At 45.3% G+C, this 57671-nt stretch carries 55 protein-coding genes (2 of these 55 cut by a window edge); 18 read left to right on the forward strand and 37 right to left on the reverse strand.

Annotated elements, in window-relative coordinates:
- A protein-coding gene (locus GVO62_RS13375) for a hybrid sensor histidine kinase/response regulator (protein WP_159119661.1) crosses the window boundary here: on the reverse strand, positions 1 to 1137 show its beginning. The gene continues 1983 nt to the left of window position 1, outside the view; the window shows 1137 of its 3120 coding nt (coding positions 1-1137); the start codon lies at positions 1135 to 1137; the stop codon falls past the left edge of the window.
- 306 nt (positions 1138 to 1443) lie between these two features.
- Here GVO62_RS13375 and parC point away from each other — a divergent pair, with 306 nt between their 5' ends.
- The 3 genes from parC (at position 1444) to GVO62_RS13390 (ending at position 6509) form a co-directional block, all read left to right on the forward strand.
- Positions 1444 to 3729 carry a DNA topoisomerase IV subunit A gene (gene parC / locus GVO62_RS13380; RefSeq protein ID WP_159119662.1) on the forward strand — a complete coding sequence of 762 codons (2286 nt, stop codon included), beginning with the start codon at positions 1444 to 1446 and terminating at the stop codon, positions 3727 to 3729.
- A 63-nt stretch (positions 3730 to 3792) separates the two neighbouring features.
- On the forward strand, positions 3793 to 4329 hold the full coding sequence (locus tag GVO62_RS13385; protein ID WP_120963462.1) for a heme NO-binding domain-containing protein: 537 nt from the start codon (positions 3793 to 3795) through the stop codon (positions 4327 to 4329).
- Between the two features lie 11 nt (positions 4330 to 4340).
- Complete coding sequence (locus tag GVO62_RS13390; protein WP_159119663.1) at positions 4341 to 6509, forward strand: putative bifunctional diguanylate cyclase/phosphodiesterase; 2169 nt, start codon at positions 4341 to 4343, stop codon at positions 6507 to 6509.
- Between the two features lie 114 nt (positions 6510 to 6623).
- Here the strand turns inward: GVO62_RS13390 and GVO62_RS13395 are convergent, their stop codons facing one another.
- The 8 genes from GVO62_RS13395 to rpe form a co-directional block, all read right to left on the reverse strand.
- Positions 6624 to 7430 carry a DUF1338 domain-containing protein gene (locus GVO62_RS13395; protein ID WP_159119664.1) on the reverse strand — a complete coding sequence of 269 codons (807 nt, stop codon included), beginning with the start codon at positions 7428 to 7430 and terminating at the stop codon, positions 6624 to 6626.
- A 135-nt stretch (positions 7431 to 7565) separates the two neighbouring features.
- Positions 7566 to 9035, reverse strand: coding sequence for a succinylglutamate-semialdehyde dehydrogenase (gene astD, locus GVO62_RS13400; protein WP_159119665.1), 1470 nt, complete (start codon positions 9033 to 9035; stop codon positions 7566 to 7568).
- Positions 9036 to 9049: 14 nt separating this feature from the next.
- The gene (astA, locus tag GVO62_RS13405; protein WP_120963458.1) at positions 9050 to 10087 is read right to left on the reverse strand and encodes an arginine N-succinyltransferase; all 1038 of its coding nucleotides are present in this window, start codon (positions 10085 to 10087) and stop codon (positions 9050 to 9052) included.
- A 20-nt stretch (positions 10088 to 10107) separates the two neighbouring features.
- Complete coding sequence (locus GVO62_RS13410) at positions 10108 to 11316, reverse strand: aspartate aminotransferase family protein (RefSeq protein WP_159119666.1); 1209 nt, start codon at positions 11314 to 11316, stop codon at positions 10108 to 10110.
- A 462-nt stretch (positions 11317 to 11778) separates the two neighbouring features.
- Positions 11779 to 12945, reverse strand: coding sequence for an HDOD domain-containing protein (locus GVO62_RS13415; RefSeq protein ID WP_120963456.1), 1167 nt, complete (start codon positions 12943 to 12945; stop codon positions 11779 to 11781).
- Between the two features lie 290 nt (positions 12946 to 13235).
- Positions 13236 to 13820 (reverse strand): anthranilate synthase component II, encoded by a 585-nt coding sequence (locus tag GVO62_RS13420; RefSeq protein ID WP_159119667.1) that lies wholly within the window; start codon positions 13818 to 13820, stop codon positions 13236 to 13238.
- A gap of 103 nt (positions 13821 to 13923) precedes the next feature.
- Positions 13924 to 14931, reverse strand: a complete 1008-nt coding sequence (gene trpS, locus GVO62_RS13425; protein WP_120963454.1) for a tryptophan--tRNA ligase — start codon at positions 14929 to 14931, stop codon at positions 13924 to 13926.
- Positions 14932 to 14996: 65 nt separating this feature from the next.
- A complete protein-coding gene (gene rpe / locus GVO62_RS13430) occupies positions 14997 to 15674 on the reverse strand; it encodes a ribulose-phosphate 3-epimerase (RefSeq protein ID WP_159119668.1) in 678 nt (225 codons plus the stop codon).
- 396 nt (positions 15675 to 16070) lie between these two features.
- On the opposite strand from rpe, the gene GVO62_RS13435 reads away from it, so the two are divergent.
- The 3 genes from GVO62_RS13435 (at position 16071) to GVO62_RS13445 (ending at position 17489) form a co-directional block, all read left to right on the forward strand.
- Positions 16071 to 16799 carry a TorF family putative porin gene (locus tag GVO62_RS13435; protein WP_159119669.1) on the forward strand — a complete coding sequence of 243 codons (729 nt, stop codon included), beginning with the start codon at positions 16071 to 16073 and terminating at the stop codon, positions 16797 to 16799.
- A 171-nt stretch (positions 16800 to 16970) separates the two neighbouring features.
- Positions 16971 to 17279 (forward strand): hypothetical protein, encoded by a 309-nt coding sequence (locus GVO62_RS13440; protein WP_105930541.1) that lies wholly within the window; start codon positions 16971 to 16973, stop codon positions 17277 to 17279.
- Between the two features lie 9 nt (positions 17280 to 17288).
- Positions 17289 to 17489: a DUF2970 domain-containing protein gene (locus tag GVO62_RS13445; protein WP_159119670.1), complete on the forward strand. Its 201-nt coding sequence runs from the start codon at positions 17289 to 17291 to the stop codon at positions 17487 to 17489.
- 85 nt (positions 17490 to 17574) lie between these two features.
- On the opposite strand, the gene GVO62_RS13450 is transcribed toward GVO62_RS13445, so the two are convergent.
- From GVO62_RS13450 to pilM, 9 genes are all read right to left on the reverse strand, one after another.
- Positions 17575 to 18456, reverse strand: coding sequence for a Dam family site-specific DNA-(adenine-N6)-methyltransferase (locus GVO62_RS13450; protein ID WP_159119671.1), 882 nt, complete (start codon positions 18454 to 18456; stop codon positions 17575 to 17577).
- 215 nt (positions 18457 to 18671) lie between these two features.
- Positions 18672 to 20135, reverse strand: a complete 1464-nt coding sequence (locus GVO62_RS13455) for an SPOR domain-containing protein (RefSeq protein ID WP_159119672.1) — start codon at positions 20133 to 20135, stop codon at positions 18672 to 18674.
- 161 nt (positions 20136 to 20296) lie between these two features.
- Positions 20297 to 21364, reverse strand: a complete 1068-nt coding sequence (gene aroB, locus GVO62_RS13460; protein ID WP_159119673.1) for a 3-dehydroquinate synthase — start codon at positions 21362 to 21364, stop codon at positions 20297 to 20299.
- Between the two features lie 30 nt (positions 21365 to 21394).
- Positions 21395 to 21910: a shikimate kinase AroK gene (aroK, locus tag GVO62_RS13465; RefSeq protein ID WP_105930536.1), complete on the reverse strand. Its 516-nt coding sequence runs from the start codon at positions 21908 to 21910 to the stop codon at positions 21395 to 21397.
- Positions 21911 to 22181: 271 nt separating this feature from the next.
- On the reverse strand, positions 22182 to 23954 hold the full coding sequence (locus tag GVO62_RS13470) for a type IV pilus secretin PilQ (protein WP_159119674.1): 1773 nt from the start codon (positions 23952 to 23954) through the stop codon (positions 22182 to 22184).
- Positions 23955 to 23956: 2 nt separating this feature from the next.
- Complete coding sequence (locus tag GVO62_RS13475; protein WP_159119675.1) at positions 23957 to 24484, reverse strand: pilus assembly protein PilP; 528 nt, start codon at positions 24482 to 24484, stop codon at positions 23957 to 23959.
- Positions 24481 to 25092 carry a type 4a pilus biogenesis protein PilO gene (locus GVO62_RS13480; RefSeq protein ID WP_120963446.1) on the reverse strand — a complete coding sequence of 204 codons (612 nt, stop codon included), beginning with the start codon at positions 25090 to 25092 and terminating at the stop codon, positions 24481 to 24483. The genes GVO62_RS13475 and GVO62_RS13480 overlap by 4 nt, the downstream gene beginning before the upstream one ends.
- Entirely contained in the window at positions 25092 to 25673 is a 582-nt protein-coding gene (locus tag GVO62_RS13485) for a PilN domain-containing protein (RefSeq protein ID WP_120963445.1), read from the reverse strand. Before GVO62_RS13485 ends, GVO62_RS13480 begins: the two co-directional genes overlap by 1 nt.
- Positions 25661 to 26728, reverse strand: coding sequence for a type IV pilus assembly protein PilM (gene pilM, locus GVO62_RS13490; RefSeq protein WP_159119676.1), 1068 nt, complete (start codon positions 26726 to 26728; stop codon positions 25661 to 25663). The genes GVO62_RS13485 and pilM overlap by 13 nt, the downstream gene beginning before the upstream one ends.
- 135 nt (positions 26729 to 26863) lie before the next feature.
- Between pilM and GVO62_RS13495 the strand changes: the two genes are divergently transcribed.
- The 4 genes from GVO62_RS13495 (at position 26864) to yghU (ending at position 33664) form a co-directional block, all read left to right on the forward strand.
- Complete coding sequence (locus GVO62_RS13495) at positions 26864 to 29527, forward strand: penicillin-binding protein 1A (RefSeq protein ID WP_159119677.1); 2664 nt, start codon at positions 26864 to 26866, stop codon at positions 29525 to 29527.
- An 80-nt stretch (positions 29528 to 29607) separates the two neighbouring features.
- Positions 29608 to 31299 (forward strand): NAD-dependent malic enzyme, encoded by a 1692-nt coding sequence (locus tag GVO62_RS13500; protein WP_159119678.1) that lies wholly within the window; start codon positions 29608 to 29610, stop codon positions 31297 to 31299.
- A 320-nt stretch (positions 31300 to 31619) separates the two neighbouring features.
- On the forward strand, positions 31620 to 32606 hold the full coding sequence (locus GVO62_RS13505) for a DUF4382 domain-containing protein (protein WP_159119679.1): 987 nt from the start codon (positions 31620 to 31622) through the stop codon (positions 32604 to 32606).
- Positions 32607 to 32806: 200 nt separating this feature from the next.
- Entirely contained in the window at positions 32807 to 33664 is an 858-nt protein-coding gene (gene yghU / locus GVO62_RS13510; RefSeq protein WP_159119680.1) for a glutathione-dependent disulfide-bond oxidoreductase, read from the forward strand.
- A 122-nt stretch (positions 33665 to 33786) separates the two neighbouring features.
- On the opposite strand, the gene GVO62_RS13515 is transcribed toward yghU, so the two are convergent.
- The 10 genes from GVO62_RS13515 to GVO62_RS19620 all read right to left on the reverse strand — a co-directional run bounded on the left by GVO62_RS13515 (position 33787) and on the right by GVO62_RS19620 (position 42733).
- Positions 33787 to 34314 carry a hypothetical protein gene (locus GVO62_RS13515; RefSeq protein WP_159119681.1) on the reverse strand — a complete coding sequence of 176 codons (528 nt, stop codon included), beginning with the start codon at positions 34312 to 34314 and terminating at the stop codon, positions 33787 to 33789.
- A gap of 345 nt (positions 34315 to 34659) precedes the next feature.
- Entirely contained in the window at positions 34660 to 35232 is a 573-nt protein-coding gene (locus GVO62_RS13520) for a TetR/AcrR family transcriptional regulator (RefSeq protein WP_159119682.1), read from the reverse strand.
- 128 nt (positions 35233 to 35360) lie between these two features.
- Complete coding sequence (locus GVO62_RS13525; protein WP_236547157.1) at positions 35361 to 35663, reverse strand: hypothetical protein; 303 nt, start codon at positions 35661 to 35663, stop codon at positions 35361 to 35363.
- Between the two features lie 59 nt (positions 35664 to 35722).
- The gene (gene argA, locus GVO62_RS13530) at positions 35723 to 37033 is read right to left on the reverse strand and encodes an amino-acid N-acetyltransferase (RefSeq protein ID WP_159119683.1); all 1311 of its coding nucleotides are present in this window, start codon (positions 37031 to 37033) and stop codon (positions 35723 to 35725) included.
- Positions 37034 to 37051: 18 nt separating this feature from the next.
- Complete coding sequence (gene argH / locus GVO62_RS13535) at positions 37052 to 38434, reverse strand: argininosuccinate lyase (protein WP_014997128.1); 1383 nt, start codon at positions 38432 to 38434, stop codon at positions 37052 to 37054.
- Between the two features lie 74 nt (positions 38435 to 38508).
- The gene (locus GVO62_RS13540; protein WP_105930522.1) at positions 38509 to 39714 is read right to left on the reverse strand and encodes an argininosuccinate synthase; all 1206 of its coding nucleotides are present in this window, start codon (positions 39712 to 39714) and stop codon (positions 38509 to 38511) included.
- A 38-nt stretch (positions 39715 to 39752) separates the two neighbouring features.
- Complete coding sequence (locus tag GVO62_RS13545) at positions 39753 to 40664, reverse strand: ornithine carbamoyltransferase (protein WP_159119684.1); 912 nt, start codon at positions 40662 to 40664, stop codon at positions 39753 to 39755.
- Complete coding sequence (gene argB, locus GVO62_RS13550; protein WP_159119685.1) at positions 40661 to 41491, reverse strand: acetylglutamate kinase; 831 nt, start codon at positions 41489 to 41491, stop codon at positions 40661 to 40663. The genes GVO62_RS13545 and argB overlap by 4 nt, the downstream gene beginning before the upstream one ends.
- On the reverse strand, positions 41488 to 42501 hold the full coding sequence (argC, locus tag GVO62_RS13555) for an N-acetyl-gamma-glutamyl-phosphate reductase (protein WP_159119686.1): 1014 nt from the start codon (positions 42499 to 42501) through the stop codon (positions 41488 to 41490). Before argC ends, argB begins: the two co-directional genes overlap by 4 nt.
- Positions 42502 to 42607: 106 nt before the next feature.
- Positions 42608 to 42733, reverse strand: coding sequence for a hypothetical protein (locus GVO62_RS19620; protein ID WP_268891149.1), 126 nt, complete (start codon positions 42731 to 42733; stop codon positions 42608 to 42610).
- A 359-nt stretch (positions 42734 to 43092) separates the two neighbouring features.
- Here GVO62_RS19620 and GVO62_RS13560 point away from each other — a divergent pair, with 359 nt between their 5' ends.
- The gene (locus tag GVO62_RS13560; RefSeq protein WP_159119687.1) at positions 43093 to 43503 is read left to right on the forward strand and encodes a methylglyoxal synthase; all 411 of its coding nucleotides are present in this window, start codon (positions 43093 to 43095) and stop codon (positions 43501 to 43503) included.
- Between the two features lie 124 nt (positions 43504 to 43627).
- Here GVO62_RS13560 and GVO62_RS13565 read toward each other — a convergent pair whose 3' ends face one another.
- Positions 43628 to 44485 carry a Spy/CpxP family protein refolding chaperone gene (locus GVO62_RS13565; RefSeq protein WP_159119688.1) on the reverse strand — a complete coding sequence of 286 codons (858 nt, stop codon included), beginning with the start codon at positions 44483 to 44485 and terminating at the stop codon, positions 43628 to 43630.
- A 210-nt stretch (positions 44486 to 44695) separates the two neighbouring features.
- Here GVO62_RS13565 and GVO62_RS13570 point away from each other — a divergent pair, with 210 nt between their 5' ends.
- The 4 genes from GVO62_RS13570 to trmL all read left to right on the forward strand — a co-directional run bounded on the left by GVO62_RS13570 (position 44696) and on the right by trmL (position 48426).
- The gene (locus GVO62_RS13570) at positions 44696 to 45439 is read left to right on the forward strand and encodes a response regulator transcription factor (protein ID WP_159119689.1); all 744 of its coding nucleotides are present in this window, start codon (positions 44696 to 44698) and stop codon (positions 45437 to 45439) included.
- The gene (locus tag GVO62_RS13575) at positions 45439 to 46800 is read left to right on the forward strand and encodes an ATP-binding protein (protein WP_159119690.1); all 1362 of its coding nucleotides are present in this window, start codon (positions 45439 to 45441) and stop codon (positions 46798 to 46800) included. The genes GVO62_RS13570 and GVO62_RS13575 overlap by 1 nt, the downstream gene beginning before the upstream one ends.
- 63 nt (positions 46801 to 46863) lie before the next feature.
- A complete protein-coding gene (locus GVO62_RS13580) occupies positions 46864 to 47832 on the forward strand; it encodes an alpha/beta fold hydrolase (RefSeq protein WP_159119691.1) in 969 nt (322 codons plus the stop codon).
- Between the two features lie 129 nt (positions 47833 to 47961).
- Positions 47962 to 48426: a tRNA (uridine(34)/cytosine(34)/5-carboxymethylaminomethyluridine(34)-2'-O)-methyltransferase TrmL gene (trmL, locus tag GVO62_RS13585; protein ID WP_105930513.1), complete on the forward strand. Its 465-nt coding sequence runs from the start codon at positions 47962 to 47964 to the stop codon at positions 48424 to 48426.
- 430 nt (positions 48427 to 48856) lie between these two features.
- On the opposite strand, the gene gpsA is transcribed toward trmL, so the two are convergent.
- The 4 genes from gpsA to GVO62_RS13605 all read right to left on the reverse strand — a co-directional run bounded on the left by gpsA (position 48857) and on the right by GVO62_RS13605 (position 51168).
- A complete protein-coding gene (gene gpsA / locus GVO62_RS13590) occupies positions 48857 to 49873 on the reverse strand; it encodes an NAD(P)H-dependent glycerol-3-phosphate dehydrogenase (protein WP_159119692.1) in 1017 nt (338 codons plus the stop codon).
- 25 nt (positions 49874 to 49898) lie between these two features.
- Positions 49899 to 50408, reverse strand: a complete 510-nt coding sequence (gene secB / locus GVO62_RS13595; protein ID WP_105930511.1) for a protein-export chaperone SecB — start codon at positions 50406 to 50408, stop codon at positions 49899 to 49901.
- 61 nt (positions 50409 to 50469) lie between these two features.
- Positions 50470 to 50730 (reverse strand): glutaredoxin 3, encoded by a 261-nt coding sequence (gene grxC / locus GVO62_RS13600; RefSeq protein WP_014948069.1) that lies wholly within the window; start codon positions 50728 to 50730, stop codon positions 50470 to 50472.
- A 12-nt stretch (positions 50731 to 50742) separates the two neighbouring features.
- Positions 50743 to 51168 carry a rhodanese-like domain-containing protein gene (locus tag GVO62_RS13605; RefSeq protein ID WP_159119693.1) on the reverse strand — a complete coding sequence of 142 codons (426 nt, stop codon included), beginning with the start codon at positions 51166 to 51168 and terminating at the stop codon, positions 50743 to 50745.
- 255 nt (positions 51169 to 51423) lie between these two features.
- Between GVO62_RS13605 and GVO62_RS13610 the strand changes: the two genes are divergently transcribed.
- The 3 genes from GVO62_RS13610 to GVO62_RS13620 all read left to right on the forward strand — a co-directional run bounded on the left by GVO62_RS13610 (position 51424) and on the right by GVO62_RS13620 (position 54089).
- Positions 51424 to 52587 (forward strand): murein hydrolase activator EnvC family protein, encoded by a 1164-nt coding sequence (locus GVO62_RS13610; RefSeq protein ID WP_159119694.1) that lies wholly within the window; start codon positions 51424 to 51426, stop codon positions 52585 to 52587.
- 145 nt (positions 52588 to 52732) lie between these two features.
- Positions 52733 to 53530, forward strand: coding sequence for a divergent polysaccharide deacetylase family protein (locus GVO62_RS13615; RefSeq protein ID WP_236547158.1), 798 nt, complete (start codon positions 52733 to 52735; stop codon positions 53528 to 53530).
- 130 nt (positions 53531 to 53660) lie between these two features.
- Positions 53661 to 54089, forward strand: a complete 429-nt coding sequence (locus GVO62_RS13620) for a MerC domain-containing protein (RefSeq protein WP_159119696.1) — start codon at positions 53661 to 53663, stop codon at positions 54087 to 54089.
- Positions 54090 to 54156: 67 nt separating this feature from the next.
- Here GVO62_RS13620 and GVO62_RS13625 read toward each other — a convergent pair whose 3' ends face one another.
- The 4 genes from GVO62_RS13625 to rsgA all read right to left on the reverse strand — a co-directional run.
- On the reverse strand, positions 54157 to 54846 hold the full coding sequence (locus GVO62_RS13625) for a glycerophosphodiester phosphodiesterase (protein ID WP_159119697.1): 690 nt from the start codon (positions 54844 to 54846) through the stop codon (positions 54157 to 54159).
- A gap of 33 nt (positions 54847 to 54879) precedes the next feature.
- The gene (locus tag GVO62_RS13630) at positions 54880 to 55755 is read right to left on the reverse strand and encodes a DMT family transporter (RefSeq protein ID WP_159119698.1); all 876 of its coding nucleotides are present in this window, start codon (positions 55753 to 55755) and stop codon (positions 54880 to 54882) included.
- A 3-nt stretch (positions 55756 to 55758) separates the two neighbouring features.
- Positions 55759 to 56736 (reverse strand): archaetidylserine decarboxylase, encoded by a 978-nt coding sequence (asd, locus tag GVO62_RS13635; protein ID WP_159119699.1) that lies wholly within the window; start codon positions 56734 to 56736, stop codon positions 55759 to 55761.
- 191 nt (positions 56737 to 56927) lie between these two features.
- Positions 56928 to 57671: the 3' portion of a small ribosomal subunit biogenesis GTPase RsgA gene (gene rsgA / locus GVO62_RS13640; RefSeq protein WP_159119700.1), read on the reverse strand. The gene runs 300 nt beyond the window's last position; 744 of the gene's 1044 nt are visible here — the last part of the coding sequence; the start codon falls outside the window, past its right edge; the stop codon is at positions 56928 to 56930.

A 57671-nucleotide genomic window follows, 5' to 3' on the forward strand; every position in this document is an offset into this window, starting at 1 on the left:
CAACCCAGCTTCAAGAAAGACGCCTACCTGGAAACAGTATGTGGTGAAATCATTGGTTGGCAATATACCAACCAAGCTAAGCATGCCGATTATTGCGCCGCTAGCCAGCATGCCCCATGCAAAAATAAAGTAGCGCGCGGGCTTAAACTTGTTGATGAAAGCTTCGAAACCCGCGTAAATATAACTTAATATTGCAACTAGCCCCAGCCCATAAACCAGGTTGTTCTTCCACATTGACGGCAAGACATCAGCAAAACAGATAAGGCCAGTTAACCCTTGGCCAATCATGAGTAGTTTTATCACAGGGTGGGCGGTAGGCGAGTTTTTCCTGGTCTCTAAAAACATGATAGTAAAGAGGCCCGAGCTAAGACCAATAATCACAAAAATAAGCTCTGAGTGACCCACTATCCATGAGGGTATACCCTCGCTAAACAATAATTGTGTATGACCGCCCCATACAAATTGCCATAAGATGACCGCAAAAATATAGCCCACATAGGCGAGAAGACTTTTTTCTCTTACGCCAAAAAACAGCACTAAATTATAAATAGCGAGAATAAGTAAGCCACCGTAAAAGAGGCCCCACAACAGACTATCGACTTGATAAGCGAGGTCGTGAACTGGTTCAGCTTGAATACGAAGAGGGGCGATGAGGCTGGATGATTGGCTTTCTATGCGTACGTAGAGGTCAGCAGGCTTGCTATCTAGCAGCTCTACGCGAAAAGTGGGTACGCGAAACCTTTGCTCTTTTTGTGCTTTACCTTGATGACTCTGTGCCAACACCTTGCCGTCTTGCACCAAGTAAAAATCGACGTTATCAAGCTGGCTAAAGTTTATCGAAAAGACCCAATTCGTCTCGTTAGAAACATTAGCGACACTGGTTAGCAGCCACATGCCGTTATTGCGAAAACCAAAGTTTGGATTGTGATGAGGATGCATTAGAAAGTCATTTCGCCTTCTTGATACATCACTGATGGTCAGTTGGTAATCGGTTTCGAATAGATAAAATAGAGAATCAGATAAATCTAGCGTACTCTTTTCATCGAAAAGCTGTTCGATATGCTGAGCTTGGGCATTCGACCCTAGGCAGCTGCCTAAAAGACAAAATAGAAAAAAGAATACGCGAAAGATAGCCATATATATCTGTACTTTTTATTGTTTAGGTAAGGTCTACTGTTTTAATCGCAACTGAATAATAAGTGGTAGTATTCAATCTACTCTATTTAACCACTGTCTTTGAAGAATAACAAAACAAACGCTTAGGGCGCTAAATCGCCAAACAAACATACCGCAATGATTTTCAAAGATTGCACACAATAGCGGTTTACCCCACAATAGCTTGTAACGTTCACGTGCTTCTTTTAAGTCGTGCGCTAATATCCGACAACGACTGCCGTACTATCACGAGCGAATTGGTATTAATAACAAAACGAAAAAATTATCATGAGTGACGAGATCATTATTAATCGCGATGGGGTAGAGCAACTTCCTCTTCGACGTTTCACCGAAGACGCTTATCTTAACTATTCCATGTACGTCATCATGGACCGCGCATTGCCGCACATTTCTGACGGCTTAAAGCCAGTTCAGCGCCGTATTATTTACGCGATGTCTGACTTAGGGCTAAGCGCTAACGCCAAATATAAAAAGTCTGCCAGAACCGTGGGGGATGTTTTAGGTAAGTTTCATCCTCACGGCGACTCAGCGTGTTATGAAGCAATGGTACTTATGGCGCAGCCGTTTTCTTACCGCTATCCGCTGGTTGACGGACAAGGAAACTGGGGAGCGCCAGATGATCCTAAATCCTTTGCTGCCATGCGTTATACCGAAGCTAAGCTCTCTCGTTTCGCAGAAGTCCTGCTCAATGAGCTGGGCCAAGGCACAGTGGATTGGGTGCCAAACTTCGATGGAACACTCGAAGAACCGAGTGTGCTTCCAGCGCGCTTGCCGCATATCTTACTTAATGGTGTTACTGGAATCGCGGTGGGGATGGCCACTGATATTCCGCCTCACAATGTAAGAGAGTTGGCCAATGCCTGCGCTATGCTGTTGGATAATAGTAAAGCCGAACTGAGCGATGTATTAGAGCACGTGAATGGGCCAGATTATCCGACGGAAGCGGAAATAATTACGCCAAAGTCTGATATTCAAAAGCTGTATGAGACGGGGCGAGGCTCCATCAAAATGCGAGCGGTATATACAGAAGAAAATGGTGATGTAGTGATTACAGCACTGCCACACCAAGCGTCTGGTGCAAAAATTCTGGAGCAAATTGCAGCGCAAATGCAGGCTAAAAAGCTGCCGATGGTAAGTGACCTTCGCGATGAATCTGACCACGAAAATCCAACGCGCTTAGTCATTACGCCACGTTCAAATCGCATTGATGTGACTCAATTGATGCAGCACTTGTTTGCGACCACTGATCTTGAAAAAAATTATCGCGTTAACTTAAACATGATTGGGCTAGACGGCCGTCCTCAGGTTAAGGATCTGCGCACTATATTATCTGAGTGGTTGCAATACCGAAAAGAGACGGTCACTCGTCGCTTGCAATATCGACTCGATAAAGTACTGGCGCGCCTTCATATTCTTGAAGGTTTACTCATCGCATTTTTAAATATCGATGAAGTTATCGATATTATTCGAACTTACGACAAACCCAAGCCGGAATTGATGTCGAGATTCGGGTTGAGCGACAAGCAAGCAGAAGCCATTTTAGAACTTAAGCTAAGGCATTTAGCTAAGCTAGAAGAAATGAAAATTAAAGGCGAGCAGGACGAGCTTGCCGAAGAGCGGGACAAGCTTCAGCAGCTGTTGGGGTCAGATCGCCGCCTTAAAACTCTCATCAAAAAAGAAATTCTTGCTGATGCAGAAAAGTATGGCGATGACAGACGTTCACCTATCGTTGAGCGTGGTGAAGCTAAAGCACTGTCTGAAAAAGAGTTGGTTCCAGCGGAGTCAGTAACAGTAGTGCTTTCAGAAAAAGGCTGGGCGCGATGCGCGAAGGGCCACGATGTAGATGCAGAAGGTCTCAGTTATAAAGCTGGCGATGGCTATTTATCAAGTGCAGAAGGAAAGAGCAATCAGCCCGCGGTCTTTATGGATAGCTCGGGTCGTACTTTCTCTTGCGATGCTCACGGACTCCCTTCTGCAAGAAGTCAGGGCGAGCCACTAACAGGCCGTTTTAGTATTGTTGGTGGTGAATCGTTTCAGCATGTCATCATGGCTCAAGACGAAAGTAAGTTTTTGGTTGGCTCTGACGCAGGCTATGGCTTTGTCGGTACCTTTAAAGACATGGTGAGTAAAAATAAAGCGGGTAAAGCCTACTTGTCGTTACCCACTGCGGCGAAAGTAATGAAGCCAATGCCTGTTACTAACCCTGATTCAGATTGGTGCTTAAGTATTTCTAACGAAGGGCGTATGTTGATGTTCCCGCTGCGCGACTTGCCAAGCTTGGGTAAGGGTAAGGGAAATAAGCTAATTAATATTCCTTCAGCTAAATCCCAGTCTCGTGAGGAGTATGTGAAAGTGCTTGCGGTTGTTCCTGATGGCGCTGCTATTAAGGTTGGTGCAGGAAAACGTAATATGACACTCAGCGCGGCTGACCTAACGCACTATCACGGTGAAAGAGGCCGGCGCGGTAACAAGCTACCACGAGGGCTCCAACGGGTAGACTCTGTTGAAGTAGTGCTGCCAAATAAGGATGAGACGCCCGAAGATTTGTCATAAAGTTTAGTTTGTTCTTAAGCCTGGTTGAACTAGACTCATAATAGGATTTGCTGAGGATTTTTTATGCTAGGAATAGTTTTTACGTCGTTAATCGATATGCTGGAGGAGAAAGTGTCTCCTGATTTCGCAGACGACGTTATCATGGAAGCTGAATTAGAAAATGACGGTGCTTATACCGCTGTTGGCTATTATCCATTTGAACAGATGGAACGTTTGGTAGGTGTGCTGGTAGAAAAAACGGGTAAATCGGCCAATGAGTTGTTATATGACTTTGGCCATTACCTGTTCGGAAAGCTTGGTGCAGTGCATGGAGATGTGCTTGCAAACACCACTGACATATTGCAAATGTTAGAGCATTTAGATGGCGATATTCATGTTCAGGTCAAAAAGCTTTATCCCGATGCCGATTTGCCGCGATTTAAAGTGCTCTCACGCACAGACACGACTATGCGCTTACAGTATTACTCCGAAAGAGAGCTATATCCGCTAGCTGAAGGCTTGATGGACGCGGCAGCAGAGTATTATAACTGCAAGTTAGAAAGAGAAACCCACCAGCTCGATATTCCTCACACCTACGAGTTTAGTATCTCTATCGTTTAGCTGGAGGCGTAATGGCGCATGACACTTCGCACAACTCTGTTAAGCAGAAAGACCGCACTGAAATTCTAGAACGGCGTTTAAAGCGTGAACGCCATTCAAGAGAACAGGCGGAGCAGCTATTACGAGAAAAAACCCAAAGCCTCTATGAGACTCTCAAAGAAAGCCAAGCTGTTCAAAAGGATTTAGAGCTAGCGTTATGGGCGTCTCAAGAATCGTTTTGGAGCTGGAAAGCCAACACGGATATAATGGAAATTCGTTCTTTCTCACTGCATAGCGAGAGCGAGTTAACGTGGTCTGGAACCCTAATTCATATGATGGAGCGCGTGCATGAGGATGACCTCGATGGTCTTCAATTTCACTGGACCATGGCGCTACACGGAAACCGCGATCGCATTGAATTTTCCTTTCGATTAAAACTAGAGAGTGAATATCAGTGGGTGCGGTTGAGAGGACGTGTACTCAAACGGGGTCAAAATGGTGAGGCCTTGCATATTGTAGGTACCACCAAAGACATCACCCCTCAGCGTAAGGCGGAACAATCCTTTCATCTGATGGCGTCGGCCTTTGCCAGCTCAAGAGAGCCTATGCTCGTCCTATCGCCAGAACTTGTTATCACAGAGTGCAACGATGCGTTTATTCAATTAATCGGCGCATCGGTAAAAGAACAGTGCATTGGAATGGACTTTAATCGGATATTCATTTCCGAGAAAGTGAACAGAGAACTGCTGGCAATAAACAAACAATTACGCTTTGAATCTTCAATAAAAGCAAAAGGTGAACAGGTTAAAAGTGTCGATATCTCGATAGCTTTGTTTGAAACGTATCAGCAAACGTCATCTTATTTGATTGCGACAATGCGGGATATCACGGATAGGAAGCGCAATGAGGCGAAGCTGCGTCAGCTGGCCCTTAATGATGAATTAACGGGCCTTTCAAATAGAAACGCCCTGCGAGAGTTTATTTCAACGCTGGTTAAAAAGAAGCAGCAATTTGTACTAGTTTTTATCGACTTAGATGGTTTTAAGGCGATTAACGATACAGCGGGACATGATCAAGGTGACATCGAATTAAAGCGCGTTGGCACATTATTGACTGATATGTTCGACAAAACTGGCAATGTCGGCCGGTGGGGGGGCGACGAGTTTATCGCAGTGCTGCCTGGTCAAATAGTTAAAGACGCGGCAGACAAATCTACGCAGCTTATTCAGAAAATTGAAGAGAACCTTGTACGAGCAAAATCTTCACAGCTTAGGCTATCGGCCAGTGTAGGTATAGCTGAGTTCCCAGAACACAGCGACAATATAGAGAGCCTTCTACAGTGTGCAGATGCCGCCATGTACAGGGCCAAAGAGCTTGGTAAAGGGCAGGCATTCATTTATGAAGTGGGGCTATATGAAAGTATGACCCAACAAGTAAGTATGGTAAATGATCTGCGCAGAACTATAGAAAACCACCTGTTAGATTTCTATATCCAGGGAAAATATGATCTTCAAGGTGAGCTGAAAGGTGGGGAAGTGCTATGCCGTTGGATATCGGGTCTACATGGTGTGGTATCACCCGCCATTTTCATCCCGATTGCTGAAGAGTACAAACTAGATAGCGCAATAGGCTTGCAAGCCCTTGATGCGGCCTGCGACTATATTTCGATCATGGAATCTCAACAGGGAGACGCCATCCCGCTGTCGGTCAATGTTAGTGCTAATCAGATGCTCGACCCGCTATTTCCAGAACAAGCGGCGTCTATCTGTGAAAACAATCACGTATCCCCCGAATATATTGAGTTGGAGCTCACTGAGTCGGTTTTTGTAAAAGATGAAAAAAAAGCACTGGGAGCATTAAACCGTTTACGTGATTACGGCTTCAGGCTTTCCCTCGATGATTTTGGCTGCGGCTTTTCTTCGCTGAGCTATTTGCGAAGCTTTCAGTTTGAAGTGGTTAAAGTGGATAAAAGCTTGGTGCAGGGTATTCATCAAGACAGTAAAGCAAATGCACTATTCATGGGGATAGTTGCGATGCTGAGAAGCCTCAAGATAGAGATAGTAGCTGAGGGAATTGAGCTGGAATCTTATCTACCTTTTATGGAACACGCCGAAGTTCAACTGATGCAGGGGTTCTATTTTGATAAGCCCATGCCTTATGATCAATTTCTCGCAAGGCATACTACTGAGCCAAAGCGGTAAGTGGACGTAAGAAGCATTTGTAGATTTTGGCCTAAGCCCAAAATTATCTATTAGCCCGGAACAGCAGATACAAAAAAAGCCCAGCAATGGGCTTTTTTTATCTAGGCATTTCCGTTATTTAGCATTCGTACTTTCAAAGATTTTGTCAGCCGATGCGGCAACAAAACCCGTGTAGAGCTTTCCGTCAGGCATTTCATAGCGTTGTGCAAACTCATAAAAGCAGCTTGGGATCGAGAGTGTTTCGTCGCTAAATGCTACGTCAGCACGATCAGCCATTGTTGACGATTGTGCTAAGAATACATCTGGGCCGCCCTTAATTTCGCCACCTGAAGTGTTAAGCACAAAGCCTGCTTCTTTTAGCAACATATTTACGTCAGTAAGTTCGTCGGTACGGCTTAAGTGATTCACACTTACGGTAAAGTGGTTCGCGCGAAAGCCCCATGCTGCCATCCACGCCGCGTATTCAGATTCGTTAAGTAATGTGTCGTATTCCGACTTAGACACTTCCCAATGCTTACCTGAATATAAAAAGTTATCCGCTTCCACCACAGATTCGGGCATTTGCTCCACTAGCTTTTTAATAATGTGCTGTGCGGTTTCAGACAGTTCGTCTACGCGCAGCTCGCTAATAAATACTTTTGGCTTAGTATCGTCTGGGTGTTCAAAGTGTTTCGCAGTCAGTTTTTTCGCTTCAAAGTCATAGTCGCCTTTCGCTTCGTAACCAAGCGCTAAGAAGTGTGCAGCAAGCTTATCTAAGCGGGTTTTATCAAGCGCAAAAGTTCGAAAAGCTACATGATCGTTAACGATGTCACTGGTGTTTTCTTCACCGGCAAGAAGAGCATGAATTTTGTGCGCAGAGGGAGTGATACTAACGTAATCGTCCCACATGTTGCTAAACAACGTATCAATGTTGCTATGCATGGCGGTAGGGTCCTTTCTGTCGTTGACTATTTTAGATGAATAGTTCGTATAGGGTTGGTACTAAAGGGGCCGATACGTAAGCAGCATCGGCCTTTCGTGTATTGTAAAAAACGCTCGCGAAACGTTTAAGATTGATTACATCGACAAGCCTGGGCTTAATTTGCCAGGCATGGTGACTTTATCAAGCTCAACCGATGCAACAGGGTACGCACAGTAGTCCGCCGCATAAAACGCACTTGCTCTGTGGTTGCCGCTGTCGCCTACACCACCAAATGGTGCAGCACTGCTTGCACCTGTTATAGGTCTGTTCCAGTTTACAATACCAGCGCGAATACGGGCAAAGAAGTAGCGATAGTCTTCTTCATTGTCACCTAAAAGGCCTGCCGACAAACCAAAGCTGGTGTTGTTCGCCTCTTCAATGGCAGCATCAAAGTCGCTGTAGCGGACCACTTTAAGCAGTGGGCCGAAATGTTCTTCATCTGGCAGTGACGCAAGCATGTCAGTAACATCGATAATACCTGGAGTCGCGAAGCCTTTGTTTTCGTCGTGTTGCTCAAGGCGAACCAATACTTTACCGCCAAGGTTTTCAAGCTCTTGCTGCGCTTTCACCATAAGTGCTGCAGCGTTGCTCGAAATCATAGCGCCCATAAAAGGCTGATCTTCAGCATCATAGTCGCCAACTTTGATATTTTTCGTAACCTCAATTAGGCGAGCAAGGATAGCATCACCTTGGGCGTCGGCTGGCAAGAACAAGCGGCGAGCACAAGTACAGCGCTGACCTGATGTTATGAAAGCAGATTGAACAATATCGTGAACCGCTGCATCTACATCGGCGACATCTTTTACGATTAGCGGGTTGTTGCCGCCCATTTCCAAAGCCAAAATTTTGCCAGGGTGACCAGCAAACTGCTCGTGTAAAATTCTTCCTGTGCGTGAGCTACCCGTAAAGAAAAGGCCATCGATGTCGTTATGCGACGCCAACGCTTTACCCGTTTCCACTTCACCTTGTACCAGGTTGAGTACGCCTGCCGGAAGACCTGCCGCATCCCACAGTTTCACCATTTCTTGTGCAACCATAGGGGTCAAATCGCTTGGCTTGAATACAACAGTATTGCCAGCAATAAGCGCGGGAACAATGTGTCCATTAGGCAGGTGACCCGGGAAATTGTAAGGGCCGAAAACTGCGACAACACCGTGAGGCTTGTGACGAATGAATGCTTTACCCACGGGCATTGGGTTTTCTACGTTGCCAGTACGCTCAAAGTAGGCCTTTTCTGAGATGCCAATTTTACCCATCATGGCACCCACCTCAGTGGCAGTTTCCCACTCTGGCTTGCCGGTTTCTTTTGCCATTACCTTCGCAAGATGCGCTTTAGCTTCTTCTAGCTTGGTGCCGTAAACCTTGATGACTTCAAGGCGCTCTTCCACGGTTTTCATGCTCCACGCTACAAGCGCGGCACGAGCGGCCTTAATCGCATCATCGATTTGAGCGGCAGTCGCAGACTTACCTTCCCAAATTACTTCGTTTTTTGCAGGATCAATTGACGCTAAGTCGTGACCCTGTCCGGCAACCCATTCACCGTTGATAAAATGTGTATGTAGCATAGTGGGTGTCCTTTTTAGTCTCTGAATGTAACCGGGGCAAAGCGAACGTACTCGCCCTCTTTGACATTCAATGCAGCAGCCGCTTGGCGAGATAGCACGGCAACTTGCTTCTCTTCGCTCACCGTCATCTCGGTAGCTACTGCACGAAAATCGGATATTGACGTGTTGATTATATAGTGAGTCTGGCCTTGTGCAGCCGCACTATCATCAATGACAACAGGAAGTTTTAAACTCGCCTGAGCGGTGCGGATATGGCTTAAGTTCGCTTCAACCGTTGGGCCCGCATCGAAAATATCTACATATCCACGGCAAGAAAAGCCTTCCTCTTCAAGGAGCTGAAGAGCAGGGCGAGTTTTTTCGTGCACCTCACCAATGACTTCTTGCGCTTCTTTGCTAAGCAGGTTCACGTAAATCGGATATTTCGGCATTAGCTCAGCAATAAATACTTTATTGCCAATACCCGTTAGATAGTCAGCAGTGGGGAAGTCCATAGAGAAAAAGTGGGTTTCTAGCCATTCCCAAAACGGAGAGCGACCCTCTTCATCACTTACACCGCGCATCTCTGCAATCACTGTTTCAGAAAAGCGCTCGCGATGCTCCATCATGAACAAAAAGCGTACCTTTGAAAGAAAGCGGCCGTTAATGCCGCCTCGGGCTTGTTCGCGAAGGAATAGCGTGCATATTTCAGTCACCCCGGTGTAGTCATTACAAAACGTAAGAATGTCTACCGTGTTGTGAATGTTTAGTTCGCGAGATGCATGTACGACCTTACTAAGGTGATAGTGATAAAACGCGTCTTCAATGCCAACAGCAGCTTCAATACCGGTTGTCCCTACTACCGTGCCGGTAGTGGTATCTTCCATAACAAACAGGTACGACTCATCGCCAGGTTCAGTTACGTTAGGTTTGTTGAACGCAGTTTCTGCACGATCAATTTTACGCTGTAAAAGTTCGTCGTTAACGGGCAAAGACGTGAAGCCAATACCCGATTCAACGGCAATTTCTTTTAGCGCGTTATAGTCGGCCTTCGTGATAGGGCGAATGATATTCATGTTCGCTACTCGTGTTGTAATTATTCGGCGTTTACAACGGCAGCAACGGCGCGCTCAAAACGTGCAAGACCTTCTTTGATATCCTCATCAGGAATCACTAATGAAGGCGCAAAACGAATAACATTCATGCCGGCTACCAGGCACATAAGGTGCTCTTTTGTCGCCGCCATCATGAAATCGCGAGCGCGGCCTTGGTATTTTTCATTTAACGCGCAACCAAGGAGCATACCTTGACCACGAACTTCTTCAAATACGTTGTATTTATCGTTAATTGCACCTAGAAGCTCACGGAAAAGCGCTTCTTTTTTAAGCACGCCTTCAAGTACTTCTGGCTGATTAATAATATCTAGGGCTTTCTCTGCAACTGCACATGCCAGTGGATTACCGCCATACGTGCTGCCGTGCGTGCCGGGTTTAAGGTGCGCCGCAATGTCAGCTGTGGTAAGCATAGCGCCAATTGGGAAGCCACCACCAAGAGATTTCGCAGTGGTCAAGATATCAGGTGTTACGCCAAGACCCATATACGCGTATAGGTGACCTGTACGACCAACCCCCGACTGAACTTCGTCAAAAATAAGTAATGCGTTATGCTTGTCACAAAGTTCGCGTACACCTTTCACGAAATCTACATCAGGCGGAATAATACCGCCTTCACCTTGAAGAGGCTCCATCATAACAGCACAGGTTTTGTCAGAGATAAGTGCTTCAAAGGCTGCTAGATCGTTATAGTCACAGTGGTCAACTGCGCCAGGTTTCGGACCAAAGCCATCAGAATAAGCGGCTTGACCACCTACTGTTACGGTAAAGAAAGTACGACCGTGAAAACCTTTGTTGAACGCAATGATTTGGTTCTTGTCTTCACCGTACTTATCAAGTGCCCAACGACGGGCTAGTTTTAATGCAGCTTCGTTGGCTTCTGCGCCCGAATTAGCGAAATAAACTTTGTCAGAAAAGGTAGCATCGTTTAGCTTTTTGGCCAGACGAAGGGCGGGTTCATTCGTAAATACATTACTAAGATGCCAAAGCTTATTGCCTTGTTCATTAAGTGCGTTAACGAGCTCAGGGTGGCAATGCCCAAGAACGTTTACTGCAATACCGCCTGCAAAGTCGATGTACTCGGCCCCATCTTGGTCCCATACTCGAGAACCTTCTCCGCGAACAGGCACCATGTCTGCTGGGTTATAGTTAGGAACCATTACATCATCAAATGTAGCGCGAGTTACGTTCATCTTTGTTACCTCTGCATTGGGCGCTAAATCACACTATGTCAGCGTGCTCGTCAAGAATAGCCGTTGATTTCGACCTGATCTTATTCTCGAAACATTGTTTCAGCGCGTAAAAACTAATCGGATTTGGTTTACAGTATGCCATTTCTTTTAACATTTGTCTTCTTTCAAAAAGGCTGCAGCCCTTTATTTATAAGGACTGTGGCTTAATTTGCAGGAAAAGTGAATAACTATTAACTACTGGGCTATATCATTTAGTAATAATCGTTAATCAGCTTATGAAAAGGGTGACATGCGGGCTTTAGCAGGCTGTTGAGTAGGCAAATCATAGGCGTCAGCGACCAGTGAGTCATCGAATCCATTAGCCTCGAGCAGGCAATAGTATAAGAAAACGCGTATTTTTACTTTAAAAGGAATAAGTGGATACGTGATTGCATAATGACTGCATGAATATCCACTAAATTTTTAATGATTTTCTTCATTTTTAACTAATGGCAAAGTGAAAATATCAATTGATTTGAGTTTTTCGAGGGCGCCATTAGGGAATTTTTGCTCGTTGAAAAGTGGCTTAACGTCTTTCATTTCTACCAGTTTAAGCTGGTGCAACATTCTTATTTGCGTATACGTACGCGATTGATATAGCGCTTTACAAAGCGTTCCCCGCTCTGCGGGCGTTTTGTTTGCACATGCGCGCATGGCAGAAGCTATTGGCAACCGTTTTAAATGCATCCATTCTAGTATGTCAGCACTCACAGCGTCGGCAAACTCTTGTTGCATAGCGATGAGATGGTTGGCTGAGGGAACGATTTTGAGCAAGGCTTCATGGCGTTTCTGCTCTTTATCTTTTTGGCATTCTTGTAAAAGATGAAGTTGAATTTTATCGAATAGTTTGAAATAAAGCCGCGTTACCGCACAGCGACCCAAGTTGCTCAATACGCCTAATGTGTAGGCCTCATTTCTGCTGCCTCCACTTATACTGGCTATCCGCTTTGCCGTTAGGGCAACACCCGTGGCGTATTGGGTCAGCTTTTGTTTGATAAGCGGGTGCGGATCGGTAATTTGTGGCATCGCGCGTTTCAATATAAGCGAAGGAATTAACGTGCGCAGGTTCTCAATGCCTAAAAAGCTGAGTGCAGTGCGAAGCGTTTCAACGATAATAATGCGACCGCGCGAGTCTTTGCGTCTGAACTGAGGCGTGTTCACAATGACGATAAGTTCATCGTAAAGCCACGGCATAGTGGCTGCGATGGGTTCTAATTTGGAAACAGAACAAGCTTTAACAGCAAGGGCGTCAAGCAGTTCACCGATGTTTTCCGGTAAATTGAGAACGGTTTGAACGAGCTCGTCGGTGGCACTTAATTGTTCGGTAAGTTCACCAAGTAATACTTCATGAAGCTGGTGGCTAACGGATTCTAGGTAGGACGCTTCCGTTTTTTCTTGCAGGCGTTTATTCTCAATCGCAATTTTTTCAACGTTTAGAAGTAATCTGCGCGCATCCCCTTGTTCAGACTGCTCAAAACTTACCTCACCAACTCGACGCTTTCCTAGCATTTCAAACACCCGTTCAGGCGATATGAGCAAATTTTCGAAACGATCATCTATCGTGGGCGATGTCGTTGCCCCCATTGTCATTGTAAAAGCTCTCCTGCTCATAACTTTTTGGTGAACGGAAATATTATCGTACATCAGGGACCTTATCGTTCTCGCAATAGCAAAACGCTAAATAACGGTTTTCTTAAGAGGCAATAGGGTTTGTAGCAATCACTGATAATATAATTTGTTTACATGTATTGTTTAAATAAACAGTCGATACCAAACAGACTTGGGAAAGTTAAACGAAAAATCAGTGAATTGCGAGTTTTACCGGCCTTCAAGCGTAACCTTTTAAACTATGAAAGTGTATCGGCTTTATTGAAATTTTCTTAAGGCGTTTTGAACTGTAAAAACGCATTTAATACGCTGTGACCGTGTTCAGTGAGTAAAGACTCAGGGTGATATTGTACCCCCCAAATAGGATGATACTTATGAGAAACTGCCATTATTTCTCTAGTACCGTGGGCGGTTTCACACCAAGCATCAACACGCAGTGAAGTAGGTACGGATGCGGGTTCTAAAACCAACGAATGGTAGCGTGTTACGTTGAATGTTTCAGGTAACCCTTTAAATAGACCGGTATTGTTATGTGTTAACGAAGATACTTTCCCATGCTTAATTTCTTGCGCGCCTACCACTTGAGCGCCAAATACTTGCCCAATGGCTTGGTGACCCAGGCAAACGCCAAGAGTAGGGATTTTACCGGCAAAGTGTCTGATTGCGGCTAAGCTGATACCGGCCTCGTTAGGCGTGCATGGGCCCGGAGAGATGACAAGCTGAGTTGGCGCTATGCGTGAGATATCGTCAATGCTAAGCGCGTTGTTTCGCACTACTTCAACGTCAGCGCCAAGCTCTTTAAAGTATCGAGCAAGATTATGGGTAAACGAATCGAAGTTATCAATTAACAGCAACACAGCAGCGCTAATCCTTGGTGTTTCTAACGTGCGAGGGTTTTATTCATGAAGAGCTCTAAGAACTCTTCATGCTTTTTGTTAACGTTTGCATTTAACTAAAAGTTTATGGCTTGGGAATAAAGCCCACAGCTTTGTAAACTTTCGCCAGGGTCTCAGCGGCTCGTGCAGACGCTTTTTCTGCACCTTGGCGCATAACATCATCAAGATATGCTCTATCTGCTCGAATTTCAGCGTAGCGGTTTTGAATAGGTTCGAGCAAGGCAACCACTGCATCTGCAACGTCACCTTTTAAGTGACCATACATTTTATCTGTATATTCAGGCTCAAGCGCTTTCACCGATTTCCCCGTTGCAAGAGAGAGAAGGGTAAGCAAGTTCGATACGCCAGGTTTCTCTGTTGGGTTGAAATAAATGTTGGCCTGTTCGTCAGAGTCGGTCACTGCGCGTTTAATCTTCTTAGCCAGCTTTTTAGGGTCTTCTAATAATCCAATGAAGTTATTCGGATTGTTGTCTGACTTTGACATCTTCTTTTCTGGCTCTTGAAGGCTCATGATACGCGCGCCAAACTCTGGAATATAAGGATCGGGCAAGCGGAAAACGTCGCCGTATAAGTTATTTACGCGTGTTGCGATATCACGTGTTAACTCAAGATGCTGCTTTTGATCTTCGCCTACGGGCACTTTGTCCGCCTGGTAAAGCAAAATGTCTGCTGCTTGTAGTACAGGGTAGCTATATAGGCCTACATTAATGTTATTTTCATTTTTCGCTGACTTATCTTTGAACTGCGTCATGCGATTTAGCTCACCCATTTGAGCATAGCAATTAAGTACCCAAGATAGCTGTGCGTGTTCTGGCACGTGTGACTGCAAAAATAGCGTACTCTTTTGAGGGTCAATGCCGCAGGCAAGATAAAGAGAGAGACCGTCCAAACATGCTTCGGCAAGCTGCTTTGGATCTTGTCTTACCGTTATAGCATGCAAATCTACAATCATATATAGGCAATCGTGATCGTCCTGCATGGAAACCCACTGTTTAAGTGCACCCATATAGTTGCCAAGGGTAAGTTGTCCTGAAGGCTGACAGCCACTTAATACAACGGGTTTATTGCTCATTTCTTTTTACCTGTAATACGTTAAATACTGTTTTAATAAAGATAGAGAAAGCTTAGCTTCTACAATTATGCTTTAGATAGCATGGCGAGTTCATTACGCATTTGCGTAATAACATCACTGTAATCGTCTTGAGAAAAAATGGCCGAGCCAGCTACAAACATGTCTGCCCCTGCCTCAGCGATGGCGCGAATGTTATCGACTTTTACGCCCCCGTCAATTTCAATTCGAATATCGTAGCCGCTTTCTTCTACGCGCTGCTTCACCGCACGAACTTTATCTAATGTGGTGGGTATAAATTTTTGACCACCAAAGCCAGGGTTAACCGACATGATAAGAATGTGGTGTAGTTTGTCCATGACATGGTCAAGGTAATGTAGCGACGTGGCTGGATTAAACACCAGGCCGGGCTTACACCCTTTGTCAATAATAAGCTGTAAAGAGCGGTCTATATGCTCAGAGGCTTCTGGATGAAAGCTAATAAAGCTAGCTCCCGCATCGGCAAACTTTTCTATCAAATCATCAACGGGTTTAACCATCAGGTGAACATCAATAGGTGCGGTAATACCGTATTTTCTCAAAGCCTCACAAATCATCGGCCCAAACGTAAGGTTTGGCACATAGTGATTATCCATAACATCGAAATGTACCACGTCGGCACCGGCCGCTAATACTTTTTCCACGTCTTCTCCCAGTCGGGCAAAGTCGGCAGATAGTATCGATGGGGCAATTAAAAATGGTTTCATTACGAGTCCCTCTAATCAAAAAACAGCAAGATGCATCGCCGCTTAAGCTTTAAGTTGCGAAAGTTTACCCAAAACCGAACCTCTTTACTATGTAAAGGATAATTGAGTGGCAATTTCACATGGGTTTACGTTGAACAGTGGCTGTTGCTGGTATGCCCCGTTTTGGTGAGAGCGCGTTATGCTGGTGCGTCTTTGTTCTGCTTTAACCAAAGCAGTTCCCACCAAAAAATAATCAAACCCTTTAAATTTATCTATATATCAATGCTTTGCAATTGCTCTTGTGTTTTTTTTTACTGAACCATAAATGGGCACCAACTTTGCGTTATCCAGTTCAAAAAGAAAACACAGACAGAAAAAACGAATAACAACAAGTTTGAATTTGACTGGAGAACACACATGAAAACATCTACAAAAAGAACTTTACTTGCCGCTGCTATTTCTTCAGCGTGTCTGCTAACTGCAATGCCTAGCTATGCAGAAGGCGAATTTACCGCCAATGCAAGTGCGACCAGCAACTACATTTGGCGTGGTCTTACGCAGACCACTAACGAAGCGGCTGTGCAGGGCGGTATTGATTACGCTCACGAAAGTGGCTTTTATGCCGGTACTTGGGCATCTAATGTGAACTATGGCGCGGGCGACGTTTATTCTTACGAGCACGACATGTATTTTGGTTTCTCGGGTGAGTCTGACGGTATTGCATACGACTTCGGTTACCTATACTACAACTATGATGACGAAGCGAACTTCGATTTTGCAGAAGTTTATGGCTCAGTAGGAATGGGGGGCTTGAGCCTTACTGTTTACCTTTTAGCGCACACCGAAGCTGACGAGGGTGAAACTCAAGACTTTGGCTTTGCACAAGCGTCGTATACCTCGCTTGATTACAGCATGGAAATCTTAAACGGCACAGAACTTGGTTTTCACGTTGGTTACCATGAAGGTGATTTTGCTGAAGCGTTTAATGGCGTAGAAGGTTATGTAGACTACGGCGTTTCAATTGCAAAAGATGGTTTCAGCTTTGCCATCACGGGTACCGATCTTGATGATATGGGCGGCGACGACGAGTTTGACAACGATGCTGTTAAATTCACTGTAGCTTACTCGGTAGATTTCGAACTTTAAAATTAAATCGAGAGGCCATCGGATGGCCTTTTAATAAAACGTTGAGTAGTAAAAGCCTAATGTCACATCATTAGGCTTTTCATTTTTAAAGCAACGCATTTTTAACTTGTTCGTAACCTACTTTTGTCTATAATGAGACTAATTTTTAAACGAGTGTAAGGAGTGTTCAGGATGAAAGTTCTTCCTTTTTTCGCGATTTGCGGAGCTGTGGCGCTAGCTAGCGTTGCGGTTACTACTGCGCCTAAATCACACTCGTCAGTATGCGATTTTCAACCGGTCACAGAATTTAATCCAAAGCTACCAGCAAGCCATGTTCAAAACCAGTGCGCCCGTCATCAAGAGGGGGTAGAAGAAGTGAGCTGGCTTTCATGGATAGCGGGAAAATCTTTTTCTTTTCAGTTTCACTTTTTAGATCTACTTGAGTTGTTGCACAGTGACGAAGGTAATCGAGATTTCACTTCACCTTCGAAAGACGGCTAAGGTCATACGATGCGGTCTGGCACTGGGTTTTGGTCAGTTCTAGGTAGTGTGATAGCGAGTTTGTTTGGGGTTCAGAGCCACCGAAATTATGAACGTGACTTTAACAAAGGGACCTTCATCAGTTTTGCAGTGATCGGCGTTATTTTAGTTGTACTTTTTGTGGTTTCATTATTTATGTTCGTAAAATGGTATACGGGCTACAGCGATTAGCGGTCAACCCTTCGCTATTGATAAATGAACCATCTTCTCATTAACATCGCACGCTCTACTTAGTCAGTTTTTTCAAGAACCTACGTTATGGTAAGTTGCGTGTTGTTGCTTTGTTATTGCGGCTACTGCGCTTAGTCACCACAGTGGCTGGAGGAAAGTAAGCCAATATTTCATCTACTGGCTGTCGCTTTGCGCCGTTTTGACTTATCGAACGCTTAACAGACAGCATGCTGAAGTCAGCACCTTGATACAACGCCCTTGTAAGCGGCAAGTCGTGATTAGATATCAACACTGGTATACCGCGTTTTTTTGACGCTCGGCTGGCAAGTTCAGCGAGTTTTTCTTGTGATTCCAAGCCAAAACTTCGCGCCGCATAACTGGTGAAAGCTGCGGTTTTACTGATCGGTGCATAAGGAGGGTCACAATAAATGACATTACCTCGTCTCGCCCGTGAGAACACTTTTTCAAAAGGTAAGCAGGTGAATGTGGCCTTTTGAGACTTCTCAGAGAATACAAACATCTCATCTTCAGGAAAATAAGGTTTCTTGTAACGGCCAAAAGGCACATTAAAGCGGCCTTGAAGGCTATAGCGACACAGCCCGTTGTAACCGTGGCGATTCAAATACAGAAAAAGAATTGCGCGGTAATACTCGTCTCCAGTGGTATTAAACTCCTCACGTAAAGCGTAGTACATTTTTTCTTGATTGCGCTTCCCGTCAAAAAATGAGCGTGCGTCATTTATCAGTGCGTCTGGTTGCGCCTTAAGTAAATTGTATAAATTGATGAGATCAGGGTTAATGTCATTAAGCAGATAGCGTTTGTATTGGGTATTAAGAAACACAGAGCCTGCGCCAACAAACGGTTCAATCAGTTTGTTAGCTTGCGGTAATCTGGCCTGAATATGCTCAACCAAGCTGTATTTGCCACCGGCCCACTTTAAAAAAGCCCGGTTTTTTTTCTGCATCATGCTTAAACGTTACTACCTAGACGGAATGAAGACGGTGGTTTTTCCTTGCGCCGCCGTTCCAAGGGAAAGGGTCGTCTTTATACTTTTATGCTGATCAGTATCAGATATCACCACGCTAAAGGTAGATTGTAACTTTCATCAGTAAAACGGACAACCAACAAGTGTCGTAAGAATGGAATTTTGCGTATTTAGCGCTAATAACCAGCGTAAGCACCTTAATTTTCAACTTTACTTATTTCTGAAAGAATTTGGCGTCCGCGTTTTACAAACGCATTCTGCTTTCCGGGGTATTCTGGCAAAGCAGCAAGCCCTTGCTGAGCTTGAGAGATAGATGTGTAAACCTGCTTGTCTACAACCACAAACCAGTCGCCGCCATAGCGCGTCGTTTTGTAAATTCGAGTGCGGGTTAATAAGTCATTTTCACTGAGAAACGCATTGAGTACAGATTTATCCTTCATGGCAAGCATTTGAATAGCATAGTCATTTTCAGCGATCCACTCAGCATTTTTTGAAGGTGCGTCTTCGACTCCTTTGGCATTTATTGTGCTCTTTGATGTCTGAGCGGGTTTTGATATAACCACGATGGACGCGTCAACATCTTCATTGTTAGTAACCGCGCTACCTTGGTTGCTCAAACTTTCCCTAGAATTATCTTCATCGGCTGTGTCTGCCGTGGCGTCTTGTTGCTCTGACGTTTCTGTGCTTGCTGGAAGTGCAGCTACCGCTTCGTCCCAAGCGGTCACAAGAACATTGCCGTCAGTCGCCTTAGTTTGTGTATCTTCACCTTCTCTGGAAGCAAGGACCAGTTCAACGTTGGCTGCCTCAATGGCAATTTCATCTAGCGGTTTACCGTCGCCGCGCTGTGAATCGTCACTATTTGAATTATCGTCACTTAACAAAGTGCTGTAGGCCGAGCCCGGTTGAACCTGAGGAGACTGAGTTTCTTGGCTTTGTTGTTCAATAGGTGAGAACAGGGTCGCTAGTTTATCACCGTACTGCCAGTATACTAAACCAGCAAAAGTCATCAGAAAAACACAAGCTACCGCCACATAAAACCAGGTGGTTTTTAGTGGATTACTAAAGGTTTGAGTGTGTTCACGCTGTCTGTTTTCCAGATGTGCTTGAAACGCCTCACGGCGTGAAGCAATCATTTTGTCTAGCTCTGAGGCAAAGTTTGGCTGTTCACTCATAACCGACTGGCTGCTGATAATGAGTGGCGTTTCGGTGTTTTTAGCCGGAAGCCATTGCTTAGCGCGTTCTGCCCAATCATTGTTAGCAAACAGAAGCACATTTAAATGCTGTTTATTTCCAGCAAATCGACTTTGAAGTACCAAGTCCCATAATTCTTGAAGTAGAACATCAGGAAGGTTATGCGCTTGAGTTATTGCTATAAGAATAGGCCCCTCATGACTATTTAGGCCTGAAAGTAGTTCGTTTAGCGGTCTGACAAAACTGCCGACGACTTGCCCTAGTAGTTGCCTGCAAAGCTGGCGACGGTAATCTGACGGCTCCATGTTATCTTGGGCGGTTAAATAGGCAATTTCAGTATCATCGTGCTGTTGAAAAACAAAGGCTTCGAGGGTTTTTTGTTGCTGTGCAATAGACTCTCCGCTGACAAAAATCAGCTGAGAAGAGTAATTGACTAAGTATTCCAAACGATCATGCAGTTCGCTTTGCATGGGAGTTTGCCCTTATTAACCGTTGCTATTCAACCTAAAGCCAACTACACGTTACACCTTACATGCCAGAAGCAATAACTCAGGCTCCTATAAATGCTCGAGTCATATATCCGCTGCGTAACGTGTTAATGTTCGCTTTGAGTGTTTCGCGATAGCGTAAATTAGGACAGGATGTCGGTTAGAATGTCGTCGGTAACATCCTTAGTAACAACCGCTTTGCCAATCCCCTGGGGAAGTACAAATCGAATACTGCCCGCTTCCACTTTTTTATCGCGCTTCATATGTTTAACGTAGTCATCTTTCGTCATACTGTCAGGCCCTGCAACGGGCAATGCAAACGCTTCAAACAATGCGGACACACGTCGTGTTTCTGACGGCGTAAACCACGATAAACCTTCTGCTGCTTTACAAGCAATTATAGTACCAGCAGCTACTGCTTCACCGTGAAGCCAGTTTCCATAACCTTGCTCAGCCTCGATAGCGTGACCAAAGGTATGACCAAGATTAAGAATGGCGCGTAAACCGCCCTCGCGCTCATCCTTTGCAACCACGTCTGCTTTAATTTCACAGCAGCGAGAGATAGCTTCAGTAAGCACTTGGGTATCAAGTGAGGTAAGTGAATCCACATTACTTTCAAGCCACTCGAAAAATGGGGCGTCGTAAATAATGCCGTATTTGATGACTTCTGCCATGCCTGCCGCAAACTCTCTGGGAGGTAAAGTAGCAAGAGAGTCGGTGTCGATAGCGACATAAACGGGTTGGTAAAACGCACCAATCATGTTTTTACCGAGCGGGTGATTAACCGCAGTTTTTCCACCCACCGATGAGTCGACTTGAGAAAGCAGGGTAGTAGGCACCTGAATAAAAGGCACGCCTCGCTGATAGGTCGCTGCGACGAAGCCGGTAAGGTCACCTATTACACCACCTCCAAGTGCGATCAGCGTTGTATCTCTTGCTGCATTAAGCTCAAGGAGGCGGGTCATGACTACTTCGAATTGTTCTAAATTCTTATACTGTTCGCCGTCAGGCAATATTATGGTTTCAACGCGAACGTCGCCGCAGGCGGCTTTCGCCGTTTCTAGATAAAGAGGGGCGACGGTTTCATTGGTTACGATAACGGCGAGCGGACCTTTAATATAGGCACTAAAAAGGCCAGGTTGCGAAAGCAGCCCAGCCTCTATCTGTATAGGATAGCTACGTTCTCCAAGTTCCACAGTTAAGGTTGACATTGGCGTAGCACCTCCTATTACATTTTTAATTTATAAACCAATTTTACTGATAATTTGATTTGCTACAGCACGCGCACTTTGGTCGTCTGTATCAACAATGTAATCAGCAACTTCTTCGTAAAGCGGGTTGCGCATTTCTGCAAGATCCCGAAGTACTTGTTCAGGATCTTCGTTTTGTAGCAAAGGACGACGTTTGTCGCGTTGTGTACGGGCAACTTGCTTATCGATGGTCGTTTGTAAGTAAACAACAATACCACGGGCAGATAAACGATTGCGCACAGCTTTAGTTACAATAGAACCGCCACCTGTGGCAAGCACAATACCTTGCTTGTCTGTCAAATCATTAATGACGTTCTCTTCGCGCACGCGAAAGCCGTCTTCGCCTTCAAGATCAAAGATCCAAGCGATATCAGCACCTGTGCGGCGCTCAATTTCCTGATCAGAATCAAAAAAGTCTAGGTGAAGTTCGTCTGCTAGATGTCTACCGATGGTACTTTTGCCAGCACCCATTGGGCCAACTAAAAAGATATTACGTTTTTCAGCCATATTTGCTTATATCACAACTTAATCATGTTAGGGGCAGTGCACTGTTGCCTTACCAGCCTACCCATTGACTCGTGCCTATTTAGTGTCCAATAAGCACCACTCCTTAAACCTCGCTTAAATTTCGAGGCGGGGATTATCTCAGTTTCATGCAAGGCGTTGCAAGTTTTGTTACCAACAAATAGTGTATACCTGTAAATTTAGTTACAAAAAAGACCTTAAAATAAAAAAATGCGCTTATAGAAGCGCATTTTCGTCTCTGTAAATACAGTCGTTAGGGTCTTTCGGTTACAATTTTTGGCGTAACGAAGATAAGAAGCTCTCGTTTTTGCTGCAACTGTGACGAGTTTCTAAAAAGTGCCCCTACAAGCGGAAGGTCTCCAAATAGAGGGACTTTTGACACGCCATCAGAACTGGTTTGTTGGAAAATACCGCCAAGTACAATGGTTTCACCGTTTTCAACTAATACCTGTGTTTTGATCTCTTGGGTATCAATAGCCACAGCATCACCCGTAGACGTTGACACTGTCTCACCACGGGTATCTTGTGTAACAACCAAATCAAGAATGATGCGATTGTCAGGGGTAATGTGAGGCGTTACTTTCAGTGACAATACTGCTTTTTTAAATTCTACTGAGGTGGCACCACTTGATGTTGCCTGCACATACGGTATTTCAGTACCTTGCTCGATGTAAGCTTCATGTTGGTTTGCTACCGTTATGCGTGGGCTAGCAATGATTTCCCCTTTGTTTTCCGACTCCAGCGCTGAGAGCTCTAAGTCGAGTATAGTACCATCGACCAAACTGGCAATTTGAAACCCGATACTACCTGCAGCACTGCTTACAGGCAGGTTCACGTTAAGACGATTATCAATGCTTGGTACTACGCCACCAGCAATGGTATCCGCCCCTTCAATGCTACCAGAAACGCCGTTGTCATCTTGACGATCACTGAAACCCCAGCGCACACCAAGCTGTTCGTCAACATCGTCTAGCACCGTTACCATGCGGCTTTCAATAAGAACTTGTTTAACTGGAATGTCTAACGCTTTGATTGTTTTTCTTGCTTCATCAATGGAAGCAAGCGTGTCGCGAATGAGCAAGGTATTAGTACGCTCGTCTACCGTTACACCGCCTCTTTCAGAAAGAATACCGCCTTCTGTAGACTTTAAAATAGTAGCAAGTGCTGCTGCTTTGGCGTAATTAACCGATATGTTTACTGTGTGAAGTGGTGCAAGGTCAGACACTTGTTTTTTCGACTGAAGAGCTTGGGTTTCTCGGGCGGCAAGTTCTTCAGCAGGGGCAATCAACAAAATGTTACCTTCTAAACGCTTATCTAGCCCTTTAACGCGCAAAATCATGTCTAAGGCTTGATCCCACGGAACGCCAGATAAACTTATAGTGACATTCCCAGACACAGTATCTGTGGTTACAAGATTAAAACCATTTACCTGAGCAATGATTTGTAAAACTTGTCTAACTGGTACGTCTTGAAAATCGAGTGAGATAGGATCGCCAGTGTATACTTTCTCCGCTTCAAGTGCTTCTTGTTGTGCACTGTCCATAGGTGAAATGGCAACGCGTAGCACTCCATCTTTCACTGTATTTTTAACCGTAACCTGTCCGGTGTAGTTGATTTCTAATCGGGCTCCACCTTTTTCTACGAAGGTTTCTATCGTAGAAACCATGGTGCCAAAGTCTGCGACGTTGAGCTCTAATAATTGGTCCTCGCCTAAAGCTGTATCAGGAAGGGTTAGCGATACCTTACCCTGCGACTCTATTAGCTGTACTTTTGGTGCCTGACCTTCGAAGTTCACCACCGTCACTGCCGTATTACCCGCAGCTTGGGTAAAATCGACATTCGTAATCGTGGTACTGAATGTTGAAGTATCGCGCTTATTGCTTGGGTCTACCAATAGCGGCTCTTGTGCTTTGACCGGCGAGCTAAGTAAAGTCAGTGAAAGTACTGCTGTTGCCAAGAAAGCTAGCCAGTACCATTTCGGGGCTCTACGATTCAGAGACTTATTGAATATGTATCGTTCGGCCATGCTTACTCTCCCGCCTTCGATGCTGTAGTCATTGTTGTTGTTTTCCTTTGCCAGCAGCCTGCGCCATCAGGTAATAATTGTTCAATAGTAATCGAGTCTGCGCCGATTTGTATAATTTTGCCATAAAACAAACCGATACGACTCCCTACTTTAGCTTTATGTAGAACGCCATCATTACTTTTTAAAAGCGCCCATTTCTCTCCTTTAACCACGAAACTACCGGCTAGGGCCAATGCGTCTATGCCGTAAGCCTCCAATGCTTCTTTGCGGCGCTGAAAATCAGGCTGTAAACAGTTTTCAACTCGTGACGTCGTTACTGGTGCCGTCTCGTTCCGTAGGCGGTCAAAAGGGCTACGTAGTTCGCTTGATGAGTAATTAAAAGGAGGGTGGCTTTTAAATTCTGGATAGGGTTCAACCTGCGGCTGAGCTCGCTCCTTTACGCTTTGGGTGTAAGCTTGCAAGTCGTCAAGTTTAGGTGAACAACCGGCTATTAGAAATAGAACAATCAGAGATAAAAACGAACGAATCATTGTTCATCTCCTTCAAGATCTGATGCGCTTTCAGAGCGATAGGTTTTAGCCTGTAATTTAAGCGATAAGGTATTGGCCTGTCGCTTAATTTCGAAGTCATGCAGGGTCACAATTCGAGGTAAATCAGCGACCTTCGAAACAAATTCGCCAAAATTGTGATAACCGCCGCTTACTTCCATTTCGATAGGAAGCTCAGTATAGAACTCTTTTGGCACTTCTTGCTGCCAGTTCAACAGCTCAAATGTGAGGCCTGAAGCCGTTCCTACATAGGTAATGTCGTCTAGCAATCCAGGGGTTTCATTACTGGTAGGTAGACTTTTTAGCATTGAGGAAAAGTCTTCTTGAATCTGTTTTAGTTGCGCTTCGTAGGCATCTAAATTGGCCGCAATGCGGTATTTTGCTTCAAACTGAAGCTTTAGCTCTTGCTCTTTTAATTCAACTGCGTCTTTTATTGGCAGCTTCGGGCTGACTAACATGTAATAGCTTAAGGCGCCTACTAAAATAGCGAGGAAAGCTGCTACAACAATACGTACTTCGTTTGGCCATATTGCTATCTGTTCGAAATCGAGCTCATTGAGTTCTTTTAGCTTTGAAACATCAAACTTCATTATTTCTGTGCCTCACTCACTTCAAGCTCTACAGGAGCGACGTTTGGATTTATTGAGAAAGTAAGCGTGAAATTGCTGATGGCTCTGGCGGCACTGCTGTCAGATTTTATCGTCGATAGCTCGGCAGAAACAAAAACTTTCGAGTTATCCAGCGCACGCATGAAGTCAGACAGACGGTTATTAGAATCACTAATTCCTTCTATCTCAATGCGATTATTGCTCCGCGTCATTGTCTCGAAAGCAACACCAGGCGGAACTAGCTTTGCAAGCTCATCAAAAACAATCGGTGCAATATTGCGGCTGGCCTGAAGTTGTTCAATTAACGCCATCCGCTGTTCAACGGCACTCTTTCTTTCTTTTACTTTTTTAATTTCGCCAATTTGCGCATCGAGGATAGCAATTTCTCGTTCAAGGAACTGATTGCGCGAGTTTTGATTATTGATTTGCTGGTCAATGGCTTGACCGATAAACCAAAAAATGAGGCCAACGATGGCGGCAACAGCCACCAAGCCGGCAAGATATTGTTGCTTCTGATGCTGACGCTGCTTTTCACGCCAGGGCAATAAGTTTACATGTGCCATGGCGTAAAGCTCCGGCTCGCCAATCCTGCGGCAATGGCAAGTTGAGGCGCTATTTTGTTAAGTCTTGTGGTATCAAGTTTAGGGTTAATTGTCATATTACTAAAGGGATTGAAGCAAATTACATCAAGCCCCAAGTCTTGTTTTAAAATATCGACAAGAGGTGCTATGGTCGCTGCGCCACCACAGAATAGGATTTTCGTGGGACGATCTGCATGTAGCGTACTCATATACATTTGTATTGCACGATTGATGTTTTGCTGAAGGTTCGCGGCAAATATAGGCAACGTATCTTCTACCCAATTGCCAAAAAGCGTGCCGTCAAGAAGCTGCCTCTCTGCGCTTTCCCGTTCAACCATGTGAATAGCACTGATATCATTGATTAAATGGTTAAGGCCGAATGCATGCTCTTTTGTGTAGATTACTTCGCCATTTTTAACAACGCATATTTGCAGCAGCGACGCGCCAACGTTAACACAACAAAGCGGCGTATCTTCCTCATGGGCTGTATAAAAAAAGTCGAGCGCGTTTCCAATAGCAAAATTTTCCATATCGACAATTTTGGGCTCAAAGTTGGCTTCTCTAGCAAGTAGTAATCTGCTATCAACCAAATCTTTATGCGCCGCGGTTAAAAGCACATTTACCTTTCCGGTATGGGTGGCACTGGGGCCCATTTCTTCAAAATCTAAATACACTTCTTCAAGCGGGTAGGGAATTAGGCTATCCGCTTCTATTTCAATTTGATTTTCCAAGTCGTAGTCGTTTTGTTCGGGATCCATGTATACGATTTTGCTAATAACCGAAGTACCCGCTACGGCAACGTTGGCGAGCTTTATTTTCGTTTTAAGAGATTTACGAATCTTTTTAAGCGCGATACTGACAGACTCATAGTCTTTGATATCACGTTCTGAGAACGCGATCTTGCTTATCGGCTCACAGGCATACCCTTGAAGGATGAATCCGTCTTTCGATTGCTCTAGCCACACCGCTTTTATTTGACGCGTGCCTATGTCTAAGCCCACAATGGGCGGCAGCTTTTTTTTGAACAGCGATTTCATGTTTAAGTGTCCAGTTTCAAAGGTAGTTGCTCTAAAGTACAATGTTACTCTATTAGTATAATGCGTATGGTTCTAATGTAAGCACATACGTATAAATATACGTCATTTCAACAAAATGTCTTGGTATCCGTTACAGTGAAGTACATCAAACCATTTATTCTATTTAGTTTTCTATCAGGCCTTCTTGGTTTCGCTGCGCTGGTAGGTATTTACTTTTATATCAAACCTGACCTACCAAGTGTTACTGTACTTAAGGATGTACGGCTGCAAACACCCATGCAGATATACACCAAAGACGGAAAACTTATTTCGCAGTATGGAGTTAAACGGCGGATCCCGGTAAAACTTGAGGAAGTTCCTCAAGAATTGATCGATGCCATACTTGCTACCGAGGACAGTCGCTTCTACGAACACCGCGGTATTGACCCAATTGGTATTGTGCGTGCTGCAGTAAGTTTAGTGTTAACTGGCGAAAAACGTCAGGGGGCAAGTACGCTAACGATGCAGCTAGCGCGAGGCTTTTTCCTAAGCCGTGAAAAAACGTACGTAAGAAAGGTAAAAGAAATCTTCATTGCGCTTCATATGGAGCAGGAGCTATCAAAGCAAGAAATCTTGGAGCTGTATCTCAATAAAATCGAGTTAGGACATAGAGCGTTTGGTTTCGGTGCGGCTGCACAAGTTTACTATGGTAAACCGCTAAATGAACTCACGCTGGCACAAATTGCAACGATTGCCGGTCTTCCCAAAGCACCTTCAGTGTTAAATCCAGTTAGCAGCCCAGAACGCTCTGTTGAGCGTAGACGAGTTGTATTACTTCGAATGCTTGACGAAAACTACATCACAAAAGCCCAGTTCGACGAGGCTGCAAGCGCTCCTGTTTCCGCTAAAAAACACGGCGCAGAGATTGAAGTGGATGCGCCTTATCTCGCTGACACCATTTATAATGAAATGGTAGAAATTTATGGTAAGGAAGAAGCTGAAACAGGCGGCTATCAAGTGTTTGCAACCGCAACGTCAGATATGCAGCTTGCTGCTCAAAGAGCGGTGGTAAGAAACCTTCATGATTACGATGAGCGTCACGGCTACAAGGGTGCTCTTGGATATTTATGGAATATTCCTAAGCCAGAAAGTAAAGATGATGTTATCCCTCAGTTGTCATTGAGTTTCGACGTCAGTAATAAAAGCTCAAGGGACGAATGGGATGAGGCTTCAATGCTGCAAGTGTTAGCAGAGATTCCTCATATCAAGCCTCTTATTCCCTCTGTCGTAACAAAGGTCAACGAACAATCAATAGAAGTGTTGTCAGTTGATGAGCAAGTGCGGACGATAGAGTGGGGTGGTCTGGATTGGGCCCGTCGCTACATTACTGATTTCAGACAAGGCAGCGACCCGCAAACAGCCAGTGATGTCACGCAAGAAGGCGCGGTAATCTACATAAGGCAGCAAGATGATCAGTGGCGTATTTCGCAAATACCCGAAGTGAGTGGAGCCTTTATCGCACTTGACCCACAAAACGGCGCGGTCGAAGCGGTGGTTGGTGGTTATAGCTTCTACCAAAGTCAATTTAACCGAGCGACGCAAGCGAAGCGCCAGGTTGGTTCAAACATCAAACCTTTTGTGTACTCAGCAGCTATAGACAGCGGTTACACACTGGCATCTATTATCAATGACGCGCCGATTAACCAATGGAATGCAGCCACGGGCGTAGCGTGGCGCCCTCAAAACTCACCCGCTGAGTACGATGGCCCTATCAGAATGCGAAAAGCCCTTGGGAAATCTAAAAACGTAGTCTCGGTTAGATTACTTCGCGGGGTTGGATTAAGAGAAACCGCAGATTATTTAACCCGCTTCGGCTTTAATAAAGACGATATTCCATTGGATGAAACCGTATCGTTGGGTTCTAGTTCGCACACTCCTCTAGAGGTCGTGAGAGGGATGTCGGTTATCGCTAACGGTGGATATCTGGTAAATCCACACTTCATAAGCAAAGTGCTGGATGAAAATGGCGATGAACTATGGAAAGCCAATCCGGTTTGGGCATGTAATCGTTGCGAAAGCCAAAGTGATGCCGACATATTACCGGAAGACGAGGAAGCCGATGTTGAAGCCTTGTTAGCCGCAGAGCTCAATCAAGACATACTCTTAGGTGATTTCGGCGACGATGAAAATACCGAGAAAGTGATAGCACCTCAAGTGATCACGGCACAAAACGCCTTTTTAGTCGGTGAAATGATGCGTACCGCTGTTCGAGCAAACGGTAATTGGAGCAAAAAAACCTATTGGTTGGGAACCGGGTGGCGTGCTCGTAATATACTTCAGCGCACGGATATTGCGGGTAAAACTGGTACCACTAACGATTCACGAGACACCTGGTTCAGCGGCTTTCACAAGGATATTGTTGCCACTGCATGGGTAGGCTTTGACAATATGGGAAGACAACTCGGCCGTGCAACACGCAACCAAAATCTTATCAACAAAGATCCTGAAAAATTTAATTGGATAGGCAATGCCATGATAGGTATTGAAGATGGCGCGAAAGCAGCACAGCCTGCATGGATCAGATTCATGGAATATGCGCTTGAAAGTAAACCGCATACGCCAATGCCCGTACCAGAAAATATAGTGCGAGTTCGCATTGATCGTACCAGTGGAAAGTTGACCCGACGGACAGACCATACGACACTATTTGAATATTTCCTGCAAGGCACTGAACCGACAACTTATGTTCGTGATGACGAAGTGTTGGATCCCGCCACGCAGGATGAAACTACTGCGCCAGAGCCAGAAGAAATATTCTAATTATAAGAAGACACGTCGCTGACGTGTCGCTTCTTTAGGCTTGAGCGATGTAATTGCCTGAACACATTTTCGGAAAAACAATGTCAGAAGACTCACAACGATATCTATATATCCCTCACGCTGGCCCTTCATTGCTAGAAACGCCCCTACTGAATAAAGGCAGTGCCTTTACCGCCCGCGAGCGAGCGGCGTTCAACCTAGCCGGTCTGGTGCCGCCTCGATATGAAACCATTGAGGAACAAGTTGAACGAGCGTATATGCAATATAGCAGCTTCGACGAAGCGTTAAATAAGCATATTTACCTTCGAGCTATTCAAGACAACAACGAAACCTTGTTCTATCGTCTCATTCAAAAGCATATCGATGAGATGATGCCCATTATTTACACCCCAACGGTAGGAGATGCATGTGAACAGTTTTCTGATATCTACCGTAGCTCCCGTGGATTGTTTGTGTCATATGAAGAGCGTCATCAGCTAGACGACATTGTTCGCAATGCCACAAAACGCAAAGTAAAAGTGATTGTTGTGACTGACGGTGAGCGTATTCTTGGGTTGGGAGACCAGGGTATTGGCGGTATGGGGATCCCTATCGGTAAACTGTCGCTCTATACCGCATGTGGCGGAATTAGCCCTGCTTACACGCTACCCGTTATGCTAGACGTCGGCACCAATAACGAGAAACTGTTAAACGACCCTATGTATATGGGCGCGCGTCATCCTCGTATTGGGCAAGAAGAATACGATGAATTTGTAGATATGTTCATTAATGCGGTGAAACGACGCTGGCCAGATGTGATGATCCAGTTTGAAGACTTCGCGCAGCCCAATGCAATGCCGTTACTTAATCGCTACCGAAACGATGTGTGCTGCTTTAACGACGATATTCAAGGTACTGCTGCAGTTACGCTCGGCACTATACTCGCGGCATGTAAAACTAAGCAGCAAAAGCTTAGCGACATGAAGGTTGTATTTGTGGGCGCGGGCTCAGCAGGTTGTGGTATTGCTGAAATGCTTATTCAACAAATGGTCTTTGAAGGTCTTACTGACGAACAAGCGCGTAAGCAAGTGTTTATGATTGACCGTTTCGGCTTAGTCACTGAAGGTATGGAAGGCTTACGTGACTTCCAACAAAAGCTTCAGCAAAAAAATGCAGACTTAGCTGATTGGACATTCAGTGGTGATTACGCATCACTACTTGACGTGATGCACTGCGCGCAGCCAGACGTACTGATTGGCGTTTCAGGTCAGCCTGGTTTGTTTACTGAGCAAGTGATCCGCGCCATGAAGCAAGGATGTGAGTTACCAATCATATTCCCACTGAGTAACCCGTCTCGCCAAGTTGAGGCAAGACCAGAGCAGGTTATTGAATGGACCGACGGTGAAGTTATTATCGCGACGGGTAGCCCATTTAAACCTGTTGAGTATAAAGGTGAAATTTACCCTATTGCACAATGCAACAACTCGTACATTTTCCCCGGTATTGGTCTTGGCGTTGTCGCCTCTAAAGCCAAACTAATTAGCGACGAAATGTTAATGGCTGCAAGTAACGCGCTTGCTTTAGCGTCGCCATTAGTCAACACGGGGCAAGGTTCGTTATTGCCGCCGCTATCTGCAATAGCTCAAATAAGTCGCGAGATTGCCTTTGAAGTGGGTAGGGTAGCGATGGAGCAGGGGCTTGCCCTTGAGATGTCGGATGACGCTTTGCTTGAAAGTATAGAGCGAAACTTCTGGAAAGCTGAGTACCGCCCTTATAAACGGGTTAGCATTTAACTAACGCTGACGTTTTAAAAAAGCAGGCCTTGCCTGCTTTTTTTGTGGGCATAGAAGTCAACCTTATACTCGGTTTGAGATAATTTATTCACAATAGCCTTGCCCCTTGCCCCTTGCCCCTTGTTCTGATGTCGGCATCTCAGTTTATTCAAACCTGTTTTATGTAAAAAGGTGTTGCTTATGCGCAACATTTCCTATTTTTACCCTATCGTTAATATGGGTTTTTTAGTTCTAAATATATGAAAAATAATGCTTATTTTGTTTTGGCATAAACATTGATAACTACCCTTGGCATATAAAAGAAAAAGTAGGTGTTATAAATGAAAAAAACAAAAACTCAATTTAATTCATTGTACTCACGAGCTCTTAAGCGCTCCTTCTCAACATCAATGGTTATGGCCGCACTTGCTACACTAAGTGCTTGTGGCGGTTCTGGTGATAGCGTAGACGACCAGCCCACACCAACTACCAGTACTTTTTCTCTTTCGGTTTCAGATGCCCCAGTTGATAACGCCAGTGAAGTGGTAGTGTATTTCGATGAGGTTGAATTAATTGGTAACGATTCACCAATCACGTTTTCTGTTGAAGATGAGAACGGTGATCCTCGAAGCATTGACTTACTGTCTTTGCCTGGCGAACAATTTGAAGTGATTGTTGAAGATACTGAAATACCGATAGGTGACTACAACCAACTACGCCTTAGCGTCACTGACGAGTCGTACATCGTGACTAACGAAGGCACATATCCTATTCGCGTGCCAAGTGGCGAGCTGAAGCTAGACGGTTTCACTGCACAGCCTAACTTTAACGCAGCCTATACTGTTGAGTTCGATTTAAGAAAAAGTTTAGTCGACCCAGTAGGGCAAGAAGTCATCATGTTAAAACCCCGTGGTGTTCGCCTAGTGTTAAACGACGATGTTGGAACGCTTAACGGCACGGTAGATAGTACGCTTGTGATGAACGAAAAGTGTGCTGTTAAATCTGACATGTTTTCTGGTAATGCGGTTTACATTTATGAAGGTGAGCAAAATGTTCTCGATACTCTTGGTGACGACGCAGAGGTCGGTTTCGATGATACCGAGTTACGCCCTTTTACTGTGGTGCCTGTAACCTACGACGAGTCTGATGAAACATTCAATTTTACCGCGGGCTTCATGCCTCAAGGCGATTATTCACTCGCCTTTTCATGTGTAGCTTTGTTTGACGAGCCGGAAACGGATGAAGATGAAGAGGACGGTTTCTTTTTACAAACTATCGATACCACCACTGTTGTAGCAGGTGACACTACTACGGTAACTATCGAATAGTACCAGTTTGCGGGCAAAGGACTGCTCGCCTTTTATTCACAAAGCCGCGCTCTGTTTTATTGCATAGCGCGGCTTTTTTATGTCAGTAATCGCGCAGTGCTGTTTATTAGTCGACATAGTGAGCCATACGCCTTTAAAAGCCGTTCTCTATAGATATGAAGTATGTCTCCTTCACCTAAAAATCATTTAAGGGAATCGCTATGTCGACAGAAAGTAACTACACACCCCCTGACGTTTGGACGCAGGCTGAAGATGATGGCAACAAGTGGGCCAGTATCAACCGCCCCGTGTCAGGTTCGACCCACGAAAAAGCGCGATCCACTGGCGAACATGGTTTACAGCTATACTCGTTAGCTACACCTAACGGGCAGAAAGTGACTATTATGCTTGAAGAACTGTTGGCTGCCGGTGTCAGCGAAGCAGAATACGATGCGTGGCTAATAAACATTGGCGAGGGCGATCAGTTTTCCTCTGGGTTTGTGGACGTGAACCCAAACAGCAAGATCCCTGCGATGGTCGACACAACAACGTCGCCAGAAACCAAGCTGTTCGAGTCAGGTTCAATCTTGGTCTACCTGGCAGAAAAATTCGGAAAATTTATTCCGCAAGACGCCCACGCGAAAGCAGAATGCTTTAACTGGCTATTCTGGCAGGTGGGCTCAGCGCCATACCTAGGCGGGGGGTTCGGCCACTTTTATAGCTATGCGCCTTATCCAATGGAATACCCAATCAATCGCTTTACCATGGAAACCAAGCGTCAACTCGATGTGCTAGACAAACACTTAGCGAACAATGAGTTCATGGCAGGCAGCGAATACAGCATTGCCGATATAGCGATCTGGCCATGGTACGGCAACCTCGTACTGGGGAACTTATACGATGCAGCCAAGTTTCTTCAGGTGCATGAGTATACTAATTTAGTTCGCTGGGCTAAGCAGCTAGAGCAGCGCGAAGGAGTAAAGCGTGGCCGTATTGTTAACAAGACTTGGGGCGATGATGGCCAGTTAGAAAACCGCCACAGCCCCAAAGATATCGACAACGCGCTCGCCAACACCTAAATAATGGGGTCAGAGTACATTACTCAAATGACGGGGTCAGTGTACTTAAGTTATGTTAATCATCTTCTTAGCATCACAATGCCTAAAAAGGGCATCGACGAAAAGTACTCTGACCCTGATTTTCAGATAAGCTCTGCCACACTTTTTAAGTATGCTTGTTGGAGTGGGGTGAAATCCCATTCGTTCAAATCTTCATCAAATTCAAAGTTGCCCACACGGCCCTGCCATTTTATGGCAGGTACAGACGTCCACGTTTTCATATACACCAGTTTACCGTGAAGGCAATGTAACACTTCAAGCTTAGGTTGCTCTGTTTGATTATAGGTGAGTCGTTCAGAAACGATTGAACCTTCCTCACATGCCTCGTTGAAAAATACAAAGCCACGATAGTTTCCATTCTCCGTAATGGTTACAAGAGATGCATATTCTTTATTTTCTGACACTTTTCTTAACGCGGGTAACTGAGCTTCTACACGTTTGATTTGAATACCCTGTTTTTTGTCGTGCCACTGCCAACCAGAACTGCCCATAAAAGTAAGTTCATGATTCTTATCATCAATTTGCATCAAAAAAGTAAAGGTTTTCCACGATGCTATGGCGATAATACATAGCATCACGGCCCCGGTTATATATATCAGCAGCTTAGTCATCGTTTTCTTATTGGCAGAGCTTTTGTCTGTCTCTTACGTATGCGGACATTTATCAGACTTAAATTGCAAAAAAGTAATGGTGTTACCTTTTTCGAGTAAGTAAATGTTCGTTCAGCGACTAAGCCAAGCGACACAAGACGTACAAGAAGCCATGTTGGTGCAATACGATTTGGCGGATAGTGACTATGGCGCTCGTGTCAGAAAGGCGGTAGCCAGTAGATAAAGCAAATGGGGTCAGAGTTAGTTTTAGGAAAACTACCCAACCCCATTGTTCTAGCTAAGTTCTAGCAAAACGTACGGTGTGGTTACAGGTGGCATGCCTATAACTGCAATCTTCGCAATATGCTATTGGGTAGCAACTATTGCGTAAACATGAAGCCGTGCAGCTTGGAGTGCTTTATCTTTCCAATTGGTCTGAGTAATCTCTGGTGAGTGATTGCTTTGAAAAAACTGAATATAACCATGAGTTAAGGCCATGACTTGTGTTGCGATTGTCACGGCTTTGTCACTTGATACCTGGTTTTTGGGAAGCGTTTTGCATAACCCTGCCATTGCTACGATTAATGTTGATTTGGCTGCTCTCGTCTCTTCGGTCATCGAAAAAAATGAGGTACTGCCGCCAAATATTAATTGATAGTGTGCCGTATTAAATTCGGCGTAGTTTAATATATTCTCGCAGGCATCAAGGACCTTATCTGAGGCTGTATTTCCATTAGCACGCAAAATGCTTTGGGTTAGCACTTCGCAAGCTTGTTGACACAAAGCGTTAAGAATACCCTGTTTGCCCTTAAAGTGACTGTAAATGCCAATGGTTGATAAATTGGCGTGCTTCGCAATGTTGCGCACGCTCAAAGCATCGTACCCCTCCTCGCTAAAGAGTTCAGATGCCGCCTGCAGTATTTTTTCTTTGTTATTCATATTATTTTATCGAGTAGAAGTTATGGCCTATAACGCAGTTATAACTATAGATTAAGAATTCACGAGTTGCGCAACCGTCTCTACATTTTTATCGCTCTGTTTTTTTGCGCAAACTCAGGAAAGCCTGCCTACATGTAGCGCTTAAAATAGTCTGTTACTTTGGGCCACAAGTGCTGACACTTTCTGGAAAAGAATTTCATATGGCCTATCTCATTTACGTTTAGTGCTTTTGGTTCAAGCGCTTCAATTTCAGAGTCCATATTAGGGAACACGCTGAGCATATCGTGAACGTTACGAATATTAGCAATGTCATCGTCGTTGGCGAGTAGCCACTTAGAAGGTATCTGAATTGTGTCGTAGTGATGCCGATTGTTTATTTTACTAATGATAATGGCTAAGCAATGGCAAGTAGATAAGTTGTTAGTACGCAAATGCTAACGCTTAGCTGGGATAGATAAGCCATAGCACTCGCGATTTAAAAAGTAATGACTCAAACAGGTAGCGTGAATACTTTCGAGTTCCGCTGGAAGTTATACAGCTCTTTTTTCACCGCCGGCAACGCGCTGATGTCAGCAGGCTCAAAGCCTTGCTCTAAAAACCAATGGGCAGTAACGGTTGTAAGCACAAAAATACGCTCAATACCTGCTTCTTTAGCACGGGCGCGCACTTCATCTAAAATCCGTTCGCCACGGTTTTTGCCGCGATAGTCTTGGTGGGTAGCCACACAAGCTAATTCGGCACAGCCGTCTTCAGGATATAAATACAAAGCTGCGCACGCGATGATCATGCCGTCTCGCACTATCACGATAAACTGGTTGATTTCGTTCTCTAAACGCTCTCTAGAGCGCTTAACTAACACACCGCTTTCCTCTAGCGGTTTTATCAGCTTTAAGATACCGCCCACATCTTCGATAGTAGCTGCACGTAATTGTTCGTAGTGGTGTTCCATTACCAAAGAGCCGGTACCGTCACGCGTGAACAACTCTTGCAGCAATGCGCCGTCTTTTTCATAGCTGATACAGTGGGCGCGGGGCACGCCAGCTGCAACGCTGGTGGTAAGGGCGCTCAATACGGTATCTTCGGTGGTGATGTCTCCCGCCATGATCAGTTGCTCTAACTGAGGACGTTCAATGGTGCGAAGCAATCGACCTTCGCGATTGTATATGCCATCGAAGTTTGAAAACACGATAAGCTTGTCAGCTTTAAGGGCAATAGCCGCCTGTGTGGCTACATCTTCATGTGACAGGTTAAACACTTCCCCCGTTGATGAATAGCCCATAGGCGAAAGCAGCACAATTGAGCCATCGTTTAGGTGATCATTAATGCCCGTGGTATCGATGCGGCGCACTAAACCGGTGTTTTCAAAATCAACACCGCCTCGCACGCCCATCGGCTTAGCAACCACCAAGTTCCCCGAGCACACGCGTATTTGCGAGCCATGCATAGGTGAGTTAGGCAAGCCCATAGTAAGCAAGGCTTCAACCTGAGAGCGAACTGAACCGGCGGCATCTTTTACGCACTCTAGGGTTTGCTTGTCGGTAATGCGCACGCCGCTGTCAAAGCGACCTTCAATATTGCGTAGGGCAACACGCTGATCTATTTGCGGGCGGGCACCGTGTACTACAACTACGCGCACGCCTAAGCTGTTAAGCAGTGCAATGTCGTGAATAATATTAGGGAAATTAGGATGTTCAATGGCTTCGCCACCGAACATCAAAACGAAAGTCTTTCCCTGGTGAGCATTAATATAGGGCAGTGAACTGCGAAACAGTTTTATGCCGTCATGATGCGCTAATACCATCTAAGCAGTTCCTTGTCGCTACCCTTGCTTGTCCAAGTCTTCCAGCTCCTGATACAGTGCTTTTGTCACCGTTTCTTTGCTGGTACCGCCCAAGATATTGCGTTGATTAACGCCGTACTCTAGCTGTAGTACTGGGTATACGTCGTCTTCAATTTTGTCGCAAATCGCCTGCATGTCGCTTAATGGCAAATCTTCAATGGCACAGCCTTTGTCGATGGCCTGAAGTACAACGCGCCCTGCAATATCGTGGCCTGTTCTAAACGGCACACCTTTACCTACCAAATAATCGGCAAGCTCAGTGGCGTTAGAAAAACCTTGGGTTGCTGCAACGCGGCAGCGTTCTTCGTTTAGCTGCAGTGAGTCAAGCACTTCGCTGGCAATGCATAAACAAATGTGCCACTGATTTACCGTATCAATAGCGCCCTCTTTGTCTTCTTGCATGTCTTTGTTGTACGCAAGAGGAAGGCCTTTCATGGTAACCAATAGTGCCTGCAAAGAACCAAACACACGGCCACATTTGCCACGCATTAACTCTAGTGCATCAGGGTTTTTCTTCTGCGGCATAAGCGATGAACCAGAGGTTACGCTATCGCCAAGCTGTAAGAATCCTGCTTCGCCAGAGTTATAAAAAATCATGTCTTCGGCAAGACGTGACAAGTGCATCATGCTGGTGCTGGCTACAAACAAAAGCTCTAGCACAAAATCTCTGTCCGACACAGCGTCTAGGCTGTTAAGGCATGGAGAGTCAAAGCCCAGCTCTTCAGCAATGGCATGACGGTCTACAGGGAAAGTAGTGCCTGCCAATGCGCCTGAACCTAAAGGGCACTGATTCATGCGCACTTTTAGGTCGTCTAAACGGCTTAAGTCACGCTTTAGCATTTCAACGTAAGCTAAGCACCAGTGGGCAAAGTGAATAGGCTGTGCACGCTGTAAGTGCGTGTAGCCTGGGATAATTGCTTCTTGATGACGGCTAGCGGCATTAAGAAGCGACTTTATTACACCCAAAACATCAGTGCGAAGTGAGGCAATATGTTCACGTACCCACAGGCGAAAGTCGGTAGCAACCTGATCGTTTCGGCTACGCCCAGTATGAAGTTTACGACCAATGTCGCCAAGCTTCTCTATAAGCGCAGCTTCAACAAAGCTGTGAATGTCTTCTTCGCTAGATGCGTTAAAGTCTAATTCACCTGCATCAGCTTTCGCTTTTAACTCGCTCAGTGCGGATTCAAGCTGGGCTTGTTCGTCAACGGTCAATACGCCTGCTTTTTGCAGTGCGCGCGACCAGCTGATAGAGCCTTGAATATCTTGGCTTGCCATAACCTGGTCAAACGGCAGCGAGTCGTTAACCTGTTTAAACATACTACTTGCACCGGATTCAAACCGGCCACCCCACAACGCCATGTGATGCTCCTTAAATGCTGTTTAATGCCATCGCTATCCGCGCGTAACTAGGTAGAGTTACGCACGGTATGCGACTAACCTTGTTTTTTTAGTGCTTCAATACGACTTGAAAGGCTGAATAGGCGGATAAAGCCTTCAGCATGCTTCTGGTCGTAAACATCATCAGCACCAAAGGTAGCAAAGTCTTCAGAGTAAAGGCTGTTTGGTGAGCGGCGTTGTGTAACCGTAGCTTGGCCTTTGTAAAGCTTAACCACGATATCGCCCGTAACTTTTTTGGCAAAAGACGCAGCGCCTGCAAGTAATGCATCGTTAAGAGCCGTAAACCAACGACCGTCGTACATCACGTGTGAGAACTCAAGACCAATCTGCTCACGGTATTTAAGCGCAGCTTTATCTAGCACCATAGTTTCTAGGGCTTTATACGCTTTAAGCAGTACGGTGCCTCCTGGTGTTTCATAACAGCCACGAGACTTCATACCTACAAGGCGGTTCTCAACAATGTCGATACGTCCAACACCATGCGCCGCAGCTACAGTATTAAGTTTAACTAGCGCTTGATAAGGCGATAGTGCCTCACCATCAACATGAGTCAGCTTACCTTCGTCAAAAGACAGGGTTACGCGCTCAGGTGTATCTGGCGCATCTTCTGGATCTACCGTTAGCGTCCACACTTGCTTGGTAGGCTCTTGCCATGGATCTTCAAGCTCGCCACCTTCGTGTGAAATGTGCCATGCGTTTGCATCACGGCTGTAAATCTTTGTCGCTGAGGCGGTTGTCGCAATATTGCGCTCAGCTAGGTATGCAAGTAAGTCTTCGCGGCTCACCATATCCCACTCACGCCAAGGCGCGATAACAGTAAGGTCTGGAGCAAGGGCGGCAAAAGTGCTTTCAAAACGAACCTGGTCGTTACCTTTACCTGTACAGCCGTGGCATAGTGCGTCGGCACCTACTTTGCGCGCAATCTCAACTTGCGCTTTAGCGATGACCGGGCGTGCCATTGACGTACCCAGTAGGTATTCACCTTCGTAAACTGCACCTGTAGTAATAGTTGGGAAGATATATTCGCTTACGAACTCTTCTTTCAAATCAACAATGTGGCATTCGCTTGCGCCAGACGCGATAGCTTTCTCGTGAAGCCCTTCTAGTTCTTCATCACCTTGGCCCACATCTGCCGCAAACGCGACAACTTCACAGCCATAGTTTTCTTTAAGCCATGGAATGATGGCTGATGTATCAAGCCCGCCTGAATAGGCCAGCACGATTTTTTTAACGTTTTGCATCTAAATAATCCTTCTAAGCGTCTTTTTAGGCGTCTTTATTAAGCGTTAAGTAATTGAGTAAGAATGGCGTTTTGGCCATGCATTCTATTTTCGGCTTGCTGCATTAATAGCGATTTATCGCTATCAATCAACGAGCCGGTAATTTCTAAATCGCGATGGGCAGGTTGGCAGTGCATAACGTAGCTAGCACCGGTTGCTTCCATCAACGCTTCGTTCACCTGATAAGGCATGAACTTTTCTTTGATCACTTCAAGTGGCGTCTCGTCACCCATTGAAAGCCATGTATCTGCATAGATAACGTCTGCACCGTTAGCAGCACTAAGCTCTGTGCTTTCAACAATCGATACACCCGTTTTCTCGGCAATCGCTTTTGCCTGCGCCACAATTTCAGGTGCCGCTTCGTGCCCCTCTGGCGTGACTACAACTTGGTTGCAACCTAGAAGCGCCCCAACAATTAACAGAGAATGGGTTACATTGTTGCCGTCGCCTACATAGGCCATGGTAAGACCTTCAGTTTTGCCGAAGCGTTCAAACATAGTAAGGTAGTCAGCAAGGCCTTGGCACGGATGGTATTTATCACACAGAGCGTTAATAACCGGCACTTTCGCCGCCTTTGAAAAGGTTTCTAGCGTTTCGTGAGAAAATACGCGAGCCACGATAGCGTCGGCCCAGCACGCAAGGTTAGCAGCGGTGTCTACTGCATCTTCACGGCCTGCTAAGTTGCCCGACTGCACATCTAAATACACCATATGGCCGCCAAGCTTGTTGATACCAATATCAAAACTAACGCGTGTTCGCAAAGATGGCTTTTCAAACAGGGCAACAATTGATTTTCCCGCTAGCACATTACTGTAACTTGCTGGCGCTTGTTTAATTTCTACAGCCAATTGCAGCAAGTTTTTCATTGCCTCGGGTGTCCAGTTTGCAAAGGTGAGTAGGTCCTGTTTCATTGTACTTCTCCGGCATTGCCTTTTGTTAGAGCAGCGTTTGTGGACTCTGTGTTTGCCAGCGCTGCGGGCAGAATTTGTGTACCCGTTTTTTTATTTAAAATGTCGTTGATATCAGCTGCCCAGCTTGCGATGTAAACCGCGCGGTTTAGGCTCTCTGCAGACGCAAGTGCCGCATCTACTTTCACCTTCATTCCGTCAGTGATCACGCCTTCGTCTGCATATTTCGCAATACTTGCAGCATTAAGTTCGCTAATTAGCAATTTGTCACCGTCAAGTACACCTTCAACATTTGAAAGTAATAAAAGTTCCGCGTTAAGAAGTTCGGCGATAACCGTAGCTGCTTGATCGGCATTTACATTCAGTAATCTACCTTGTGGGCTTGAGCCAATAGAGCTGATTACCGGAAGTGTAGACTGTGCTAGTACGCTTTTTAAAAAAGATGCATCAGCTGTCGAAGGCACGCCCACGGCGCCATATTGGTCAGCAAGTGGCTCGCATACCACCATATTTCCATCAAGCAAAGATAAACCAACTGGAGTAATACCCGTGGCTAGTGCCGCTGCACAAAGCTGTTTATTCGCAGAGCCTGCAAGTGCGCCGCAAATATAAGGCATGTGCTCATCGGGCGTAACGCGAAGGCCATCAATTTTTGTACTTTGAAGGCCCAGGCTCGCCATTAGGGTTTCAACTAACGGGCCGCCGCCGTGCACCACAACGACGGGGCGTATGGTTTGAACTTCTTTTACGCTTAAAAATAAGCGCGTCATTGCCGCTGCATCGTCAAGTAATGCACCACCAACTTTAATTACAATAGGTGAAACACTCATAGTACTAACCCTGTTTCTACTGGTTGTTTCGTCATTATATTCAGGCACTGTATAGCCTGCGAGGCCGCGCCCTTCATCACGTTGTCTATGGCCGCTGTTACCACTGCATACCCAGATGCCTCGTCTAACTTCCAGTGAAGATCGACAAATGGGGTGTGGGCAACGTCGTCAATTTTTGGAAAACTCTTGCGCAACCGCACAATGGGTTTATCAGCATAGGCGTCAGTGTACGCTTGTTCAAGTTGGGTGCTGGTGGTACCAGCTTTAACTTTAACCGTCACCGTCGCCAATATTCCTCTTTTGAAGTTTCCTAAGTGCGGCGTAAAGATAACCGGTGTGCCTAAATATGCTTCTATTTCAGGCGTATGACGGTGGCCTAGCACGCCATATGCTTGCAGGCTTACTTCGAAAAAACTGGTGGTAAGGCTAGCTTTTCTGCCCGCACCGGATACACCAGATACGGCGTTGATCACAGGGCGTACGCTTTCATCCAGCAAATTATGGTGAGCAAGAGGCTTAAGTGCACTAAGGCTCGCAGTGGGGTAGCAACCCGGCACAGCAATAACATCGGCACCGGCAATTTGGGCTTCGTGCCATTCGGCAAGACCATAAACAGCCTGAGCTAGGCTTTGTTCTTGCGTATGGGGAAAGTCATAAAATTGTTCGAAAACTTGGGTGTCTTTTAGCCTGAATGCGCCGGATAAATCGAGTACTTTGGCTTTACCTGAAGATAGCACTGGCATCCAGTCGTGGCTGGCCTCGTGGGGCGTGGCTAGGAAGATAAAATCAACGTTATCTGCCATCTCTTTTAATGCAGCATTTGAAATAGGTGTAAGCGTAGCGTTCACGTGAGCCAAATTGCCATGTAGCTCTGCGATATCTTTACCAGCGTCATTGCTATTTTCAGACACGTAGGTACCCGCTAGTTTTAACGTAGGATGTTGATTCACCAACTGAACAAGTTGTGCCCCTGTGTAACCACTGGCACCGATAATTGAAACGTTGTACATAATTTAAAATTCAATAAAAGGAGAAAAAATCACTTTTTACCTTTGTAAACTGGTTGGGCGTAAATTCTTGCCTAACCGCGACCACATTACAAAGGTAAAAAGTGTGCTACAGAATGCGCATAGGAGTGCACACGCATCGTCGTGCGCTATGCAAGGTGTAGCCAGCCAGGGGAGAGGTAAACTCTTTGTCGTTGCTAGTGGTTGAACCAACAACGTGAGTTGGTTGTGCCATCATCAATTCCTATCATGTTACAACCCTAAATAAGTGGGTTGGATGCTTTAACCGTCGACTATTCTAACGATATTGAATTTTTATTCAATAAAAATGTATAAATATTTTGTTTTGGTGTTTCGCGCAGTTCGCCGGTAACGAATTAAGTAATAGTACATTTATAGTTGTTACAGTCAGTTGACAACGCGAGCAAGAAAACTGAATATTTATATACGTTGTCGCATAACCATAACGAACTGAACAGCTTGCCTGTTGGCGTGGTCTTTTAATTAGTACATTGAACTATCTTAAAGTGTCTAACGAGTGGATGAAAACCTACACTCGGCTGTGAATACGTTTTGGAATAACCGGAAAATCAAATGGGCAAACTTACCTTGGCGCTTGTTGCGCACGATCATAAAAAACCTGAGTTGTTAGCATGGGTCAAGCAACACATTAACGTACTTGAACAATGCAATTTAGTGGGAACAGGAACGACCGGCGGCCTCATTGCCAGCGAAACCGGACTTGATGTCACTCGGTATAAAAGTGGCCCGCTTGGTGGCGACCAGCAAATAGGGGCACTCATCGCTGAAAATAAACTTGATGCACTTTTCTTTTTTTGGGACCCACTAAATCCAGCGCCACATGATCCGGATGTTAAAGCGCTGCTGCGATTGTGCTCGGTCTGGAATGTGCCTGTAGCCTGCACGCCAGCGACGGCAGACTTAGTAATAACGTCGCCATTATTCTTATCGCCAGACTACAAACCGGTGAAACCGAACTTTTAATACGCCTTTTAAGGTCAGTAGAGTTTGTCTGAACGGGCATGCTGATTTATTAGATGAAACAAAAAAGGCTGGACTAGGCCAGCACTTTTTATAGTGGGTAATCGGTCAAAGACACAGGTAGGTCTTATCTAAATATATCCCGTATTTTACGCTCATCTTCACGGTGGGTTTTTAGTTCCGTTTTTTGCTCATCGGTAAGTAAGGCAAACATGGCTTGACGATGTTTGGCTTTCTCCACACCAGCGCTAATAATGTCGTCCTTGTATTTCGTAACAAGCGCTTCCCAGGAAGCTTGCGAGAATGACGAGCTACGAATTAATTCGCGCTGTGCATCTTTAAAGCTACGCATGATTTGTCTGTTTGCTTCGGCGGTGTCTTTAAAAGACTCCCGAAGTGCACTAAGACTCTCTCTCTGTGTATCACTTAGCTCAATGCCTTCGAATGGCAGGCCATCGCGCTTATGTTCATGGCCTTTACGGTTGTGATGAGAGAATTTTTTATCTTTACCTTCTCTGTCTAAACGTTTCGCAAATTGCGCTTTTTTCTCTTCAGATGCATTGCGACGGTTTTCTTTTTTAGCTTCTCTCTTTGCTTCTCGAGCTAAAACTTTTGCTTGCTGCTCTTCAGTTAGCACGTTGAAAATGTCATGGCGAAGTTGTGCAAGAGCAAAATGTTGAGTCTCACGCGCTTCAAATTGAGTTTGTATAAATGTACTGATTTGGGTTTCAGAGGCGGTCTCAAAATCAAAATCGGGCTTGTCAACACTTCCCCGCACAGGTCGAGGCTTGGCCTCTTTAAACGCGCTAACCAGAGTTTTTATTTCTTCACGCTGCAAGTCGCTCAAGCCTATGCCGCGAAGGTGTTTAACCATTTCTTTAACCGGTTCGTGGTGACGCATACCAGGGCCCGCGGGCTGAGCCAACGTTAGGCCGCTTAAGCTAATCGCCGCTACAGTAACACTAGCAATTAATACCTTTTTCATTGTCGTCTCCTTTTTGTTAGGACACGATAATAGTAGCTTTCTCAACAAGGAAAGCTGTCAACGTACTGTAAAGCTTATGTAAAGGTGATGCCGTTTTGTAATTGTAAAGGTCTGAAAAGTTATAGTATGCGTTTGACTTTCGCTTTCGGCAATGTTTGAAAGCTTCGCTTCAAGCGTGAGTTGAAGTTTACTTCGTTTACAGGCACTTTCATGAATCTTGCAGCAAAAGAGTTTAATACCATGAGTTCAGATTTTCACTTGCAGTCAGTTCTAGTTATTGATGATGACCTTGAGCTTACAGAAATGCTTTCGGCGTACTTGTCCGGTATGGGCTATCAGGTTCAGGTGAAAAACGATAGCGAAGAAGGCTTGTCGGAGGCTATCTCAGGGCGTCATTACGACCTGATTTTGCTTGATGTAATGATGCCGAAAATGGACGGCTTCGATGTCTTAAAAAAGTTGCGAGCAAGCCACAGTACGCCTGTACTTATGCTTACGGCACGAGGCGATGACTACGACCGCATTTTAGGTCTTGAAATGGGCGCAGATGATTATTTGCCTAAGCCATTTAACCATAGAGAACTAGTGGCCCGTATCAAGGCCATTGTTCGTCGACACAACCTCTCAGCAACGGGAGGAGCCGTTGAGCAGGATTTGTTTGTAAATGGGATCTTTTTAAGTCCAAGTAGTCAGCTTGCCAAAGTCGATGATGTTGAACTTACACTTACCACTACTGAGTTTTTGATCTTACGTTTGCTCATGCTAAATGCTGCACAGCGAGTGACGAAAGAAGAAATAAGCTTAAAGATACTGGGCAAACCGCTTCAAGCGTTTGACCGCAGCATCGATATGCACGTTAGCAACCTGCGTAAGAAAATGAGTGCAGTAGCCGTCGATGAAAAAATTAAAACCATCCGGGGCGTAGGGTATATGTTAATTACTGGGACCCATTAATGGTAAAAATATTACGCAGCATAAATCCAACGCGTGCCATTATGGGGCGCATTTTTCTTTGGTTTTGGGCAACCTTTATTGTTACTGCTCTTCTGGCAATATGGGGAAGCCGCCTGTTTTTCGAAGACCTGCAAGTGGTGCAGATGAAGCCCCGTGAAGTGGCTGACTTAAACCAAGCAATTGAACGCATGCAGCGTGACCGATTGCAAACAATGCCATTAGAGGCAGCGCTCGAGCGGAGTTCTCGGGGTGTAAGAGGACGGTTGATTGCCGTAAACGTCCAAGATAACAGCTTAACATCAGTTGGTGGCCCACCGCTGCGAGACAACGATGTAGCTGACTTACTGCGCCTGGTAAATCAAACGTCACCCATTGCGGTTAAGCGAGGCGCATTTAAAATTATAGGCCCATTATTTTTTGAGCGAGAGGGCAAACGCTTTGCGCTTTTCTCAGCAAAGCTAGATATGCCCGAAAAGAGAACCCCTCCGATATTACTCTTTTTGACCATCGCCCTTATTACCACCATCCTTTTAAGCTGGTTATTTGCTAAATCGCTCACGACGCCGATATTGCATATTCAAGGCTCAGCAAAGCGTTTAGCGGGCGGAGATTGGCGAACGCGGGTTGAAGGGGCTGAGAAGCGTCAAGATGAACTGGGGCAACTTGCTCGTGATTTTAATAAGATGGCAGAACAGCTAGAGTCGATGTGGGGAGCGCAAAAGCGCCTGTTAGCAGATGTGTCTCACGAGCTACGCTCGCCTCTTGCACGACTGCAAATGGCGCTTGGCCTGGCTCATCAGCAAAATGTAGACCCGGATACTCTGTCCCGCGTTGAGCGAGAAGCTGATCGAATGGAAGCGCTTGTGGCGCAGCTACTTACGTTAAGCCGCGCAGAATCTGGAGAGGCGACAATGCAGCGACAAGCATTGACCCTAGTGCTAAACGATGTCTTTACCGATGCTCACTTTGAAGCGGCGAACAAGAACAAGCAATTGCAAATAGACGATATTCCCAAAACGATCGTACTCATCGACAGTATGATGCTTTGCCGTGCAGTAGAGAATGTTCTACGCAACGCTATTAGGCACAGTAAATTTATTACGCATATTTCATTTAGCGAGGATTACAAGCACTGGTGCATTCATATTACAGACGATGGCGAGGGACTAACGGTTGAAGAATGTGACCGCATATTTTCTCCCTTCTACCGCGCCTCCCTTGCTCGGGAACGTGAATCCGGTGGCGTTGGCTTGGGTTTATCCATTGCAAAAGCGGCGGTTGAGTTGCATCATGGCCGTATTATCGCTGAACCTGCTGAGCGCGGTGGGCTTCGCGTTACTCTGTCTTTTCCCAAGTGCTGAATAGGGCAACGACAGTGGTTACTGGCCGTATTTAAGCGCAACTTTATTGTAGAAAGGGGATTTATGAACTGGACGCTCACGTCTGAAAATAACTTAGCAAGCACCTTTGCCTCGCATATTAATCCTTTTTGGTTAGACAATGTTACACAGGGCCATTTCCTCGGCAAAAGTGACATCACAGTGCGTTTTGCGCATTGCATTCCCGAATCACCAAGAGCAACAATAGTCATCTGTTCGGGGCGTATAGAATCTTATCTAAAGTACAAAGAGTTTATTTACGATTTATATCAAAACGGATTTGCTGTTTTTATCTTAGATCACAGAGGTCAAGGCTTGTCAGATAGAATGACAAGGGATCCTCAGCACGGTTATGTAGCGCACTTTGATGACTACGTCGATGATTTCGTCACGTTTGTAGAGACCATTGTTAAGCCGTTGCAGCAAGGCCCTCTGCAGTTAATTTGTCATTCAATGGGTGGCGCGATTGGTGCGCTTACTTTACTGCGCTTGCCCAATCTATTTTCCAAAGCGGTCCTTGCATCGCCCATGTTTGGCATTAAGCCTTCCTTGCCTAATTGGCTAGCAAACGGATTAATTCGCACGGGGCTTGCCGTAAATAGAATGACAAAGAAAGATGCGGGTTATTTCTTTGGACAAACACCCTATATCGCATTTCCTTTTTCATTGAATAAGCTCACTCACAGTAAAGCGCGGTATGCGTTGTTTCGTGAATTGTACGATGAAGAGCAAGAAATTCAGCTTGGTGGTGTAACTACTGAATGGCTGGCCGCAGCACATCAGGCAATGAATAAAATTGAAAACAGTGCAAGAGGGATTTCAACGCCTTCTCTGGTACTTAGCGCCGATGATGACGCGATTATTGATAATAAGCGGCAAAGGCGTGTCGCTCAGCTAATGCCCAATGCAACGCTTGAAATTGTGCATCGTGCTTATCATGAGCTTTTTACTGAATCTGACGAGATACGCGAGCGTTCCGTTAAACGTATTCTCGACTTTTTAGCCTTTGATTAGCGTTAGCAATAACCTCGTTTGACAGAAAGCGCCGCTTTCTAGCCATAAAAACAACGTCAAAGATGATGGTAACCTCAGTTTCGTTATAAAATAGCCGAGTGATTAACTATTAAGGTAGTGTAGAAAGGCATGCTCGATATCGTACTTTATCAGCCAGAGATCCCGCCTAACACGGGAAATATCATTCGTTTATGTGCAAATAGTGGATTTACGCTGCACCTGATTGAGCCGTTAGGGTTCGAGTGGGACGATAAGCGTGTTCGCCGTGCTGGCTTAGATTACCACGAATTTGCTCACGTTAAGCGTCATGCAAATTTAGAAGCCTACCTTGAGGATGCAAAGCCAAACCGCGTATTTGCCTGTACGACGAAGGGAAAAGCGTTTCATAGCGATGTATCTTATAAAAAAGGCGACGCGCTAATCTTTGGCCCTGAGACCCGCGGTTTACCAGACGATTACATTCAATCGCTACCTCCAGAGCAGCGCGTTCGCATTCCTATGTTGCCAGATAGTCGCAGTATGAACCTGTCGAACGCAGTGTCGGTTTTTGTTTATGAAAGCTGGCGCCAATTAGGTTACGACGGAGCGCGATAACACAAGACGGATAAAGCAGCCTGAAGACATTCGTTTTTATGAAGCCCCGGTGTAGGGGCTTTTTTTATACCCAACCTGCTCGCCCGCTTATTGACGTAGCCATACGCTTTCCTGAAATTGGACTGTACGTTAATGTATTACCAGGTGCGCATAGGGTAGAGATTATCGATAACAATCATTACTACGTTGCGAATAATCGTTATTATCGCAAGCATGGTAATCGCTACGTGGCTGTAGATTCACCCTATAAAAAAGTAAAAAAAGCTAAACGTTATAAACATAATCAGCATAGCTATCATAGCAATAAGAAAATAATAATGGTGAGGGAAGGGCGATAAATGCAGCTTTGAAAGCTGGCGAAAAATTAGGGAAAAAGAATCGTTAAGAGGGTGATGGTCTTTAGCGCTTAGCCAAGACCATCAATTACTTATTAAGCTTCTTGCTTTAAGTCTCGTCCTAGCAGGGCTAACGCTGCATCTTTAGGCAATTTTCCGTGATAAAGCACGGCATAAATTTGTTCACAAATAGGCATTTCCACGCCTACTTTCTTTGACAAAATATGTACTTCTTCGGTATTGCGATAACCCTCAACCACCTGACCAATTTCTTCAATAGCCACATCGACACTCTTGCCTTGGCCTAATGCCAACCCAAAGCGGCGGTTACGCGATTGATTATCGGTACAAGTTAGTACGAGGTCGCCAAGGCCGGCCATACCCATAAAGGTTTCTGGATTCGCCCCCAGCTTTACACCTAAACGCGTAAGCTCTGCTAAGCCTCGAGTAATCAGTGCAGTACGTGCATTGGCACCAAACCCTAGGCCGTCGGCTAGTCCTGCGCCAATGGCGATAACGTTTTTAACCGCTCCACCTAACTGAACACCGGTAAAGTCTGAATTCTTATAAACGCGGAACGACTTTGCACAATGCAATTTTGCTGCAAATTCATCGCTTAAGGTATCGTCAGTGGATGAGAGCGAGATGGCGGTAGGTAATCCTGCTACCATTTCTTTTGCAAAGGTAGGTCCTGATAACACGGCTAGGGGATAGTCAGTACCCAGTATTTCCTCCGCTACATCACGAAGTAAACGGCCGGTTTTAGGTTCGAGCCCTTTAGTCGCCCAAATTATACGTTGATGCGGTTTTAGCAATGGTTTTAAGCTGTGAAGCATGGTTGCAAATGCATGGCTTGGAACCACAACCAATATATCTCGGCTTGCGGCAACAACGTCTTCTAAATCTGCGTTTACAACTAACGCTTCGGGAAACGTAGCGCCAGGGAGGTATCGCGTGTTTTCGCGATTCGCCGCCATTTCAGCAATGTGCTTTTCATCACGGCCCCAAAGCAGTGTTGGGTTGCCATTTCTGGCAAGACAAAAAGCAAGGGCGGTGCCGTAAGACCCCGCCCCCAATACTGAAACCGACTCTGAAACCGAATTCGACTTCATGTCCACGTCCTTTATGGTCACCTAATTAGGCGTCCATTTTAGGCGCTTCGCCTTGCGCTTGCTGTGCACGTTTTTGTACGTAAGCGGCAAAGATAGCGTCAAAGTTTACAGGTGCTAGGTTAAGTGGAGGGAAAGTTCCACGGTTAACCAGGTTAGAGATAGCTTCACGCGCATATGGGAATAGCATGTTCGGGCAGAACGAACCTAGCGTGTGTGCTTTGTTTTGATCTGGCATTTCGCCAATGGCAAAGATACCTGCTTGCTGAACTTCACAAAGGAACGCTGTTTCTTCGCCAAGTGTTGCTGTAACGGTAACTGAAAGCACCACTTCAAACACATTTTCTTCTAGCTTGTTCGTGCTAGTGTCGATGTCTAGTTTAATTTCTGGCTTCCACTCTTTAGTGAAAATAGCAGGTGCGTTTGGAGACTCAAAAGAAATATCTTTTGTGTAAATACGCTGAATATTGAACTGAGCACCTTGCTGCGCAGGTGCGCTTGCTGCTTCGCCGTTGTTTGTCTGATTTTCGTCAGCCATGGTATTTCCTATTTAATTGTCGTTTTAATTTAATGTAGTGCGTTGCTGTATGCGCTGACGCTTACGCTAAACCCAACATCGGATTTAGTTTGCTTTGTGCTTCTAAAGCCATCATATCATCACAGCCACCAACGTGCTGATCGTCAATGAAAATTTGCGGAACAGTCCAGCCGCCGTTGGCGCGCTCGATCATCTCGTCGCGCAGCTCAGGCTTAACATCGATCGGGTATTCAATAAATTCTACACCTTTTTGCGTCAACAGTGCTTTTGCACGGTGGCAATAGGGGCAATGGCCCTTGGTGTAAAGTTCTACTTTGCTCATAAAGGTTACCTGTTATTTAGAAACGGGAAGGCTGGCGCTTTGCCATGCGTTCATTCCGCCTTTTAATACATTCACATTAGCGAAGCCATCTTTTTGCATCGCGCTTGCTGTACCACGAGCCTGATTACCCATAGCGCATACTACGATAATGGGTTTGTCTTTACTGTTTTCAAGTTTCTTAAAGTTTTTCTCACGCAACTCTTCAGGTTTAATTTGTCTGGCACCCAAAATATGACCAGACTTAAACTCTTTCGCAGGGCGTGTGTCTAGCACTATTGCATCTTCTTTATTAATTAGAAGTGTTGCTTCGTGAGTGCTCAACTCTTTTACCGGCGATGTCCATGCACTGATGTAGCTAAATATCAACATCGCAATCAGTGCAACCCAAATACCAGCAAGAATAAAATTGTTGCTAGCAAATTCAATTAGTTGATCCATTACCTCTAACCCTGTCTACAGACCATGAAAAGTGTGCAAAGTATATAGAAAACTGGGCGAGAAACCAGCCTACCTTCACGTAAGATGTGTCCAAGGCGTAGTACATCTTAGTCAAATACTTTAGATGATTGATATTACGGATAAATTGCACTGGGCTTATGGATAGTCGTCAGATACACTGAATTGGGTTATTAGCAGCAATGATGAAACCAGGTAGTTCATTATTGATATAAGTTGAGGTTTTAAGCGCACGTTATGTCAGCACGGTCATTATTTTCAATCATCGGGTGCATTATTGCCCTCACTTTGCTGCCGATTGGAAGTAGTGCTTTTGCGCAAGTAAGTAATGCCAGTGCTCAAAAAGAGAAATTAGCTGAACTTCAGGCTGAACTTCGCGCCCGTCAGCAGGTGCTAGAAAACAATAAGGCCAGTGCACAAGAACTTGAGAATGTGCTTAAAGCTTCAGAGCTTGAAATTGCAAAAGTCGCTAAAGCGTTGGCGACAACTGGCCAAGCGTTAAAAGACGTTCAAAAAGAACAAGCCACACTTGAAAGCGAACAGGAAGCGCTTAAAGCAGCCATCCGAAAACAGCAATCTTTGTTGTCCAGCCAGCTTAAAAGTGCATTTATGGCAGGGCATTACGACTACGCAAAAATGGTATTCTACCAAGATGATGCTCGCACATTTGAGCGGGTTATTACCTATTATCAATACGTTGCAAAAGCCCGTCAGAAAGAAATAGAAAGCTTCCGCTCGAATGTGGCGAGATTGGAAGAAGTGAATGCTGAACTTGATGAGAAGGCGCAGTCACTCGCGGCGCTTAAAGAGGAACAAGAGGGCCAACGCGCGGTCTTGATAACCCGTCAGGACGACAGAAAGACCACACTGAAGAAAATAAACAAAACGATAGCTTCAGAAAATCAGCGAATTGCGTCACTGCAAGCCGATGAAAAAGCGCTTAAAGATGCCATTGAAGCAGCGAGAATCGCTGCAGAGAGAGCGGCAAGAGAAGCGGAAGTGTCGATGGCGGGTTTAGCGAAACTTAAAGGAAAGCTCACCCCGCCCGTGAACGGAAGAATACGTAACTTATTTGGAAGTCGCCGCCAAGGTCAGGTGTCGTGGAAGGGCATTGTCATAGATGGTGCAGAAGGCGACCCGGTCAATAGTATTGCGCCTGGTAAGGTGTTATATGCAGACTGGCTTCGAGGCTTCGGATTAGTTGCCATTGTTGATCACGGTAAAGGTTACATGAGCGTTTACGGGCACAATCAGGCTCTGCTTAAACAAGCAGGCGACGATGTAAGGCAGGGGGAGCGTATTGCGCTTGTTGGCCGAAGCGGTGGTCAGGAATACCCCAATCTTTATTTTGAAATCCGTCACAAAGGAAAGGCGCTTAATCCAAGCGCCTGGCTCGATTAGCACGGTTATGCACAAACAAAGTTGAAACTGAATCAGTTGTTGGTATTCTAGAAATTCCAGCAATGGGTGACAGCCCACATTGTGCGCTTACGCTTAATAATAATGAAGAAAAATGGATGTAATTTAGATGCTTTTGCGTCTGCTAATGCCTTGTATAATCTTTGTTTTATGCGGGCTAATTAGCCTTCAAGTAAAAGCAAAGTCAGACATAATAATAATATTAGATGACCTGGGGTACAGGCCGTCCGATGTCGCTGCTTTTTCTCTCCCTAAAGAAGTTACTTTTTCTATTCTCCCACAGACTCCATTGGCCTCTGAGATCGCAAGGCGCGCAGATCAAGAAGGCAGAGCGATTATGCTGCATATGCCTATGCAAGCGCAAAACGGTAAGGATATGGGGCCCCTTGGGCTGACTACAGATATGTTTGCCGGAGCGATAACGCATAACGTACGTAAAGCGATTAAAAGTTTACCCAACGCAGTGGGACTTAATAATCATATGGGGAGCGCGTTTACTGGGCAACATGAGGCGATGGAGGCACTGTTAAAAGAAGTAAAGCGCCAAGGTTTATTTTTCGTCGACAGTCGCACAACGGTGCTAACGAAAGGCGAAGAAATTGCAGAGCGACTAGGAGTGCCTAATGCTAGTCGACAGGTATTTCTTGATCATAAGTTAGACCCAAGGTTCTTGCTTAAACAGTTTAATCAAATGAAGCAAATTGCTAAAAGAGACGGGCACGTGGTTGTTATTGGCCATCCTCATCCTGCAACGATAGACTTCTTAAACACCCATCTTCCTTCACTTGAAGGGGAAGGGTTTACGCTAACCTCTGTCGCCGACTATTTTTCACACGCACCTAAAGTGGCTAAACAATTTGCTGAAAAACACGCGCATACAGCATCTCTTACAAGTGTCTCTCCAACGTCTTCGCTACTTAATTAGTCTATTTTAATCTCATTAAGATCAAAATTTAATGTGTGAACGTTTCGCATTTTAAATAGTCTGTTATAATATAACGTCATCTGGCGATGATGCCGCGAACAAATTTTCTTTTACGGTGGTAATTAGAGTAATGACTCCAATTGACGAGAATCCAACAAAACTAGACAAACTTGGCATCTGGGTGTCCGGTTTGTGCGCGCTGCACTGTCTAGCGCTGCCTGTTTTGGTGCCTCTGCTACCGCTTATAGGTTCAAGCTTTTTTGCGCAAGTATGGTTTGAAAGAACAATTTTAACGTTTTCTCTTATCGTAGGTGCAGTTGCTTTGCTTAGCGGCGCTATTCGCTACCACGGTAAATATTACCCACTCGCGCTGCTTTTCACAGGTGGAGCCATCTACTGGCACAAAGATATTTTCGGCCATCACTACGAGCCCTTTACCATTGCTATTGGTGCGGCGTTAATTGTAGCGGGTCACTGGGTAAATATGCGTTTGTGTAGACAGTGCAAATGCTGCAAGCGCACCGTCTTTTCAGAGCATCTGTCCACCGAACTTAAATAAGTAGTCTGGGTTGCTGACAGAAAAAAAACGAGCCAATGGCTCGTTTTTGTGTTTAAAAGTACAAGGATTAAAGGAGTACTTTGCGAGCGATATCGGGTACGTTGGTGAATATCCCTGCTACTCCCCACGCTTTAAGCATTAGCATATCTCTTGGCTCATCAACGGTGTAAACAAATACGTCAAAACCATCTTGCTGCGCTGTTTGAACAAATTCCTTGTCAACGGCATCTAAAGCTATGTTCACGGAATATGCATGTAGAGCGCGTGCACTTGCCGTGCAGTCTAGTTCATAACTGGCAGACAAGGCACCAATCTTTACGTCTGACCAACGTGATGCAATAGCTTGTAACCAGTGATGGTTAAATGAAGAAATAAGTAATTTTTCAGTGTCAATGTCGCTTTGCTGTACAGCAGTTTTAACTTCATGTACCCAGCCATCAACATCCTGTAAGTGCTTTATTTCAATATTGCACCATTTATTAACTGCAACACAGTTAAGGGCTTCCGCAAGGGTTGGAATGCGTTCGCCTTCACCAATATCCATTTTCCTTAGCGTTTCCCACTGCGTGTCCAGCAGATAGCCCGGTTCTCGGGCCCTGCGTGACAGCGTTCTGTCGTGAAACACCACAATGCCGCTGTCGTGCTGATAGGTATCGAATTCAATGCCGTCTGCATTTTGTTCAAAGGCAAGGTTAAATGCTTTTACTGAGTTTTCAGGTGCCGCCTTACTGGCTCCACGGTGCGCAAAAATTAACATAGGCGAAGAGATCCTTGCGTTAAAAACAGAGCGTTACGAGTCGTTAGCGCTATGCAATTTATGGGTGTTAAGTGTTTCGTAGATTGACGCAGACGTGATCAGTATACCGCCAATTAACGCACTCCAACCGGGTTTTTCATTTAATAAAATAATGGCTAGAAAAACGCCATAAAGCGGCTGCATACAGGCAATAAGAGAAAAGGTTTTCGCTCTAAGATGTCGAAGGCTTGCTGCAATTAATGCATGGGGAAGGGCAGTAAACACCGTGCCTAATAATAGCAGCATTAACCAAGAATTAGCTGAAGCAGAAGTAATGGCTTCACTGCCGACGGGAAACATTAAAACGCTGATAACTAATGTCTGCCATGCCATAGCCTGTGCGCCACTGTAGTGTTTAAAATGCTTACGATGAATGAGGTTTCTAAACGAATATAGAATAGCAGAAGCAATGCCAATCAAAACACCCAGTGTCACATCATTCTCAAGGGACGTTTCTGGCACAATAAGGTAGACGCCGACAATCACGGTGAGGGTTGATACGATGTCTTGCCATACCAAACGTACGCGCTCAAAAAAAGGTTCAATAAGTACGGTGATTACCGGAAACGTGAACAGAGCAATCATGCCCACGGACACCCCAGCAAACTGCATCGCAGCAAAATACGTCACCCAGTGCAGTGCCATAAGTACACCTAAACCTAGCGCGACGCCGTAATCTTTTTTCGAATTAAGCTTTATTTTGTTATTTGCCAGCTTTAAAAACGCAAACAGCGCGATGCACGCAAATATTGAACGTACCAGCGTTATATCACTGGCACTTAGAGGCACAACCCTCGAGAAGAGAGCTGTACCACCAAGTAAGATTACGGTGAAATGAAGTGATATCAGGCTTTTTTTAACAGCATCCATAGATTAGCTGTCGGCGCCCTCTGATGGCGTTTCCTTTTTAGCGTCACTGCCTGAGTCGTCTAAAACGGATCCACTATCTTTTGTGTCTAGGGGAGGCTGTTCTGTTACTTCGTCATCGCGTGCTGACGCTTTCAATGCCATAGGCTCACCAAGACGGGTGACCATACCAGAGGCTAGCTCCTCAAAGTCAATCATGTCTTTTTCGAAGCATACCACAATAGTAGACCCTAGTTTGAAGCGACCCAGTTCGGCGCCTTTTTCTAGCTTCACCGCTGCTTCACTATCTTTTTCATACGACCAGTGTTGAACGTTTTTTCCCGCTGGTGGGGTAACAGTACCTGCCCATACAGTCTCAATACTGGCAACAATCGTTGCGCCAACAAGTACCATCGCCATTTTTCCCACAGGCGTATCGAAAAGCGCAACGACACGTTCATTGCGGGCGAAAAGGCCGGGAATATTTTGCGCAGTTAGTGGGTTTACCGAGAAGAGTTCACCGGGCACATACAGCATATCTGTAAGCGTGCCTTCAACAGGCATATGAATTCTGTGATAGTCGCGCGGCGCAAGATAAATGGTCGCGAACTTACCGTTTTTAAATGGCGCTGCAATATCGGGCTTTCCACCTAACAGTGTGGTTAGGCTGAAGTTGTGTCCTTTCGCTTGAAAGATGCTGTCGCTATGAATGTCACCAAACTGGCTCACTGTTCCGTCAACTGCGTGGATGAGTACGTCGTCATTTGCATCAATGGTACGTGCTTCAGGCTTAAGTGGACGAGTGAAAAACTTATTAAAGCTTCGGTAATGCTCAGGCTCTTCATGCAGAGCTTCTGTCATATCAACGTTATACTGCTTGATAAAAAGCTTAATAAAAAAGGTAGTAACGCTACCCATTTCTGCTTCGGCAAGCTTGCCCACTAGGCGTGAAAGCAAGTGCTTGGGGGTTACATATTGCAAATTAACTTTAAGCCAATCTAACACAAAATATCTCCGTTTCTTTTATGCAGGTAATGTCGCACTGCATAGATAGCGCTATTGTATAGTAAGTCGTAGTATTTAAAGCAACTTTAGGGTTATGAGTGCTTACGCAAAAGCATAAGCACGTGGTTCATAGTGAAAATAGGTTCCACCTTGATTCAGCGAAACCAGACGGATGGCATGCTAAAAGCCGACTACGAGCCTGGAGGCAGACTATGACTAGGCCGCTGCTCTTCCATGGTCGTTAATATTCGGTGATAGCTGTCAAAGCGCTCAGCGCTAATTTTACCGTCTTCAACGGCCTCTCTTAATAGGCAGCCTGGGTCATTCAAGTGCTTACAGTCTCTAAATTTACAGCCGCCTAGGTAATCTCGAAATTCAATAAAGCCCCATGTGATGCGCTCGGTAGGAATATGCCACAAGCCAAATTCCCGCACGCCGGGTGAATCAATTAAATCGCCGCCAGCAGGTAAGTGAAGTAATTTAGCCGCGGTGGTGGTGTGTTGTCCAAGACCAGAGTTATCCGAAATATCACCGGTCAATTCATCGGCGTCTGGTAGAACCTGATTAATAAGGCTCGACTTACCAACCCCCGACTGACCTACAAAAACACTAATGCTATCGTTCAGGTATTCATTAAGTTTGCTGATACCCTCACCGGTTTTACAACTAGTAAATAGCACCTCGTAACCTAGCTTTTCATAAGTTTTGAGCTGTTCATTCACTTCTGCTCGCTCTTCTTCGCTCAGAAGTTCAACTTTATTAAGTACGATTAGTGGCGTGATGCCAATGTCCTCGCACGCCACAAGATAGCGGTCAATAATATTGAGGGAAAGGGTTGGTAAGATTGCGCTCACCACAATGATGCGGTCTATATTCGCCGCTATAGGCTTTATGCCATCATAATAATCGGGGCGAGTAAGAACCGAGTGTCTGTC

Origin of the sequence: Alteromonas sp. KUL150, from assembly GCF_009811475.1 — a bacterium.
GTDB lineage: Bacteria > Pseudomonadota > Gammaproteobacteria > Enterobacterales > Alteromonadaceae > Alteromonas > Alteromonas gracilis.

Coding starts and splice junctions, on each gene's coding strand:
- GVO62_RS13450 (WP_159119671.1), bottom strand. CDS start 18,456: ATGATGCAGAAAAAAAACCGGGCTTTTTTAAAGTGGGCCGGTGGCAAA.
- GVO62_RS13435 (WP_159119669.1), top strand. CDS start 16,071: ATGAAAACATCTACAAAAAGAACTTTACTTGCCGCTGCTATTTCTTCA.
- gpsA (WP_159119692.1), bottom strand. CDS start 49,873: ATGAAGTCGAATTCGGTTTCAGAGTCGGTTTCAGTATTGGGGGCGGGG.
- GVO62_RS13470 (WP_159119674.1), bottom strand. CDS start 23,954: ATGGCCGAACGATACATATTCAATAAGTCTCTGAATCGTAGAGCCCCG.
- secB (WP_105930511.1), bottom strand. CDS start 50,408: ATGGCTGACGAAAATCAGACAAACAACGGCGAAGCAGCAAGCGCACCT.
- GVO62_RS13625 (WP_159119697.1), bottom strand. CDS start 54,846: ATGTTAATTTTTGCGCACCGTGGAGCCAGTAAGGCGGCACCTGAAAAC.
- GVO62_RS13575 (WP_159119690.1), top strand. CDS start 45,439: ATGGTAAAAATATTACGCAGCATAAATCCAACGCGTGCCATTATGGGG.
- GVO62_RS13410 (WP_159119666.1), bottom strand. CDS start 11,316: ATGAACGTAACTCGCGCTACATTTGATGATGTAATGGTTCCTAACTAT.
- trpS (WP_120963454.1), bottom strand. CDS start 14,931: ATGAGCAATAAACCCGTTGTATTAAGTGGCTGTCAGCCTTCAGGACAA.
- GVO62_RS13610 (WP_159119694.1), top strand. CDS start 51,424: ATGTCAGCACGGTCATTATTTTCAATCATCGGGTGCATTATTGCCCTC.
- GVO62_RS13620 (WP_159119696.1), top strand. CDS start 53,661: ATGACTCCAATTGACGAGAATCCAACAAAACTAGACAAACTTGGCATC.
- trmL (WP_105930513.1), top strand. CDS start 47,962: ATGCTCGATATCGTACTTTATCAGCCAGAGATCCCGCCTAACACGGGA.
- astA (WP_120963458.1), bottom strand. CDS start 10,087: ATGAATATCATTCGCCCTATCACGAAGGCCGACTATAACGCGCTAAAA.
- GVO62_RS13485 (WP_120963445.1), bottom strand. CDS start 25,673: ATGGCACATGTAAACTTATTGCCCTGGCGTGAAAAGCAGCGTCAGCAT.
- GVO62_RS13630 (WP_159119698.1), bottom strand. CDS start 55,755: ATGGATGCTGTTAAAAAAAGCCTGATATCACTTCATTTCACCGTAATC.
- GVO62_RS13505 (WP_159119679.1), top strand. CDS start 31,620: ATGAAAAAAACAAAAACTCAATTTAATTCATTGTACTCACGAGCTCTT.
- GVO62_RS13580 (WP_159119691.1), top strand. CDS start 46,864: ATGAACTGGACGCTCACGTCTGAAAATAACTTAGCAAGCACCTTTGCC.
- GVO62_RS19620 (WP_268891149.1), bottom strand. CDS start 42,733: ATGGCACAACCAACTCACGTTGTTGGTTCAACCACTAGCAACGACAAA.
- GVO62_RS13385 (WP_120963462.1), top strand. CDS start 3,793: ATGCTAGGAATAGTTTTTACGTCGTTAATCGATATGCTGGAGGAGAAA.
- GVO62_RS13565 (WP_159119688.1), bottom strand. CDS start 44,485: ATGAAAAAGGTATTAATTGCTAGTGTTACTGTAGCGGCGATTAGCTTA.
- GVO62_RS13475 (WP_159119675.1), bottom strand. CDS start 24,484: ATGATTCGTTCGTTTTTATCTCTGATTGTTCTATTTCTAATAGCCGGT.
- GVO62_RS13455 (WP_159119672.1), bottom strand. CDS start 20,135: ATGCAAAGCGAACTGCATGATCGTTTGGAATACTTAGTCAATTACTCT.
- GVO62_RS13520 (WP_159119682.1), bottom strand. CDS start 35,232: ATGAATAACAAAGAAAAAATACTGCAGGCGGCATCTGAACTCTTTAGC.
- GVO62_RS13615 (WP_236547158.1), top strand. CDS start 52,733: ATGCCTTGTATAATCTTTGTTTTATGCGGGCTAATTAGCCTTCAAGTA.
- argC (WP_159119686.1), bottom strand. CDS start 42,501: ATGTACAACGTTTCAATTATCGGTGCCAGTGGTTACACAGGGGCACAA.
- rpe (WP_159119668.1), bottom strand. CDS start 15,674: ATGAAACCATTTTTAATTGCCCCATCGATACTATCTGCCGACTTTGCC.
- GVO62_RS13515 (WP_159119681.1), bottom strand. CDS start 34,314: ATGACTAAGCTGCTGATATATATAACCGGGGCCGTGATGCTATGTATT.
- pilM (WP_159119676.1), bottom strand. CDS start 26,728: ATGAAATCGCTGTTCAAAAAAAAGCTGCCGCCCATTGTGGGCTTAGAC.
- GVO62_RS13545 (WP_159119684.1), bottom strand. CDS start 40,664: ATGAAACAGGACCTACTCACCTTTGCAAACTGGACACCCGAGGCAATG.
- GVO62_RS13390 (WP_159119663.1), top strand. CDS start 4,341: ATGGCGCATGACACTTCGCACAACTCTGTTAAGCAGAAAGACCGCACT.
- argA (WP_159119683.1), bottom strand. CDS start 37,033: ATGGTATTAGCGCATCATGACGGCATAAAACTGTTTCGCAGTTCACTG.
- argH (WP_014997128.1), bottom strand. CDS start 38,434: ATGGCGTTGTGGGGTGGCCGGTTTGAATCCGGTGCAAGTAGTATGTTT.
- GVO62_RS13440 (WP_105930541.1), top strand. CDS start 16,971: ATGAAAGTTCTTCCTTTTTTCGCGATTTGCGGAGCTGTGGCGCTAGCT.
- aroB (WP_159119673.1), bottom strand. CDS start 21,364: ATGTCAACCTTAACTGTGGAACTTGGAGAACGTAGCTATCCTATACAG.
- GVO62_RS13415 (WP_120963456.1), bottom strand. CDS start 12,945: ATGACAATGGGGGCAACGACATCGCCCACGATAGATGATCGTTTCGAA.
- aroK (WP_105930536.1), bottom strand. CDS start 21,910: ATGGCTGAAAAACGTAATATCTTTTTAGTTGGCCCAATGGGTGCTGGC.
- GVO62_RS13605 (WP_159119693.1), bottom strand. CDS start 51,168: ATGGATCAACTAATTGAATTTGCTAGCAACAATTTTATTCTTGCTGGT.
- parC (WP_159119662.1), top strand. CDS start 1,444: ATGAGTGACGAGATCATTATTAATCGCGATGGGGTAGAGCAACTTCCT.
- GVO62_RS13480 (WP_120963446.1), bottom strand. CDS start 25,092: ATGAAGTTTGATGTTTCAAAGCTAAAAGAACTCAATGAGCTCGATTTC.
- grxC (WP_014948069.1), bottom strand. CDS start 50,730: ATGAGCAAAGTAGAACTTTACACCAAGGGCCATTGCCCCTATTGCCAC.
- GVO62_RS13570 (WP_159119689.1), top strand. CDS start 44,696: ATGAATCTTGCAGCAAAAGAGTTTAATACCATGAGTTCAGATTTTCAC.
- astD (WP_159119665.1), bottom strand. CDS start 9,035: ATGCTACATACACATTTTATCAACGGTGAATGGGTTGCCGGACAGGGT.
- GVO62_RS13395 (WP_159119664.1), bottom strand. CDS start 7,430: ATGCATAGCAACATTGATACGTTGTTTAGCAACATGTGGGACGATTAC.
- GVO62_RS13445 (WP_159119670.1), top strand. CDS start 17,289: ATGCGGTCTGGCACTGGGTTTTGGTCAGTTCTAGGTAGTGTGATAGCG.
- yghU (WP_159119680.1), top strand. CDS start 32,807: ATGTCGACAGAAAGTAACTACACACCCCCTGACGTTTGGACGCAGGCT.
- argB (WP_159119685.1), bottom strand. CDS start 41,491: ATGAGTGTTTCACCTATTGTAATTAAAGTTGGTGGTGCATTACTTGAC.
- GVO62_RS13560 (WP_159119687.1), top strand. CDS start 43,093: ATGGGCAAACTTACCTTGGCGCTTGTTGCGCACGATCATAAAAAACCT.
- GVO62_RS13500 (WP_159119678.1), top strand. CDS start 29,608: ATGTCAGAAGACTCACAACGATATCTATATATCCCTCACGCTGGCCCT.
- GVO62_RS13540 (WP_105930522.1), bottom strand. CDS start 39,714: ATGCAAAACGTTAAAAAAATCGTGCTGGCCTATTCAGGCGGGCTTGAT.